The sequence below is a fragment of the Mucilaginibacter sp. genome (genome assembly GCF_036568825.1).
Lineage (GTDB): Bacteria > Bacteroidota > Bacteroidia > Sphingobacteriales > Sphingobacteriaceae > Mucilaginibacter.
Genome location: NZ_DATCRU010000069.1, coordinates 1 through 57,671, shown reverse-complemented (window position 1 = coordinate 57,671; position 57,671 = coordinate 1). Strand labels below are relative to the sequence as shown.

43 protein-coding genes and 1 tRNA gene (1 of these 44 running past the window's edge) are annotated in these 57,671 nt (G+C 42.2%); 21 read left to right on the top strand and 23 right to left on the bottom strand.

Annotation, left to right across the window (positions count from 1 at the left end):
* From VIM89_RS15665 to VIM89_RS15625, 9 genes are all read right to left on the bottom strand, one after another.
* Positions 1-971, bottom strand: the start of a protein-coding gene (locus tag VIM89_RS15665) for an ABC transporter permease (RefSeq protein WP_488157114.1). 2,650 nt of this gene lie to the left of the window's left edge; the window shows 971 of its 3,621 coding nt (coding positions 1-971); the start codon lies at positions 969-971; its stop codon lies off the left edge, out of view.
* A gap of 145 nt (positions 972-1,116) precedes the next feature.
* Positions 1,117-4,692: an ABC transporter permease gene (locus VIM89_RS15660; RefSeq protein WP_488157113.1), complete on the bottom strand. Its 3,576-nt coding sequence runs from the start codon at positions 4,690-4,692 to the stop codon at positions 1,117-1,119.
* 124 nt (positions 4,693-4,816) lie between these two features.
* Positions 4,817-5,062, bottom strand: coding sequence for a hypothetical protein (locus VIM89_RS15655; RefSeq protein ID WP_488157112.1), 246 nt, complete (start codon positions 5,060-5,062; stop codon positions 4,817-4,819).
* A 29-nt stretch (positions 5,063-5,091) separates the two neighbouring features.
* Positions 5,092-8,730 carry an ABC transporter permease gene (locus VIM89_RS15650; RefSeq protein WP_488157111.1) on the bottom strand — a complete coding sequence of 1,213 codons (3,639 nt, stop codon included), beginning with the start codon at positions 8,728-8,730 and terminating at the stop codon, positions 5,092-5,094.
* Positions 8,731-8,746: 16 nt separating this feature from the next.
* On the bottom strand, positions 8,747-11,902 hold the full coding sequence (locus VIM89_RS15645) for an ABC transporter permease (protein ID WP_488157110.1): 3,156 nt from the start codon (positions 11,900-11,902) through the stop codon (positions 8,747-8,749).
* A 203-nt stretch (positions 11,903-12,105) separates the two neighbouring features.
* Positions 12,106-15,321 (bottom strand): ABC transporter permease, encoded by a 3,216-nt coding sequence (locus tag VIM89_RS15640; RefSeq protein WP_488157109.1) that lies wholly within the window; start codon positions 15,319-15,321, stop codon positions 12,106-12,108.
* Between the two features lie 132 nt (positions 15,322-15,453).
* Complete coding sequence (locus VIM89_RS15635; RefSeq protein WP_488157108.1) at positions 15,454-17,211, bottom strand: CocE/NonD family hydrolase; 1,758 nt, start codon at positions 17,209-17,211, stop codon at positions 15,454-15,456.
* Positions 17,212-17,227: 16 nt separating this feature from the next.
* Positions 17,228-17,935, bottom strand: a complete 708-nt coding sequence (locus VIM89_RS15630) for a LytR/AlgR family response regulator transcription factor (protein WP_488157107.1) — start codon at positions 17,933-17,935, stop codon at positions 17,228-17,230.
* On the bottom strand, positions 17,932-18,993 hold the full coding sequence (locus tag VIM89_RS15625; RefSeq protein ID WP_488157106.1) for a sensor histidine kinase: 1,062 nt from the start codon (positions 18,991-18,993) through the stop codon (positions 17,932-17,934). The genes VIM89_RS15630 and VIM89_RS15625 overlap by 4 nt, the downstream gene beginning before the upstream one ends.
* 240 nt (positions 18,994-19,233) lie before the next feature.
* Between VIM89_RS15625 and VIM89_RS15620 the strand changes: the two genes are divergently transcribed.
* Both VIM89_RS15620 and VIM89_RS15615 read left to right on the top strand, forming a co-directional pair.
* Positions 19,234-19,632 carry a hypothetical protein gene (locus VIM89_RS15620; RefSeq protein WP_488157105.1) on the top strand — a complete coding sequence of 133 codons (399 nt, stop codon included), beginning with the start codon at positions 19,234-19,236 and terminating at the stop codon, positions 19,630-19,632.
* A gap of 122 nt (positions 19,633-19,754) precedes the next feature.
* Complete coding sequence (locus tag VIM89_RS15615; RefSeq protein WP_488157104.1) at positions 19,755-20,867, top strand: glycosyltransferase family 4 protein; 1,113 nt, start codon at positions 19,755-19,757, stop codon at positions 20,865-20,867.
* A 64-nt stretch (positions 20,868-20,931) separates the two neighbouring features.
* On the opposite strand, the gene VIM89_RS15610 is transcribed toward VIM89_RS15615, so the two are convergent.
* Entirely contained in the window at positions 20,932-21,753 is an 822-nt protein-coding gene (locus VIM89_RS15610) for an SDR family NAD(P)-dependent oxidoreductase (protein WP_488157103.1), read from the bottom strand.
* Positions 21,754-22,082: 329 nt separating this feature from the next.
* Here VIM89_RS15610 and VIM89_RS15605 point away from each other — a divergent pair, with 329 nt between their 5' ends.
* Positions 22,083-22,544, top strand: a complete 462-nt coding sequence (locus VIM89_RS15605) for a carboxymuconolactone decarboxylase family protein (protein WP_488157102.1) — start codon at positions 22,083-22,085, stop codon at positions 22,542-22,544.
* A gap of 197 nt (positions 22,545-22,741) precedes the next feature.
* A complete protein-coding gene (locus VIM89_RS15600) occupies positions 22,742-23,809 on the top strand; it encodes a YEATS-associated helix-containing protein (RefSeq protein ID WP_488157101.1) in 1,068 nt (355 codons plus the stop codon).
* 3 nt (positions 23,810-23,812) lie between these two features.
* Here VIM89_RS15600 and VIM89_RS15595 read toward each other — a convergent pair whose 3' ends face one another.
* Positions 23,813-24,478 (bottom strand): FAD-binding oxidoreductase, encoded by a 666-nt coding sequence (locus VIM89_RS15595; RefSeq protein ID WP_488157100.1) that lies wholly within the window; start codon positions 24,476-24,478, stop codon positions 23,813-23,815.
* Between the two features lie 159 nt (positions 24,479-24,637).
* On the opposite strand from VIM89_RS15595, the gene VIM89_RS15590 reads away from it, so the two are divergent.
* From VIM89_RS15590 to VIM89_RS15555, 8 genes are all read left to right on the top strand, one after another.
* A complete protein-coding gene (locus VIM89_RS15590) occupies positions 24,638-25,312 on the top strand; it encodes a response regulator transcription factor (protein WP_488157099.1) in 675 nt (224 codons plus the stop codon).
* Entirely contained in the window at positions 25,313-26,563 is a 1,251-nt protein-coding gene (gene porY, locus VIM89_RS15585) for a PorY family sensor histidine kinase (protein WP_488157098.1), read from the top strand.
* 137 nt (positions 26,564-26,700) lie between these two features.
* On the top strand, positions 26,701-27,252 hold the full coding sequence (locus VIM89_RS15580) for an RNA polymerase sigma factor (RefSeq protein WP_488157097.1): 552 nt from the start codon (positions 26,701-26,703) through the stop codon (positions 27,250-27,252).
* Positions 27,253-27,263: 11 nt separating this feature from the next.
* A complete protein-coding gene (locus VIM89_RS15575) occupies positions 27,264-28,082 on the top strand; it encodes a HEAT repeat domain-containing protein (protein ID WP_488157096.1) in 819 nt (272 codons plus the stop codon).
* A 12-nt stretch (positions 28,083-28,094) separates the two neighbouring features.
* The gene (locus tag VIM89_RS15570) at positions 28,095-28,946 is read left to right on the top strand and encodes a DUF4097 family beta strand repeat-containing protein (RefSeq protein ID WP_488157095.1); all 852 of its coding nucleotides are present in this window, start codon (positions 28,095-28,097) and stop codon (positions 28,944-28,946) included.
* A gap of 10 nt (positions 28,947-28,956) precedes the next feature.
* On the top strand, positions 28,957-29,775 hold the full coding sequence (locus VIM89_RS15565) for a DUF4097 family beta strand repeat-containing protein (protein WP_488157094.1): 819 nt from the start codon (positions 28,957-28,959) through the stop codon (positions 29,773-29,775).
* A gap of 18 nt (positions 29,776-29,793) precedes the next feature.
* Entirely contained in the window at positions 29,794-31,221 is a 1,428-nt protein-coding gene (locus VIM89_RS15560) for a serine hydrolase (protein ID WP_488157093.1), read from the top strand.
* Between the two features lie 136 nt (positions 31,222-31,357).
* Positions 31,358-31,792: an LIC_13387 family protein gene (locus tag VIM89_RS15555; RefSeq protein WP_488157092.1), complete on the top strand. Its 435-nt coding sequence runs from the start codon at positions 31,358-31,360 to the stop codon at positions 31,790-31,792.
* A 57-nt stretch (positions 31,793-31,849) separates the two neighbouring features.
* Here VIM89_RS15555 and VIM89_RS15550 read toward each other — a convergent pair whose 3' ends face one another.
* Complete coding sequence (locus tag VIM89_RS15550; RefSeq protein ID WP_488157091.1) at positions 31,850-32,632, bottom strand: hypothetical protein; 783 nt, start codon at positions 32,630-32,632, stop codon at positions 31,850-31,852.
* Between the two features lie 260 nt (positions 32,633-32,892).
* Here VIM89_RS15550 and VIM89_RS15545 point away from each other — a divergent pair, with 260 nt between their 5' ends.
* Positions 32,893-34,020 (top strand): redoxin domain-containing protein, encoded by a 1,128-nt coding sequence (locus VIM89_RS15545; protein ID WP_488157090.1) that lies wholly within the window; start codon positions 32,893-32,895, stop codon positions 34,018-34,020.
* Positions 34,021-34,364: 344 nt separating this feature from the next.
* On the opposite strand, the gene VIM89_RS15540 is transcribed toward VIM89_RS15545, so the two are convergent.
* Positions 34,365-35,660 (bottom strand): DUF885 domain-containing protein, encoded by a 1,296-nt coding sequence (locus VIM89_RS15540; RefSeq protein ID WP_488157089.1) that lies wholly within the window; start codon positions 35,658-35,660, stop codon positions 34,365-34,367.
* 138 nt (positions 35,661-35,798) lie between these two features.
* On the opposite strand from VIM89_RS15540, the gene VIM89_RS15535 reads away from it, so the two are divergent.
* Positions 35,799-36,929 carry a mechanosensitive ion channel family protein gene (locus VIM89_RS15535; protein WP_488157088.1) on the top strand — a complete coding sequence of 377 codons (1,131 nt, stop codon included), beginning with the start codon at positions 35,799-35,801 and terminating at the stop codon, positions 36,927-36,929.
* A gap of 152 nt (positions 36,930-37,081) precedes the next feature.
* Complete coding sequence (locus VIM89_RS15530) at positions 37,082-37,360, top strand: hypothetical protein (RefSeq protein ID WP_488157087.1); 279 nt, start codon at positions 37,082-37,084, stop codon at positions 37,358-37,360.
* Positions 37,361-37,563: 203 nt separating this feature from the next.
* On the opposite strand, the gene uvrA is transcribed toward VIM89_RS15530, so the two are convergent.
* On the bottom strand, positions 37,564-40,476 hold the full coding sequence (uvrA, locus tag VIM89_RS15525; RefSeq protein ID WP_488157086.1) for an excinuclease ABC subunit UvrA: 2,913 nt from the start codon (positions 40,474-40,476) through the stop codon (positions 37,564-37,566).
* 406 nt (positions 40,477-40,882) lie between these two features.
* Between uvrA and VIM89_RS15520 the strand changes: the two genes are divergently transcribed.
* From VIM89_RS15520 to recA, 4 genes are all read left to right on the top strand, one after another.
* Positions 40,883-41,467, top strand: a complete 585-nt coding sequence (locus tag VIM89_RS15520) for an RNA polymerase sigma factor (protein WP_488157085.1) — start codon at positions 40,883-40,885, stop codon at positions 41,465-41,467.
* Between the two features lie 277 nt (positions 41,468-41,744).
* Complete coding sequence (locus VIM89_RS15515) at positions 41,745-41,948, top strand: hypothetical protein (RefSeq protein ID WP_488157084.1); 204 nt, start codon at positions 41,745-41,747, stop codon at positions 41,946-41,948.
* A gap of 162 nt (positions 41,949-42,110) precedes the next feature.
* Complete coding sequence (gene nth / locus VIM89_RS15510) at positions 42,111-42,872, top strand: endonuclease III (protein ID WP_488157083.1); 762 nt, start codon at positions 42,111-42,113, stop codon at positions 42,870-42,872.
* A 169-nt stretch (positions 42,873-43,041) separates the two neighbouring features.
* Positions 43,042-44,055, top strand: coding sequence for a recombinase RecA (gene recA, locus VIM89_RS15505; protein WP_488157082.1), 1,014 nt, complete (start codon positions 43,042-43,044; stop codon positions 44,053-44,055).
* 580 nt (positions 44,056-44,635) lie between these two features.
* Here recA and VIM89_RS15500 read toward each other — a convergent pair.
* Positions 44,636-44,806, bottom strand: a complete 171-nt coding sequence (locus VIM89_RS15500) for a hypothetical protein (RefSeq protein ID WP_488157081.1) — start codon at positions 44,804-44,806, stop codon at positions 44,636-44,638.
* Between the two features lie 204 nt (positions 44,807-45,010).
* The gene (gene tsaD, locus VIM89_RS15495) at positions 45,011-46,012 is read right to left on the bottom strand and encodes a tRNA (adenosine(37)-N6)-threonylcarbamoyltransferase complex transferase subunit TsaD (protein ID WP_488157080.1); all 1,002 of its coding nucleotides are present in this window, start codon (positions 46,010-46,012) and stop codon (positions 45,011-45,013) included.
* A gap of 180 nt (positions 46,013-46,192) precedes the next feature.
* Here tsaD and VIM89_RS15490 point away from each other — a divergent pair, with 180 nt between their 5' ends.
* The gene (locus VIM89_RS15490; RefSeq protein WP_488157079.1) at positions 46,193-50,686 is read left to right on the top strand and encodes a translocation/assembly module TamB domain-containing protein; all 4,494 of its coding nucleotides are present in this window, start codon (positions 46,193-46,195) and stop codon (positions 50,684-50,686) included.
* Here the strand turns inward: VIM89_RS15490 and VIM89_RS15485 are convergent.
* The 3 genes from VIM89_RS15485 to VIM89_RS15475 all read right to left on the bottom strand — a co-directional run bounded on the left by VIM89_RS15485 (position 50,680) and on the right by VIM89_RS15475 (position 53,936).
* Complete coding sequence (locus tag VIM89_RS15485; RefSeq protein WP_488157078.1) at positions 50,680-51,882, bottom strand: bifunctional 3,4-dihydroxy-2-butanone-4-phosphate synthase/GTP cyclohydrolase II; 1,203 nt, start codon at positions 51,880-51,882, stop codon at positions 50,680-50,682. The two genes, VIM89_RS15490 and VIM89_RS15485, sit on opposite strands and share 7 nt — an antisense overlap.
* 219 nt (positions 51,883-52,101) lie before the next feature.
* The gene (locus VIM89_RS15480) at positions 52,102-53,526 is read right to left on the bottom strand and encodes an LptF/LptG family permease (RefSeq protein ID WP_488157077.1); all 1,425 of its coding nucleotides are present in this window, start codon (positions 53,524-53,526) and stop codon (positions 52,102-52,104) included.
* 29 nt (positions 53,527-53,555) lie between these two features.
* Positions 53,556-53,936, bottom strand: coding sequence for an START-like domain-containing protein (locus VIM89_RS15475; RefSeq protein WP_488157076.1), 381 nt, complete (start codon positions 53,934-53,936; stop codon positions 53,556-53,558).
* Positions 53,937-54,154: 218 nt separating this feature from the next.
* On the opposite strand from VIM89_RS15475, the gene VIM89_RS15470 reads away from it, so the two are divergent.
* Positions 54,155-54,231: transfer RNA gene (locus VIM89_RS15470), tRNA-Met, on the top strand.
* Here the strand turns inward: VIM89_RS15470 and VIM89_RS15465 are convergent.
* The 4 genes from VIM89_RS15465 to VIM89_RS15450 all read right to left on the bottom strand — a co-directional run.
* Positions 54,188-55,801, bottom strand: a complete 1,614-nt coding sequence (locus VIM89_RS15465) for a recombinase family protein (protein ID WP_488157157.1) — start codon at positions 55,799-55,801, stop codon at positions 54,188-54,190. The two genes, VIM89_RS15470 and VIM89_RS15465, sit on opposite strands and share 44 nt — an antisense overlap.
* A gap of 43 nt (positions 55,802-55,844) precedes the next feature.
* Positions 55,845-56,039, bottom strand: a complete 195-nt coding sequence (locus VIM89_RS15460) for a hypothetical protein (RefSeq protein ID WP_488157075.1) — start codon at positions 56,037-56,039, stop codon at positions 55,845-55,847.
* Positions 56,040-56,069: 30 nt separating this feature from the next.
* On the bottom strand, positions 56,070-57,005 hold the full coding sequence (locus VIM89_RS15455; protein WP_488157074.1) for a DNA-methyltransferase: 936 nt from the start codon (positions 57,003-57,005) through the stop codon (positions 56,070-56,072).
* Between the two features lie 28 nt (positions 57,006-57,033).
* On the bottom strand, positions 57,034-57,671 hold a 638-nt coding region (locus VIM89_RS15450; protein ID WP_488157073.1), incomplete at its 5' end, for a DNA adenine methylase.

Here is a 57,671-nt window from a genome sequence, read left to right as displayed (position 1 = left end):
AAATCCTTTACGCGGTATTCATTGATGAAGTCGCTGAAGTTTTTTTTGAGTACGACGTTAACGATCCTGGATAATTCGTGGGGCGGCATATCCAGTTTAGCAGCCAATGATCCAACACTTAGCTCCGGGTCCTGGTAGTACAGGTGAGCCTCCATTGCCTTCTTTAACCAGGTACCTTTTTCTCTCATTCCCATCGGGGCAGATGGTTTAGGTGCAACAGGCAGTTGTACCATCATTCCGGCTTGAGGTCTTAAGAAAGCTGCAGTCGCTGTCCATATAAGTATTACTGCGAAAAAAATATAAAAGGGATAATAAACATGTATGTCTAACTGATTACGATAACCAAAATAATCGACAGCGGCATAAGCTATCCATAACGTCCATAGCAAGGCGGTAGCAGCCAGTAAACGACGCAGCCACCGGAACTCAAGCCGGGAACGATCCATCATTACAGGCTGTAATCGTCTATAAAAATTTTGGATGCGCTTATATGACTGATGCAGGTAGATTATGATCGAAATAAATATGAGTAGTTGTAATACCGGGTTCAATTGCTGAAAGATTAATGTTGAGTGGGTAGCTGCACCAGTCCTTGCACTTTCTTTAATCTCCAACACCAGTGCACCCTGCTCGAGTAGCAGCGGACTGAAATGCAAGATATCCTTCCACCCAAATTTATATTCCGGCTGCGTTATTTTCAATACATAAAAATAGATCAGCGGCCCCAATGCCAGCAAAAATTGCATCGGTAGCCGGTCCCAATGCGGCAGATAGGTTTCCAGTTGGATGTCAATAGCCAATATCCGCATCATCCATAAAATCATCACTATCAATGCTACGGCAAGAAAACGGTTGGCAATACGATTGCTGCTTTTGACAAATGATAGCAGTAAGGAAAAATTGATCCCGATAAAAATCATTCCAACGAATGCAATATCATAAAAGGTGAAATGGAATATATAGGGTATCATGTCAATCGATTAGCTCAATCGCTGTTCCAATTTACTAATATATTGACAGACAAAAAATTGTATTATAGTTGCCTACGTATTTGTAACAAAACCGGACGTTAATGCGTCCGGTTTTGAATTGCTCTTTTAGTTAACAAGTCATCGATCACTCTGAACGAAGACTCTTCACAGGATTGGTCAAAGCAGCCTTAACCGCCTGGAAGCTAATGGTAATAAAGGCAATGAGAATAGCCATTCCACCAGCCACCGCAAACACCGACCAACTGATGCTGATCTTATAGGCAAAATCCTGCAGCCATTTATACATAAAATACCAGGCAAGCGGTGCAGCAATAACAATGGCGATAAATACCAGCTTGATGAAGTCTTTCGCCAGCAACCGTACAATACCGCTCACACTTGCCCCCAATGCTTTGCGTATACCGATCTCGCGGGTACGCACTTGTGCTGTGTAGGCGGCCAAACCCAGCAGGCCAAGACATGAAATAAAAATAGCTATAGCTGCAAAGTCAGTAAACAGAGTTCCTTCGCGCTGTTCGCTTTGGTACAGGCTATCAAATATATCATCCAAAAAGGCATAACCAAAGGGATATTGGCCATTATATTGTTTAAACTGTTTTTCGGCAGCCGCAATAACTTTGGGGGCATCTGTAGCTGTGATCTTTATATAGATCTTATTTAGCTCCTTCGGCGCATACCAGAAGATTGATGGCGCTATCTTCTCTTTCATGGAAGTGTAATGGAAATCCTTAACCACGCCAATTATAGTACCGGTTGTACCACCCATCCGGAACCGTTTTCCTACCGGGTCTTTAATACCCATCTCTTTAATCGCGGCCTCGTTCAAAATGTAGTGTGCTGTATCCGCCCGTTCACCTGTAAATGATGCGCCTGCTACCAGTTTCATTTTGAAGAACGATATCAGGTCTTTGTCTATCACAATAGGGTGCATGATAATATTTTGCTTCGGGTTCCTGCCGTCCCAATCCACATCCCCTACAAATCCCTGGAAATGAATGATATTCTGGTTGGAGCGCGTTACACCTAAAACTCCGGGTTGTTTCATTAATTCGGCTTTGGCGGCGTCGTAGTGTTGACCCATATCGCGCATCCAGAACATCATAACATGCGTTTTGTCGTACCCGACACCTGTGGTACGGATAAAATTCAGTTGCCCGGTAATAACAATAGTGCCGATAATGAGTATGATAGAAAATGTAAATTGAGCGACCACCAGTATTTTACGGAACAGTACATCGCCCATAGTTGCTGATATTTTTCCCTTTAAAGCTTTTAAAGGTTCGAAGGATGACAGCAGCAGGGCAGGATAAATGCTTGATGCCGCCAATGTGCCGGTAATGGCAGCTAAAAGCAGCAGCCAAACGTGATAATCGCTGAGGTTAAAGACCATATCCTTGCCGGATACCTTATTAAATACCGGCATCAGCAGGTAGATCACCGCTATGGCAAGAAGAGCAGCGATCATAAACAATAAAGCTGTCTCAATAATAAACTGCATGAACAATTGCATCTTCGCCGCGCCGATGATCTTGCGCATGCTGATCTCCTTCGCCCTTAACATGGACCGGGCGGTAGACAAATTCACGTAATTGATACAGGCGATCGCCAATATCAACAAGGCGATCACGATAAATATGCGCACGGTGGTGATACCGTTATCGCTCATATCCGCATTGTATAAATGCATTTTGGTGAGCGGCAACAGCAGGTAATCTGCATCTGTATCGCCGGAACTATGTTTTAGGTGCACACCGGTTATCTGTTTAGCAAGCTTTTTCAGATCGCTTCCGGGTTTGATCTGCAGAAAGGTGAGATAATTCAGGTGACTGTAATTAGTGCTCAAGTCATTCTTCAACGCCAATTGTTCCTTAAAATGAAAACTGATCGGCATGATCATGTCATATTTTATATCGGAGTTCTTCGGTAAATCATGAATAACGCCGCTTACAGTAAGGCTGGCTTTATTATCGCCTGTGATCACCTTACCTATCGGATCATCCTGGCCAAAAAATTTCTCAGCGGTCCTTTGGGTGATCACTACTGAATTGTCATCTGTAAAAGGCTTTGCATTATTGCCTTTTATCAAATCAAGATCAAACAACGAAAATAGTGATGGGTCGGCATAGATCGCCATTTCATCCCCAAATACCTTATCCTTGTACTTATACAATGAGTAATCATAATTACCGGTAATACGCACATAGTCCTGTATGTCCGGCAATTGCTGTTTAGAGTCTGGCCCTATTGGCGCCACGCCTACGGTAAATATCTGCCTGTTGTTGCCTGTGCCACCCCAAAGTTCCAGCCGGTAAATGTCCTTTGCTTTTTTGTAAGAAGCATCGAAACTTAACTCATCCTGCACCCATAGCAATACGAGAATACCTACAGCCAGGCCAAGGGTAAGACCAGCAATATTAATGGCTGAATAGAATTTATTCTTCAGCAAATTTCTCCAGGCGGTTTTATAATAATTCTTAAACATAATGTTGCGCGTTAATTTGTCATCACTCCACTTTGGAATAGTTTCATGAGTCAAAATTGCCGGTGCAAAACGCCCCACGCGCCCCGAATTATAAAATGGTGCTTCTTTTTTCAGTACATTTTTATAATCTATCGGATTTTGCCCGGTTACCTGTTTAAAGGCCCGGTTAAAAGTTGTTTTGGAATTGAAGCCGCATTCAAATGCGATACCCAGAAGGGTAATATGGTTATAAGCCGGGTCCTGCATTTTCGCCAGAATGTCCCGCACCCGGTATTCATTTATGAAATCACTAAAGCTTTTTTTGAGTATCGTATTGATGATCCGGGATAATTCATGCGGGCTCAGATCGAGCTTTTCAGCCAGTGAGCTTAGGGTTAATTCGGGATCCTGGTAATAGCGGTTTTCTTTTACGACTTTCTTCAGCCAAATACCTTTTTGTTTCAGACCAGGCGGTAGTAATGGTTTTAAAACAGGTGTGGTATCTGCTGTTGTGTTGAAATCGAATCTCGAATGAGCCGTGGCTGCCATCCAGATGAGCGTCGACATTAAAAGGAAATACAATGGGTAGTAAACCTGTATGCCTAAATGGTAATAATAACCCGTGGCGGTAAAAGGGATCCACAATAACCATAAAAAACCGAAACACATCAGTAACCGATGCAGCCACCGAAGCTCGTGCCGGTAGCGATCACCTCCGGTAAATTTTTGTTGTTTATAAAAGCCTTTGATCAGCGTATGGCATTTGTATAGGTAGATACTGACCGAACCGAATACTAATACTAGTAATACAGGATTCAATCGCTGGAATATTAACGTATTGTAAGTAGCTTCACCTGTCTTTGTACTTTCTGCAGTTTCCAAAATGTAAGTCCCAAGTTCCAATAATAAAGGACTGAAATGCAGCATATCCTTACGTCGGAATTTATATTCCGGCCGGGTTATTTTGAGTACATAAAAATAAATGAGCGGACCAAGTGCCAGTGAATATTGCAGCGACAGGCGATTCCAAAAGGGGACATAAGCTCCAAGGCCAATATCAATAGCCAATAACCGAGCTACCCACAAGGTAGCAACAGCCAGTGCAATTGCTAAAAAGCGGTTTGCTGATCGGTCTGCTTTTTTCGTGAACCATAATAGCTGCACAAAAGTCAGTCCTACAAATATCGACGCCAGGAAAGCCAGGTCGTATAGGTTGATATGGAGAGTGTACGGATTCAAGTAAATTGAAGAGTGCAATTGCTATTCCAATTTAATAACTTCTTGATAGATAAAAAAATAGAAAATATCTGACATATGTATTTGTAATAAAAGCGGACGGTGGAGCGTCCGCTTTTAGCTTACTTTATCTCTGAAATTTCGAGGCTTCCGTTGCTTTGATCTTTTCTTTTATCTTTTCGAACAATATGGTGTTGTGACAGGTGGTTTCTTCCTCGGTATCCTCTTGCCACCAGTCGACTATGATTTTAATCTGCCGGCTAATACTTGGGCGCTTTTTTAATAGCTTATCCAATTTCTCCAGATCTTCAGCGTTGGCTTCACCGCCCACGCGCTTAGCTACCAGCGCCCATATACAGTCTTCGGTATTCATAATTTGCTGGGTTTGCCGGTTTGGTTTGACTACTCCGAGCGAAGGCTTTTTACCGGATTAGCTAACGCAGCTTTAATAGCTTTATATCCTACAGTAAACCAACCGAGCGACAACGACGCGATCATCGCGATCAGGAATATATCCACACCAATGGTTATCCGGTAAGCGAAGCTTTGCAGCCAACCTTTCATCATATACCATCCTACAGGCGCAGCTATAAGGAAGGCAATTATGATGAGTGATAAAAATTCTTTCGAGAACAAGAACATAATATTGGTCATTGATGCACCCAATACTTTGCGTATACCCATCTCCTTAGTGCGCTGCACGACCATAAAAGATACAAGACCATACAGTCCCAGGCAGGATATGAAAATTGCGATGAGCGCGAATGATTTGTAAACCAACTCCAGCTGATTTTCCTGTTTATAAAATTTCGCAATGCTATCGTCCAGGAAAAAGCCGGCGTATGCATATTCCGGATAGTGATTTTCCCAAAGCTTTTGTATCCTGGCCGCTGTTGGCGCCAGCTTCGCGGTTTCGATTTTTACACCAATTTCTGATTCGGATTGCTTTTGGGGGTAAATGACAACAGGTTTAACCTCTTCGCGCATCGAATTTGTTTTAAAATCTTCAACCACACCAACAATAGGCGCCCACTTGCTATTATCAAAACTAAAACTCTTACCCAGAGCGTCTTCGGGGCGTTTGATGCCCAGTTTATGCATCAGTGTTTCATTGATAACTACCTCGCGGACGGTATCGCTCTGCTGATATCCTCTGCCGGCAACAAACCGTAAACCAAATGTTTTAAAATAATCAGCATCGCCCTCTTTTGTGAATACACTAAATCCAGGCACTTTGCCCAAATGATTAAAGTAGAAATCGGTTGAATTGTTATTATCCGATGAAGGCGCATCGGATATAAAGCTGGCTGTTTGTACTCCAGGCAGAGTTACCACCTCTTGCTTGAAGCTATTAAGGCGTGAAAGACCTATGCTGTCAGTTGTACATGGAATTATCAGAACAGCATTCTTATCAAAGCCGAGGTCGGCATTGTTGACAAAATCCATTTGCTTTATGGCAATCACTGTGCCGATAATAAGCAACTGAGATATAGAAAACTGGGTAATTACCAGTATTCTGCGGAGGGATATCCCGCCAACAGATGCTGCATTTATTTTATTTTTTAATGCTAAAACGGGTTTGAAGCCAGAAACGATCAATGCAGGATAAATCCCTGAGAGGATAATAACAATAAACACTACGACTGCGAGATTAAACAATGTGCTGCCATTGAAAAGACCTATCGAATCAGGTACATTATCGATATTTTTCAAAAATGGGAGAGCAAACTCCGCCAGCAACGCACCCAGAGCGGCTGAAATAAGTACGATGATTGTGGTTTCGCCCATTACCTGGACAACTAATTGCCCGCGGCTGCTACCAAGTACCTTACGTATTCCTACTTCTTTGGACCGGCCGACAGACTGAGCCGTTGACAGGTTAATAAAATTAATCGAAGCCATTACAACAATAAGTATGGCAATAAATGAAAGTGTACGCAGGGTAGCCATGCTGGTTACATGATCGCCTAGTCCATCGCGAAAACGGGTATCGAAATGCAAATCAGAAAGCGGTTGTGCGAAGGCATATTTTTGCCGGTCGGTACGTTTTTTATTGTTCCATTGCTGGTCAGAAAAATCGCGTAATTGACGGTCGATATTACTTTTCAAAACATTTTCAGGGAAACGAATAAAAACCTGCCAACCGCTGCTGGTGTTGTCCCAATTGTTAAAATAGCCGTAATCCTTAGCATGCTGTTTCCAGGTAATATAAGAGATCAGCACGTTTAAACGGAAGTCGGAATTTACAGGAGGGTCCCGCAGTACCCCCGCAACTTTCAGGGTGAGCAGATTGTCGACATGAAGTGTTTTTCCAATCGCCGAATGCCAGTCGCCAAAATATTTGGCAGCATGGCTTTCATCAATCACCACCATATTTGGCTCTTTTAAAGCTGATGGATTACCGGCCAGCCATCGCGACGATAAAATGTCAAAAAGTTGCGGTTCGGCAAACATGATCCCACTGGTCTCAATGAATTTTTTAGAAGCGGCTGAGTTGTTGCCTTCTGTCGGAACGGTTACCTCGCTGCCATAAATTAAATTAATGCCTGCAACTTTAGCCTGCGGAAAACGCAGCCGGAACGCGTCGACCGCAGGCGCCGAGATGCCGGCGGTATACCTGGTGTTACCCTGACTATTGATCTGGGTGACAACACGATAAATATTTTTTGCCTGAAAGTCATCGAAACTAAGTTCAAATCTTACCACCAAAAAAATGAGCAGGCAAGCTGCGATACCTACAGTTAATCCGGCAATGTTTATAGCCGAATAAGCTTTGTGACGAACAATATTGCGCCACGCGATCTTCAAATAATTGCGAAACATATAATTGCGATTTAATTTCTTATCAGACCACTTTGGAGTGGTTTCATGGTACGAAATTAGTCTCGCAAAACCTTGTTGATTATCCAAGTTATAATATGGATAATCTTTTTTCAGGTCATTTTTAAATTCCAGCGGACTTTTCCCGGTCATCCGCTTTAATATGCGTGTGAAAGTAGTTTGAGAGTTGAATCCAGATTCATAAGCAATGCCCAGCAACGTGATGTGATCATAAGCCGGGTCCTGCATTTTAGCTGCTACTTCCTTGACGCGGTATTCATTAATAAAATCATTGAAGCTTTTTTTGAATACAGTATTTATTATCCGAGATAATTCATGGTTACTCAGATCGAGCTTTTCAGCAAGTGAACCGAGACTTAATTCCGGGTCCTGGTAATAGCGTTGCTCTTTAACCACATTCTTCAGCCAAATACCTTTTTGTTTTAGTTCAGCCGGTAGTAATGGTTTTAGAATCGGTGCAGCTTCTGCATTCATGACGAAATCAGGCCTTAAATGAGCTGTGGCCGCCATCCAGATGATCATCGACATTAAAAGGAAATACAACGGATAATAAACCTGTGCACCTAAATGGTAATAATAGCCCGCGGCGGTAAAGGGTATCCACAACAACCATAACAACCCGAAACCTATTAATAAGCGATGCAGCCACCGAAGTTCGTGCCTGTAGCGATCTCCTCCAGTAAATTTTTGTTGTCGATAAAATTTTTTGATTAATGCATGGCATTTGTATAGATAGATACTAACTGAAATAAATGCTAATACTAGTAATACAGGATTCAATCGCTGAAACATTAGCGTATTGTAAGTAGCTGTACCTGTCTTTGCGCTTTCTACGGTTTCCGGGATGTAAGCCCCCAGCTTCAATAATAAAGGACTAAAATGCAACAAATCCTTGCGCAGGAATTTATATTCCGGTCGGGTTATTTTGAGTACATAAAAGTAAATGAGCGGACCAAGTGCAAGTGAATATTGTAGCGGCAGGCGGCTCCAAAAGGGGGCGTAGGCTCCCAGTCCAATGTCAATCGCCAATAGCCGGGCTATCCACAATGCAGCAACAGCCAATGCCATGGCTAAAAAGCGGTTTGCTGAACGGTTTGCTTTCTTCGTGAACCATAACAGCAGCGCAAAGTTCAACCCGATAAACAGCATCCCGAAGAACGCGGCGTCATAAAGGGTGATATGGAATATGTAGGGTTTCAATTAAATTACTAAGATATTACTCACTTCGTAAACTCTTGACCGGATTTGTTAATGCGGCTTTTATTGTTTGGTAACTTATTGTGATCAGCGCAATGATCAGCGCCGCTGCACCTGATACCGCGAAAATCCACCACGATAAATTGATCTTATAAGCAAAATCCTGCAGCCATTTGTTCATGGCCCACCAGGCTATCGGGAAGGCAATAACGCTGGCAATTATCACCATCTTCACGAAATCGACAGAAAGCAGGCTAACAATATGCAGCACACTTGCACCCAGAACTTTGCGAATGCCAATCTCTTTCACTTTCTGTTCAGCGGCAAATGCAGCAAGCCCCATAAGCCCAAGCGCTGATACCAATATGGCTATGCCGGCGAACAGGCCGATCAACACTGATGATTGCTGTTCCGACTGGTAGAGCTTGTTGTAATCATCGTCTACAAAGTGGTATTCGAACGGCTCATCAGGCGCAAATTTTTGCATTGCTCTACGTGCAGCCGCGACGGCGGCACGGCTATGACCCGAAGTTGTTTTGATATATGCATAAAAATAGTTTTCGTCATTAGTGATAACCACCGGTCCGATCTGATCATGGAGGCTGGCATAATGAAAATCTTTGACCACGCCAATAACGATACCAGTGTCTCTAAAATGAACAAAGCGCTGCCCGATGTAAGGTTTGTGAAGACCGGTTACACGCAAAGCTGTTTCATTGAGCACAACGTTATGCTTGTCACTCGCTGCACCAGTAAACCACCGTCCGTCTACCATTTTCAATTTCATTACCCGCTGAAAATCTTCGTCAGCAGAAAATGGTGTAAAAGTCGGGTTAAAGTCTTTCGGGCGCCCGTCCCAATCGATGGTATGCGTGGCCTTATTGCCATCGTCCACAAGGTATTTGCCTAACGAAATATCGGCAACGGCGCTGTATTCCTTCAACTCCTGCTTCAACACAGCAGCTATCAACGGCGCGTTATGAGGAATATCGACAGTGAATACCTGCGAACGGTCATAGCCGACATCGGTATTTTCGATATACCTTAATTGCCTGTAAATAACCAATGCACCGACAATCAGCACTACCGAGATAGTAAATTGTACTACTACCAAAGCTTTCCTTAAACCACTATCCTTAAAGTTGAGCATCGTTTTACCCCTGAAAACCCGTAGCGGCTGGAAGGATGACAAGAGCAATGCCGGGTATAATCCATTTAAAACAAAGGATACAATAAGCGTGATACCTACAATTTGCCATGCCAGTGGCGAGAATACCGGCTCACTAAAATTTTTACCGGTAAATTCTTTGAACCAGGGCATGCAAAGCTGAACCAATGCGAATGACAGGGCGACAGCAATCAGGCTCATCATAAAAGATTCGGACATAAATTGCCAGAATAATTGTAAACGACCTGCGCCAACTATCTTTCGTATGCTCACCTCTTTAGAGCGTACACTGGCACGGGCGGTGGTAAGGTTCACATAGTTGATACATGCCGTGAGCAAAAGCAACACGGATAATGCGATGAATACATTCGTTATCGTTCTGCTGCCATGCTTAAATGAATAGCTAAGCAGGCCCTCTTCAAAATGCATATTCCTGATGTTAATCAGGTCGTATGAGGATCTATCTTTTGTTGTCTTATCCTTGCGGTTGCGATGTTCAATTGCGGTAAGTTGTGCAGCTACTTTTTTAATATCTGCGCCTGGTTTGAGTTTTAAGAATGTAAGGAAATTGGAATTGCCCCAGTTCATTGCGTCCTTTAGCTCAGCAGTGTCGGCCAGGTGCGCCGCAACAGGAATAAATACTTCGTAATCAAAACTTGTATTAGCCGGGTTATCCTTAACAACACCTTCCACCTGGTAAGTAGTTTTATCTATTCTCACCATCTTACCAACGGCTTCCTCATTCCCGAAAAACTTCTTCACAGCTGATTGAGTTAATATCAGGCTATACAGATTTTTATTAAAAGCCGCCGCCGAGCCATCCACAAAATCATAATGGAACATCTTGAACCAATGATCATCAACGCGTGTAACTTTCTTTTCCTGGACTATTTTCTGACCAATGTGAAAGTTTGTATTCGCATAATCTTTGGGTCGGGATTGTGACACATCCAATATCTCCGGAATTTCTTTAGCTGCGGCATCAGCCAGAACATATTGCGACGAGTTCAACCGCCAGGTTTCCGTAGGCGACATGGGCCATATCGATGTGACCCGGTAAATATTTTCAGCATCGGGCTGATCACTGTCATAACTCAGCTCGTTCTGCACCCAGATCGCGATCAGGATAGCAGCGGCCATACCAATACCCAGACCTGCAATATTAATAAAGGTCATCCGTTTGTGCAGCCACAGATTGCGCCAGGCTATTTTAAAATAATTGCGAAACATATAATTACGGTTTAATTGTTCATGAGACCATTTAGGAACTTCAGGAACTAAAATTATCTGTCTCGCCCGGGAATGGGGTTGCAAATGATAAGTTGCAACCTCTTTTTCCAGCTTGCGCTTATACTCTGTGGGATTTTTCCCGGTGAATTGTTTGAAAGCACGGATTAATGTAGCCTTGGAGTTGAACCCGGCATCGTACGCCATGCCCAGCAGGGTTATCCGGGCATAGGCAGGGTCCTGCATTTTTGATACTACATCCCGCACACGGTATTCATTGACAAAATCATTAAAGCTTTTTCCGAGCGCCTTGTTAATGATCCGGGATAACTCATGCGGATGCATGTCCAGTTTTTCCGCCAGTGAGGATAAACTTAACTCTGGGTCCTGGTAAAGCAAGTCGGCTTGCATGGCTTTTTTCAACCATTTGCCTTTCTTTATCAATTCTATTGGGAGCGGGTCTGAAAAGGAGACTAATTCATCCTGCTTTGTATCCGGCTTGAATACGTTTATAGCTATCCATGTAATTATCACTGCTAAAAAGAAATATAATAGGCAGTACGCCTGGATACTTAATTGCGGATGATAAAAATAGTCTATGATTATAACGGGTATCCATATTAACCACAACAGCCCAAAACCTGCCAGTATGCGATGTAGCTTTGCAGATTGATCTATCCTTTTGGTGAACCAGAATAACAGGGCAAAAGTCAGCCCGATAAATACGGCTCCCAGGAAAGCCAGGTCGTACAGGTTGATATGGAAGGTGTATGGATTCAAGTAAATTAAACAGCTCAATCGCCGTTCCAAATTACTAACATATTGACAGATAAAAAATTACATTGAATTTAGGATGTTCATTTGTAACAAAACCGGACGCCTAAATGTCCGGTTTTGATTTGCTCCTTTAGTTAACCGGTTAATCAGTTATCAGAGATTAGTAATTAAAAATGTACCTGATTAACCGATCACTGGTTAACTGATCACTCCGACCGAAGGCTCTTCACCGGGTTCGCCAATGCGGCTTTGATGCTTTGGTAGCTTACGGTGAATAAAGTGACAACCAAAGCGCCCATGCCGGTGGCTGCAAATATCCACCAGGATATTGGTGTACGGTATTGATAGCCCTGAAGCCATTTCGCCATAAAATACCAGGCTATTGGTGCTGCAATTACGAGCGAGATAATTACCAGTGTCACAAAATCTTTTGATAATAATCGCCATAGGCCAAAGACGGAAGCGCCTAATACTTTGCGCACGCCAATTTCTTTTGTGCGTTGCTCAGCCATAAACATCGCCATTCCGAACAGTCCGAGGCAACTGATAAAAATTGCGAGGCAGGAGAAGAATTTTGTCAGTTTGCCGATGTGCTCTTCGGCTGCAAATTTTTTAGCATAATCCTCATCTGCAAAGGTGTATGTAAATGGAACAGCAGGGACGATCTTTTTGAAAACGGAAGCTATTTTGGGCAAAGCGCTGCTAACACTTACCTGCGGGTTGATCCTGATAAATATCCAATTGGGATTTTCCCCCAGCCGGAAAACAACCGGCCTTATTTCATTATATGGCGATTCCATCACCATATCTTTTATTACGCCGATGATCCTGTAGTCTTTATCGACATTATTCCATTTACTTTTCCAGTGGATGGTTTCGCCTACCGGGTTTTGGAGTCCCATGTATTTTGCGGCAGCCTCGTTGATGACGAACCCGGATGAGTCAGCAGCAGACCCTTTAAAAAAATCACGGCCGTCCTTAAATTGCCAGCCAATAGTTTTCCCATATTCTGCCGTCACGGTTAGCGTCCCGAATTTTTCTTCTACACCCAGTTGCTTGCCCTTCCAGGTAAAACCAGCGTTATTGGAGGATATACCCGTAAGCGGGCTTTCTGATTCAGCCACTTCGGTTACCGCGCCTGTATTTTTTAATTCGTTGCGGAGGACATCCTGCTTTCCCATGTAGTCTATTGATTGCATCGGTACGATGATCAACCCATCTCGTGAGTATCCAACGGGGCGGTCTTTGGCAAACATCAACTGGTTATATACAATAATGGTGCAAATGATCAATACAATAGAGACCGTGAACTGTACCACTACCAATACTTTACGTGGAAGGGAAGCCATGCGGCCTGCACGAAATACTCCTTTTAAAACTTTAACAGGCTGAAAAGAAGACAAATACAGCGCCGGGTAAAGTCCGGCAAGAATACCTGTGAATAAGATAAAACTAAGGCAGGCAAGCCAAAACCATATATTGATAAAAGGTATGGTGATCTGCTTTGCTGACAGATCGTTCAGCATCGGCAAAGCAAGTATGACAAGCAGCAATGCTATTATAAATGCCACAAACGACACGAGTAATGACTCACTAAAAAACTGGCTGATGAGTTGAAACCTGGCGGAGCCAATAGCTTTACGTATGCCTACCTCAGCTGCTCTTTTTTCGGAGCGCGCGGTACTCAGGTTCATGAAATTGATGCAGGCCAACAGCAATACAAAGCACCCAATAATGCCAACTATCCACACAAACTGGACAGGGCCTTTATCAATAATACCATCCTTAAAGGTTGAATACAGATGCCAATTCTTCATTGGATTCAGCAATATTTCCGGATTTGTAGCTGCCTCCTGCTTCATATTATCCATATGCCTGATCACTTTAAGCTCAGCATCTTTAATATTAGCCGACAATTTATCCAAATTGGCGCCGGGCCGGATTTCAGCATACATCAAAAAACGATGATCGTCCCAACCCATAGTGGGTAGGCGCGTATCAGCTGCGGCATACAGGCTCCAGGGCATAAAAAACTGCATATCATGAAATTGAGTATTTTCTGGCAGGTCTTCATATATTCCCGTCACCTTTATATCGGTGGTGGTATTTGCTACATCGTAGGTGCCACTCACTTTCATCGTTTTATCTAAAGGATCGGCGTCACCGAAAAGCCTTTTTGCTGCGGATGCCGAAAGCAGAATGGAATGCGGATCATTAAGTCCGGCCCACGAACCGCGGAGCATTTTCAATGTCAGCATTTCAGGTGCGGAAGCTTCGATATATTGCCCCGTTTGCGTTATTTTATTTTCACCCTGCGACAAATAGAAATTACCGGGCTCGGTAGCTATTACTATATGCTTAAAATCACTCTGGTAATTTGTTTTTAGTTCGTCAAGCAGGCGGTAAGGCATATGGTCCGTGACGTTGATATTGCCATATACCTTTTCCTTTTGCATCAGCTGCACAATGTGATCATAGTTCTGATGGTATTTATTGAACGATAATTCGTCCCAGATCCATAATCCGATCAGGATAGCTACGGCCATACCCACGGCAAGACCGCCAATATTGATGAAGGAAGAAGCCTTGTTCCTGATCAGGTTCCTCCAGGCAATTGTTAAATAATTTTTAAGCATAACGTTGCGATTTGATTTCCCAGAAGACCACCTGGGAGTGGTTTCCTGATTCGAAATTATTGCCGCAAAAGGGAGATTACGCCTCAAGTTATAGGATGAGACCTCTTTTTTCAGATAGGCTTTATATTCAATCGGGCTTTTGCCGGTCATTTGTTTGAATATGCGGTTAAACGTGGCTTTGGAATTGAATCCTGATTCATAAGCAATACCCAGCAGCGTGATGTGATCATAGGCCGCGTCCTGCATTTTAGCCGCCACATCTCTGACGCGGTATTCATTAATAAAATCGTTGAAGCTTTTTTTGAAGACGGTGTTGATAATACGTGATAGCTCATGGGTAGTCAGATCAAGCTTTTCAGCAAACGATCCCAAACTTAATTCCGGGTCCTGGTAGTAACGATTTTCTTTTATGGTTTTCTTTAGCCAAATACCTTTTTGCCTTAGTTCGGCTGGGGGCGATGGTTTTGAAATAGAAGACAATTCATCCTTTTTCGCCCCCGGTTTTAACACTTCGATAGCAATCCATGTAATAACTACTGCAAAAAAGAAATATAAAGGATAGTAAGCATGGAAATCTAACTGATAACGATAGTAAAAATATTCTGCGGCTTTAAGTGGTATCCATAGTAACCACAATAGGCTAAAGGCCGCCATTATCTTATGCAGTTTTGCGGTGTCGGTAATTTTTTTGATAAACCATAATAGAAGGGTAAAAGTTAGCCCGACAAATACCGCTCCCAGGAAAGCAAGGTCATACAGGTTAATATGGAAGATATATGGACTCAAGTAAAATAAGTGGATCAATCACCGTTCCAAATTACTAACATATTGATATATATAAAATTATATCATATTCAACAGGCTGATTTGTAACAAAACCGGACGCGTTAACGTCCGGTTTTGAAATGAAGGTCAAACCTATTCCCCCGAAAACAAGGCCTTCTTCCCTGCCCCAGCCCACACCGGCACACTCACAAAACTATCATTATACCACTTTATCTTCAGCGGCTTTCCTGCATCAGCAACACTATCTTTGCTGACATCCTTCCCTGTACCATAGTTAACCTGGGCAAATGGGTTTTTATCGATATTTAAAACCACCAGCAGGCGGCTGCCTTTGCTCAGCTGCCGGCTAACCATCCGCGTTCGGTTAAACGGAATGCTTTCTATTTTGCCGGGGTGCAATAAAACCCTTTTAGACATATCCCTGGCATAGCTGGCCCGGCCTAAAAAGTAGGATAGCTCAAAATATTTCCCCTCCGGAGTTACTTCATATAATACCACGGTAACATCCATATCCTTTTTATTGATCATGGCTTTTAGTTCCCCAGTAAATATTCCATTAACCTGAACTGGCCGGTCAAAAGGCTTACTGATAAAGAAAAAGCCATTACTGCGGTTAAGCGAATCTTTGATGATAGGAAACGGATAATAATCGCCATAGCTGGTATTGCGGTCGGCCAGGTCAACCGTTTCATTTAATGACCCTTTTTTAAGCGGTTTTGTTGGTGAAAGCCTATAATTATTCCCAATTTTTGCATCCGTCAGATACAGCTTTAATCTCCTGTCAGCCATTTTCGATACCGACGGCGCGTGCATCCATTTATTGGCTCCCATCACTTCGTAGTTCACTTTATCCTTTAGTATTTCGGGCTTTTTGGCTCCTTTCATGATATAGTCGAACCACTGAAAAGTGATCTCCTTGGTTTTAATTAAGGCTACTGAATCAACCTTATAATCACGCAAAACAGGTACTCCCCCGCTTTGCGTACCAAAATGATCATACGGACCTATGATGAGGTAATGATTGGCTTTGGGATTATATTTCAGGTGTTCGAGATAGTAATGCATTCCTGATATCTGACCGTCATCATAATAACCTTCAAAAGTGAGCACGGGAATATTAATATGCGCAAAGTCTTTCTGATAAGGCACCATGTGCTGCCAATAGCTGTCGTAATCCGGGTGTTTTAGCCAGCGCTGGAGCCAGGGGTTAGGCGTGCCATCCACACTATCGATCTTATTATAGGCAGTGCCGCTGTTAAACCAGTTAAAATTAAGCGAGCGCCACCGTTTCGGATCATCGTAAACTTTATTGTCCAGGTATTTATTATCCGTGACGTAAAAAGCCCAACCGTAATTAGCATTGATAAATACATTGTTTTCCATAGGCAAGCCCAAACCGGGGATAGCTGCCACGTAAGGCACAATGGTTTTCAGTGCCGGGTGCACACGATGTTTAAGGCCAGCCCACTGGCTAAATCCTAAATAGCTGCCATTGTACATGCCTACCTTTCCGTTGCTCCATGGTTGCCTGCTTATCCAGTCGATGACTTCATAAACATCTTCCTGTTCATTTTCATAAGGCTCTACTTTCTCAGGGCTCAGTCGTTTGCCGCGCGTATCGGCTACCATGCCCACATAACCATGATCTGCGGCTAATTTTGCCTCCCGGATACTGGTTGCTGTATTGGCATAGATGGAAAACTGAAGCGCCGTAGGCTGCGGACCGGCCAGGTCCTTCCGGCGGACAACCGTTGCAGATAAAATATGCCCTTGTTTGGTTTTGATCATCACACTGTCGCTGACGATATATTTATTGTCTTCCAGCCTGTTTTGGGCAAAAAGAGTAGTGTACCAGCCTAAAAAGGCCAGCAGGAATGTTATTTTTTTCATCTTATTTTAGATTAATTTAACTTGATTTCAGTCGGTTATTTGCTTTAAATTTTACGGATTGCCTGTCGGATACCTCCAGTAATTTACCATCATGCAGGGTAATATTCAGGCGGCCGTTTTCTGCTTGTTCTATGTGTTTAATAAAATTCGTGTTGATGATCTGCGAGCGGTTAATTCTAAAGAACATCGCCGGGTCAAGCTCCGATTCCAATTGATTCAATGATCGTTTTAGATAAGTGACTATATCCCTGAAGTACAAACGGGCATAATTTTCCATTGACTCGATGAGGCAAATCTCATCCAACCGGATGAAATAGCATTTGTTGCCATCTTTCACAAAGATTTGCTGTTGGGACGGTGCTCTGTTCAGTTTATTCCTCACTTTTTCGATGAGTTTTGAAAAACGCTCGGCTCGTACCGGTTTTACAACGTAATCGAGCACATTTGTTTCAAAAGCTTTAACCGCATACTGATCATAAGCTGTAACAAAGATCACCTCAGGTACCTGCTGCAGCATCTCCAGCAAATCAAAACCTGACTTACCCGGCATCTGGATATCGAGTAAAATAAGGTCGGGCCGATGCTTGTCAATTAGTTGGATGGCCTCGTCTGCGTTTGCTGCTTCGGCAATGATTTCAAAATCAGGATAGACATCCAGCATCCTGCGTAATTCCCCGCGTGCAAGTCGTTCATCATCGATCAATATCACACGTATCTTTTTCATGAGATGACCGGTATTAATAAAACAGCAGATACTATTTCATTGGGCAGCTGTATCAGGGTCAGCGAAGCCTTATCTCCGTATTGCAGCGCTAGCCTGTTTTGCAGATTTTGAAGTCCAACACCTGCTACCCCTTCATTTTTCAGTACGCCCGGATTTTGCACAGTTATTTTCAGGCTGGAATCAACTTCTTTTACCTCTACTTTAACTATTCCGCCATTGATGGATTTTGCTATCCCATGTTTGATAGCATTCTCTGCCAAAGTTTGAATACTTAAAGGCAATACTGGCCAGGTCTCCATATCTTTATCAATGTCTATTTGGAAACATAGCCTGTCCTCAAAGCGTATCTTTTCCAGTTCGAGGTAATCATTTACCAAGGATATTTCTTCGTTTAATGGAATCAGCGTATTGTCTCGTTGGTATAACGAATTTCGAAGCAATTCCGATAACAGATCAATCGCACTGCGTGCATTTTGCGGATCGCTTACAATCAGTGCTTTAATAGTATTTAATGAATTGAAGAAGAAATGAGGGTTTAGCTGTGCAGACAGATTGTTTAATTGTGCTTCCTTAGCTGCCACCTGCAAACGGGCATTTTCCTTAGCGATGCGGATTTGCATCATGGCATAATGGTATAGATGAAAGGCTAGTATCCAGATAGCCATCAGCCGTATACCTGTCGCCAGAACTGTCAGAAAGTTTCGCTGAAATGCAACAACCAGTGCCGGCTCAAGGTGAACATTAAAAAGTAAACGGGCGCAATAATTCTTAATAACAATAAGCACTGCATATATTATCCCGGTTATGATAATAGACGGTAATATCACTCTAAATAATTGTGAAAGGTTCAATTGCGTCCACGACTTTCTATGTGCTAATTGCCGGTAAGCATGGGTAACTCCTATACCAATAATCAGGTCAAACACAAAATAGGTGAATGCCAACCCAATATCGAATCTACCCGAGATGTAAGCATTGAACGCCCAATATGCCGCAGCAAATGACCAACCCAGCAGCTGGCACTTCCAGTATAGCGATCTATTTATCTTTTTGCTCAAAGTTTCTCGATTATCAGGACAAACGAACTAAAAGTAAGCGACAGTTGAAAGAAAAAATACACGAACGCGGAAATTTGGTGATAAGCACTCCTATGTTATAACATAATACATATTATTTCGTAAAAAAGGAATATTAATTTCAGCTATAAAAGTTATTCTATATTGGCATTTTTATAACTAAAACTTTAATCTACTTGGATAGAATTAATAATTTTTCTATTTTGTAGCCGAATTTTATAAATGAAGCATTATAAAAATAATATAGATGTAAATATTTTAGTGCTCTTTATAGCAGCAATATATTTTTTAGTTGCAACCTCTCATATTTTCCTGTTAAAGAACCGCACACGGGCTGATAAAAGGGCCCATGTCCATACGAACATCACGGTTAGTAAAAAAATAGGGCTTTCTTATTCAAAGGTTGATGATGTAAGTCTCATTAAACTGATAGATAAAACAACCGTTGAAAGCAAAAAGACTTTTAATGATCTTATAAAAATTACAGCCGAGTTTTTTCTGATCACTTTATTCGTTTCAGCTACCTGGCTTTTAAAACCGCGATCATTTAATACCCGGCAGTCCGGGCAATTAATAAATTACCAGGATTATTACCTGTCTATCTGCGCTTTAAGAATTTGATCTATAAGCAAGGCAACTCTGCCGTATATAACGGTGTATTTCAGTCGTTATGAATTATGTCATTAAAGCATTAATGACTTTAAGTGTTTCAATTTAACTTAAATCAAATTCTCAAATTTTAAATGAACTCGTCTAAAAACGTTCTTCAGTTTCTGTGTTTCAGATCACCCTATGGAGGAAGTTTCTTTAAATCATTATTAAGGCTGGAACAAACCCTTAAGAATGATGCTGTTGACATGGTGTATTTATTTCACGAAAACGTCTCTGATATACCCTGGGTACAGGGACTGATTGATGAAGGCAAAAATATCTACTTTCTGAGCGGCAATTTTTCCCAGGACATATTCACGATCAAAAAGATTGTCTCCAAACATGATATCAAATACATTCATGCTCACTTTGCGGGCACAAGGCAATTTGCAATGTTCAAAATTGTCAAAAAGCTTTATAAAAGAGATCTCATCATTATCCGCCACTTAAGAAATCACGATAAGCCACGTGGATTTGTGGGTGAAAGCTTACGAAAAGCATTGAATCATGTCGATCTGTATATTGGCTGCAGCGAATCCGTTGCTATTGAATACCGTAAAAACTTCAAGCTCAATAATGGCAAGGTAACCTACGTTACCAATGCTATCGACTTTAACCGCCTGAACAAATACGAAGTACTTTACAGGGGCGATTTTTATATCAGCTCGGATACTACTGTGTTCCTGATGTTCGGGTTCGACTACTATAGAAAAGGGGTTGACGTTGTATTGGAGGCGATGGATGGTTTGGTAAAGCAGGGTCAGGATGTTTGCCTGTTGCTTAGTTTGTCGGTAAACAGGGAGGCTATTGAGTCAAAGATCAAAAACCGTTTCGGTGAAATTCCGGAGTGGCTCAGAATTTTAAACCCGAGGGATGATATCGCTTCCTATTATAACCTGAGCAATTACTTTATCTCCGCAGCCCGCGAGGAAGGTTTTTGCAATGCGCTAGTGGAGGCTGCTTATTGTGAACGGCCAATCATCAGCAGCAATATTCCCGGACCGCAAACGCTGAACATACCGCATACTTACCTGTTCGAGTCGGAAGATATTGCCGGATTACAGAATGCCATGTTATCACTTACCACATTAAGTGAGGATAAGAAGAAGCAAATCATCCTCGAGCAAAAAGCTTATGTGCAAAAGGCCTTCGACCTGGATGTGTGGGCACATCAGATTAAAGGCATTTATCAGACTTTGAATTAAACTGAATCTATGAAAACCATCAGAGGCTTTTAGGCGAATCTAAAAGCCTCTTTTTATTTAACTGTTATTCTGAAATATTAGGACTCGGATTAACAGCATCAACCCTGTGATTTAATGCAGTGGTAGTTCCGCAAGTGATATCAACGGTTACACCTGTTATTTTAGCAGCCAGGTCAGATACCAGGAAGACGGCAAGGTTTGCAATATCGGCCATTGAAGGCAACGTTTTTAACATGGTATCTGCTTTCATTTTATATAGGATGCCTTCCATTACATCGGGCATGGAATCAATGGCACGTTTAAATACAGCAGAATCAGGTGAGCCTCCTGAACGCATATTCACTGCCCGGATGTTATATATCCCCGCTTCCGATGCCAGGTTCTGGTAAAAGGTCTCAATAGCGGCGCAGGCAGGAGCGAAACCTGCGGTATAGGGATAACCTATTCCGCCGGGGGTAGCTGTTAATGACAAGATCACTCCTTTGTTCTGTTTCTTCATTGCTTTTGCCGCAGCAGTAGCTGTCAGGAAATGGCCGCGCATAGCAATTTGCGAAGGCCTTACAAAATCCTCAACCGACATTTCTATCAAAGGCAGATTTTGCACTACTTCTAAACCGATACAATTGAAAGAGATATCAATCGATCCGGCTTTTTTTAAAATGCTATCAAGATGATTATTTACAGATGCTTCATCGAGGGCATCCACTTGTGTGGCTTCAGCTTTTCCGCCAGCAGCAATGATCTCATCTGCGACGTTTTGGACAGATGAGAGATTTCGTCCGGTTAGAAAAACTTTGGCTCCTGCCTGTGCAAATGCTTTGGCAATGGTACTGCCGATAGAGCCTCCTGCTCCGTAGATAACTGCGATTTTGTTATGAAGTGTCATTTTCAAGAATAAAATTGATATACAAACTTAAGAGTTAATAGCTTATAGCAAAGGGCGCACTAATGCTACATTAACCATAAAGATTTGAGATACTCAAAAGGGAAACGACATAAAAGCGCTGTCATCCTGAGCCTGTCGAAGGATATGTGGGCAGGCCTTTACGCACCGCACTTCGACATGCTCAGTGTGACACCCTTACATCAAACATTTATGGGAAAGATAAAATAGTAACATTCTATTTTTAAATTTTTTCTGATTCTATGTCCAATTCCCGGAAAGCCATCAGTTGATAGGATATAAATCAAAATATCAACTTATAATAAAACAAAATGGAACAGAGAATTAATGCCTTTCATAAAGGCCAGAAGGCGCTGAGCGCATTGTATAGCTTAGGTACTTATTTAAAAAACTCGATGATAGAACAGGAATTGTTGAACCTGATCTATTACCGGGTATCCCAAATAAATGGCTGTGCTTTTTGCCTGGACATGCACTCCAAAGATCTATTAGCCAAAGGCGAAGATCAGCAACGGTTATTAGTACTGAACGCCTGGAGAGAGGCCCCATTTTATACCGACCGTGAGCGTGCCGCATTAGGCTGGGCCGAAGCCGTTACCAACATTACCGACGGACATGTGCGCGATTCAGATTACGAAATAGCAAGGGCTCAATTTTCAGAAGAGGAATTGATCGACTTAACAATTGCTACCATAACTATCAATAGCTACAATCGCATCAATATCGCTTTCCGTACTACGGCAGGCACTTATAAGGCAGGGCAGTTTGCGTGACTATCAGAAAAGCAAAAAACACCTTAAGTTTTTAAGGTGTTTTTTGTTAGCGTCTGCAGCTGTTAATATATCATTAAGCTCACCCAATAACACCGTGTAAATAACCCTAAAATACCGTGTTTTAACGGTTGACCCGGCACACCTTATGGTCTAACTTGGTTACAGGAATTAATTACATTCTTTCAACCTTTTTAGCCATGTCATTCCCAGTTTTAGTTGCCATAATGTTACTATGTGGTATTATTGGCGGAATAATTAATTGTATTCTTCCCCAGAATAAGGATACAAATGCTGATCCCCAGGCAAAGGGCCGGACACTTTTTCATTGTATCCTGATTGGGATAGGAGCTACCATATTGGTGCCTTTATTCCTGGAGATAGCACAAAGTAAATTATTGGATAATCTTCGTATGACATGGCAGATCAGATGTTCTGAATGCGTTGATTGCCCGGTTGACTCAGCAAAGAAAGCTGATACCAAAGCGTGTACACAAGCCAGTACCGATACTACAAACAAAAAAGTTAATGACCCGATATTGGCTAAGTTGGACAATATCCAGAAAAACACTAAATCCAATAGTCAAAATTGTATTCCTCTCAAATCCTATCTTCTTTTTGCTGCTTATTGTTTTTTAGCTGCGGCTGCGGGTCCACGGTTTATAAACAATCTGATGGATAGTGTATTAAAAGAAAAGACAATAGAAGAGCTTCAAACAAAAACTAAAGAAGCCACACAGGAAAAGGATAAAGCTGTAGAAGAAAAAGACAAGGCAGAACAATCAAAAGAAAAACTAATAGCCTTAAATCAGTTAAATGCCAAACAAGCTGAGGCAAATGTAATACCCCAGGTAGTACCGAAAAATATGTTGGTTGCCGGGCAGTTGCCACAAATAGGAGCAATTACCAATCCTGATGATCCACAAAAAGGCAGGTTTGGAGGTAAAAGTGTGAACAATGGCAGGGCTTTGAAAGCAACTGTTACTAATTCACTGATTCCGGATTTTTATAACGTGACCATATGGGTTGAAAGCACAGATAATGACAGACCACTAGATAGCGACGTTGTTTTTTATCTTCATGATTCGTTCAGGCCATCTGTTTATAGCATAAAGGTAAATGAATTTGAAGACGGCAAAGCTATCGACAAAGATATACTGTCTTATGGCGCGTTTACCGTAGGGGCAGTAACGGACAATGGTCAGACATTACTTGAGTTTGATTTGGCCGAGCAGCCAGAGTTTCCGAAAAATTTCAGAGACAGGTAACACTTATTTTTCGAACACTACAGCCTCGGCATTGGCTCCAAGTTCAACCAGTGTGTCATTGATCTCCTGTACCATTTCGTCGGGACCGCAAACATAAAAATGCTTGCTGAAATCTTTGACTTCGGCTTTTAAGAAATCACTATCGATTTTACGCTGGTCGTATTGACTATCTTTTTGACGTGTGATGGTGAAATGCGCATTCTTCCCGAGCATCGATTCGAGTTCCTCTTTCAGAATAATATCCTTATCCGTTTTATTGGAGAAGAATAATACATTATCAGCAACTTTTCCATCCTTATACAAGTCGCGCAATATGGCAATGAACGGTGTGATACCCGCTCCACCGGCAATAAAATAACCCGGGCCTTTATATTCAATTGCACCCCAGGCATCGCTGATGATCACTTCATCACCCGGGCCTAATTCACTCAAATGATGGGTAACACCTTGCGGATTCGTATATATCTTGATCGTAAATTCCAGGTGTGGAGCTTCTGTCAGGCCTGTAAAGGTGAACGGATGTTTATTGTCCTTCCAGCCTTCCTGGTTGATTGACAGATCGGTTGCGTGTCCCGGCACAAATTCAAAATTCGACGGCCTTTCAACAACAAAATGTTTTACATCGTGGGTAACATATTCAGTCGAGATAATTTTTACGATATGATCCATAAGTGTGATGATTGATAGAAGAACGAAGTTAGGTCATCCAAAGCGGATAACAACCTGAAAAACAATTATTGAATACAAAAGTTGCAACTTCATTTTAAAAACAGAATTTGTTTGTAGACTTGTTGGTTACAGAGTGGTAAATCCCCTGATCTGAAACCATTGAAATTTTTGATCATTGAGGACGAAGCGGGGCTTCGTCAGAACATAGCCGACTATCTGAATGACGATGGTAACATTTGCGAATGCTGCGATTCGTTAAAATGTGCTATTACCAAATTATCTGATTATGTATATGACTGTGTATTGCTTGATATCGGGTTACCCGATGGCGAGGGTTTTGCCGTGCTCGATTTCCTGCGAAATAATCTAAGAAACGAGTCAGTGCTGATCATTTCGGCAAAAGGGTCGCTTGATGATAAAATAAAGGCCCTTAACATCGGCGCTGATGATTATTTAACCAAGCCATTCCACCTGGCCGAGTTGAAGGCAAGAGTAGAAGCTGTTTACCGCCGCAAAACCTTTAGCAGTAACAACACTATAATTTTCAATGAAATATCAGTCGACCTGAATGGCAGAAGTGTGGAAGTAAACGGGAACAATGTGACCCTTACCCGGAAGGAATTCGACATGTTGCTTTATTTTATTGCCAATAAAGGGAAAGTGATTTCAAAGAATGCCATTGCCGAACATTTGTGGGGCGATGAGATGGACGTACATGATCATTATGATTTTATCTACACCCACATTAAAAATCTGCGCAAAAAACTAATGGATGCTAATTGTAACGACTATATTAAATCGTTGTATGGTATTGGGTACAAATTCAAGGCATAAATGAAGCTTTCAGATCACTACAATAAGGCTAGTATTATTACAACCATCTCGGTATTGCTTGCCGGCGGGGTGATCTATTTTTTTGCCATCACTTTTATATCAAAGGTGCAGCTCGACCGCGATCTGACTGAAGAAATTGACGAAGTAAAAGAGTACATTAATGGTAACAACCGCTTACCCACACAGGTTGAGTTTGATGAAGATGTGACCACCTTTATAAAAACTGACCAAACCGCTTTTAAAAGAAGGTATTTTGATACGGTCTATGTCAATCCAAAAGAAAAAAAGCAGGAAGAGGGCCGGGCGGTTGAAGACCTGATCTTTTTTGGCGGCCAGCATTACAAGGTGATGGTCACTGAGTCGAGAGAAGCCACGGAATATCTTGTGCAAATAATTGCCCTGATCACGCTTGTGCTGATGATCGGGTTGCTTGTCACCTTATTTCTTACTAACCGGTATTTACTTCGCGGACTTTGGAAGCCTTTTTATAACATATTGAGTGAGCTGAAGGCATTTAATATCTCGGAGCCATCAGATTTCAATTTGCAGGATAACAAAGTAGATGAGTTTGCTGAACTGAACCAGGCAGTGCAGATCATGTCTGAACGGATAAAAAATGACTTTCAGCATCTAAAGCACCTAACTGAAAATGCATCGCACGAAATGATGACGCCGCTTGCTGTGATTACCGCAAAGCTGGATACACTAATCCAGGACGAATCATTAAATCCGGCACATTACGACCTGATAAATGATATTTATCTGGCTGCAGGTAAACTATTGCGATTAAACCAGACTATGTTACTGCTGGTAAAGATCGAGAATAAACTGATAGAAGGCAATGAGGTTTTAAGACTGGATAACCTGATCCGCGAAAAACTGATACACTTTCAGGAGTTACTTAATACAAAGCATATCACCGTTACCGAAAAACTCATTGAAAAAGAATTTTTTGCCAGCAAATACCTGGTAGATATATTGCTGAATAATCTGTTCAGCAACGCAATACGACATAATACCCCTAACGGCCAGCAATATATTACCCTTACGCCGGGTAAACTCATCATCCGGAATACCGGCGCACTAAAAGCATTGGATGCCGGGACTATTTTCGACCGGTTTCAAAAGGGCAGCCAATCAGAAGGCACAGGTTTGGGACTCACCATTGTAAAGAACATTTGCAACCTTTACAATTGGCAAGTCTCCTATTATTTCGATCAATCGCTCCATACGTTCGAGATAGTTTTTTAATTATTCCTGCCTCTCTGATGGTTGCCTTTTTGATGATGAGAGAGCTAATGTTTATGCTTCTTTAAAAAATTCTTATTTTTCTGTAACCAATTTTTTTTTCAGAAGTCTCCACTATAAAATTATAACAAACAGACTGTTTGAATTCACTTAGCGATAATGCGATCATGCTCCGGGTGAAAGCCGGGGACCTGGATAGAATGGGCCTGCTGTTCGAGCGGCATCACCGTTCACTTTATGGTTTCCTGTTTCACATGACGTATCAGCGCGAGGCGAGTGAGGACATGGTGCAGAACGTATTTTATAAGATGCTGAAATACCGACACACCTTTACCGGGCAGGGTGAGTTTGTGGCATGGATGTTCCAGATAGCGCGCAATACGCTGAAGGATCAGGCTAAAAAGAAAAAAAATAAAATACAGCAACTGTCTGCTGAGGAAATGGAAGACCGGCTGCCCGGTGGCATAAGTGCTGACGAGCAACTGGAAAAGAAACAGGATAAAGCAGGCCTGTACAAGGCGATGGCCAGCCTGAGCGAAGATCACCGGGAAATATTGACGCTAAACCGGTTGCAGGAATTGAAATATGGTGAGATAGGACAGATACTGGGAATATCCGAAGTGGCTGCAAAAACAAGGGCATTCCGGGCAATGCAGGAGCTGAAGAGTATTTACAGCAAAATGGAACGTTAAAATTGAAAGAGATGATGTGCGAAAAATATGAAGACAAACTGATCGGGCTATTGAACAATGAGCTTACCCCTGCCGAACAGGCGGAGCTGGAAAAGCATCTGGCTGAATGTCCCGGCTGCAGCGAAGAGCTGGCCGGACTGAGAGATGTTTGGGATATGATGGCCGAAATAGAAACACCTGAGCCATCATCACATATGCGTGTAAAGTTCCAGGCGATGCTGGATACCTATAAAGAGTCGGTTGAGGATGTAAAACCAGGTATTTGGAGCAGCATCCGCGAGCAGTTTAGCAAGGTATGGCAGCTGCAAACCCGCTGGCCGATGGCTTATAGCCTGATGATCATATTAGTAGGCTTTGGATTAGGTTACTGGCTGTTTTCCTCAGGAAAAGGCGGTAAGCAGGAAGAACAATTGCAGGCGCTTAGCTCGCAGGTGCACGAGTTAAAACAAACCATGATGCTGGCCTTACTGGAAAATCCGTCGGCATCTGAAAGAATAAGAGGCGTAAGCTATACCAGCGAGATCAAGCATGCAGATAAGGAAGTGATCGACGCGCTATTAGCTACGCTGAATAATGACCCGAATGTAAACGTTCGTTTGAGCACTTTGGATGCCCTGTCGCACCTTGCCAATCACCCGGAAGTGAGGGAAGGCTTGATCAGGTCCATCGAGAAGCAGGATTCGCCCATCATGCAGCTGGCCATTGCGGATGTGATGCTGAAACTGCAGGAAAAGCGATCGGTTAAACCATTTGAAGATCTGTTAAAACAAAAAGACCTTAACCCTGGGGTGAGGGACAAGATCAAGCAAACCATAACACAACTTATTTAAAATAAAGAATTTATGAAGCGATTACTAATACCCGTTTTAGCCGGGATGGGCCTTTGTTTTGCCCAAATTTCCGCCTCAGCGCAGGAATATAAAACCCACATCAGCAAGGAGTTTACTTACCAGAAAGGTATGGTAGGTATTTACAATCTCTTTGGTCCGGTAAGAGTAGAAGGTTATTCAGGCAATAAAGTTCTGATGGAAATTGATGAAACCATATCGGCCGATGATCAGCAAACTGTGGAACAAGGCAAAAAAGAATTTAAACTGGAGTTTGAACAAAAGCCGGACAGCATTATAACTTACATATCCGAACCGTGGAACACCAAACCACATCAATATTACAGGTATAACGATCATCGCCATATCGAATATCGTGTAAAGCTGGAATTTGTAGTGAAGGTTCCTTACAATGTCGACCTGGATGCATCGACAGTAAATGACGGTGACCTTTATGTAAAGAATGTATATGGCACATTGAACATCAACAATGTAAATGGTAAGATCGATATTGTGAATGCCAAAGGAGCCACCAGGGCCCACACTGTGAATGGCGGTGTAACAGTAAATTACCTGGCTGTACCGCCGGATGCCTCATCCTATTATACCATCAACGGCGAGCTAAAGGTCACTTATCCTTCAAGCCTGGCTGCTGATGTATCCTTTAAAAGCATGAACGGCCAGTTTTATACTGATTTCCAGGATGTGGAGGTGATGCCGAGCAGGGTCACTAAATCCGAAAATAAAAGCGGCAGTACCACTACCTATAAACTGAGCAAACTCTCCGATATACGCTTCGGCGCCGGTGGCAAGTTATTCAAATTTGAAACCCTTAACGGGAATGTATATATTAAAAAGCAAGACTAAATAACAGAAAATGAAGACGACAAGAATTATAAGTACGCTGGCAATTGCCCTATTTTTAAGTGCAAATGCCCGGGCGCAGGAAACAGCAAAGGAACAAATGGTGGTGCCATTGAGCTCGCCGGGTAAACCTTTCAAACTGGAAGCCCACCTGGTAGATGGATCTGTCACGGTGAATGGATATGAAGGCAAAGACGTTGTAATAGAAGTAATACAAGCCGAAAAACGCCATAATGAAGACCACAGCGGGGGCGGTATGCACCGCATCAATGGCGGCAACAGCGCCGATATACAGGCCGAGGAACATAATAATGAAGTAGACATTAACGCAGCAGCCGGCAGGGCAGTTAACCTGGTGATAAAAGTTCCGATGACGGAGGGCAGCTTCAAATTCGGCACGGTAAACGGTGGTAATGTAAGCGGCAGTAATCTTAACGGAGATTTGGAAGTTAGCAATGTAAACGGTGGCATCAAACTGACCAATATAGCTGGTTCGGTAGTGGCCAATACGATTAATGGTAGTGTGGTTGTGACTTTTAAATCGATCGACCCTAAAGCTGCGATGGCCTATTCTACCCTGAATGGCAATGTGGATGTTACTTTCCCGGCATCACTGAAAGCGAATGTGAAACTGAAATCAGACCGTGGAGACGTATTTACTGATTTTGATGTGGCTACCGACATGCACAAGCCCGAGGTTTCAAAAAGTGATGGCAAAGGCATGTACAGCCTGAAGATTGAGGATTGGGTGTATGGCAAAATCAATGGTGGCGGTCCGCAGTTGCTGATGAAGACCACTTACGGGAACTTATATATCCGCAAAGCAAAGTAAACATCCATTAGCCCTATCATGAAGAAGCTTGTTTTTCTATTCCTAAGTTTAATTGCCTGTTGCCTGTGTAATGCGCAAGAGAAAAGCGGGACACCGGAGCTTTCTACTAAAGAAGCAATTGAACATCTGCAAAAAGATATTCCCCGCTTAATGAAAGAAGCCAATGTGCCGGGAATGTCAGTAGCCTTGATCCGTAATGGCAAAATGGTTTGGAGCGGGGTGTACGGTGTGATTAGCAATAACACTCACCAACCGGTTACTAAACGGAGCATATTTGAAGCGAATTCATTAAGTAAACCTGTTTTCGGATATGCGGTGCTTACATTGGTCGATCAGGGTAAGATTGACCTGGACAAGCCGATCTATCAGTATATGGATAGCGGCTACTTTGATAAGGCATGCACCGATCCACGGTTTAAACTGGTGACTGCAAGGATGATCCTGAGCAATTCAAGCGGGATCGGTTTTTCACCGGATTATTCAAATGATAAATTCGTTATGAATTTTAATCCCGGGGAGAAATTTCAATACTCTCCGCAGGGATTTGGCGAGCTGGCACTGGTTATTGAGCATATCACCCAAATGCGGCTGGAAAATTTTATGAAACAAGCCATATTGGGCCCGCTGCATATGGATCAAAGCAGTTATGTATGGGAATCAAGATATGACTCGCTAAGAGTTTACCGGCACGACTGGCGGGGCAGCACCGATACAACCCGGGGCAAATGGCAACACGGTGCTGCCTGCTGTAGTCTGCAAACCAATGCCGAGGATTACTCTAAAGTAGTGATCGCCATAATAAATGGTGAGCTTTTGAAAAAAGCCACCTGGCAGGAAATGCTGAAACCACAGATCAATGCCGATAAACGTTTCCCGAACCTATTTTGGGGCTTAGGCTGGGGACTGGAGAAAACCCAGGCAGGCGAATGCTTCTGGCACTGGGGTGATGGGGGCAGAAGCAAGGATTACATCACAGGAAACCTGTCCACAAAAGACGGTGTCGTATTCTTTGCCAACAGCGAAAACGGATTATCTTACGCCAAGGAAATGCTGGATGACGCCATAGGTGGCGAGCATCCGGGTATTAGTTTCTTAGGGTATGCCCGCTATAATTCACCATCAACGGTTTTATTAAAATCGATTTTGGCCAATGGTGCAACACCGGCTTTGAAAGATTACCTGGATAAACGAAAAGAAAAGATAGAAGAGAACAGTATGAATGCCGTGGGCTACCAGTTATTGTCTGTAAAAAGGCTGGATGATGCCATCGCTGTATTTGAGCAAAACACAATAGATTATCCTGCATCGTTCAATACCTGGGATAGTTTGGCAGAAGCTTACATGGATAAGGGCAACAAGGAATTGGCTATAAAATATTACAAGAAATCGCTTGAACTGAATCAAAATAACACCAATGCGGTAATGCAATTAAAAAAGCTGGAATAGTCAGTAGTGAATAGTCAATGGTGAATTACGGAATCATTTGTCGCCTGTAGTTCAATTTCCCAACTACAACAACCAATACAACACTCACTATTGACTATTCACTACTCACTAAGTAAATTGCAGTAAAAAACCAATTATGAAACCTAAGATCTTATTGCGAATTGCCGCGATATTAATATTCATTCATGCAGTGCTGCATACCTATGGTTTTAACACCTGGAAAGAAGCGCCGGATGCTACTTACAAAACCATTGTTGACGGAATGACCGGGCATAAATTCCCTTTTATGGGTGCAGTACGTTCACTGGGTGACTTTTACGAGGGCTTTGGCTATGCCAGTTCGATAGCGCTATTCCTGATAGCTATTGTTTTGTGGTTTGTTTCGGGCGAAACAGAGCGCAGTACAAACTTGTCCAAGAAAATCATCTATGCTGTTGGGGTTGCTTTGGTAGCATGGGGCATAGATGAGCTTATTTATTTCTTTCCGTTTGCAGCAGCCATCACATTAACGGCGGCGGTATTAACGCTTTTATCCGGTTTTGTGATGAAAAAGAACAGTCAGTTCAATTAACAAACTGTCATTGCAGGGCGACGTAGTATTACTCCTGCAATGACATATTAAATTTTATTACTGTATCCGCTTATATATTTCGGTAGTTTGTACGCCTGCCTTTTGATCATCGATCACCTGCGAGTACTCATCCCTGCCTTTCATCGTGATCTTGATAGAAAACTTATGTCCAACAAGCGCGGTATGGCTCGACCATTCTTCTTCTTCAGTCAACGTATCGCTTTTAAAGCTAAATGTTCCGTAACCAAAGCCATTTTTGAAAGTCTGATTTGCCCCGTTTGATAAAGGGTAACGGTGAACGAACATAAAATGCCCACCCCAGAATATCTTAAACTGGGATTCATTGCCCTTAGTGGTGTCTTTACCTTTTACCCAGAAGTTTTTATCCAGTTTCCACAACCCATCCAGCACCGAAGTATCCGAACCGGCTACTCTTGAATAGTTTTCTGTAAGGCTCCATTTTACACCCTTTATTACAATTAAATCGGGGATTACCTGTGTATAGCCTGAGTCTTTACGCATAACTGTCAAGCTGAAGGTTTTTGATGAATCAAGGTAACCGCTGCTGTAAATATTGCTTTCCGTTATCTTGTTGCCAGTGTCCAGTTTGTAGGAGCCCGCACCGAAGCCAACCGATGAGTCAGCCGCCATACCTGCCCACATAAAGTACTTATCGGTATAAATTTTCATTTGAGTGCGCTTGTACACGGTATCCTTCCCCCCACCACTGGCCATTTGCTTATCCAGTTTATAAACACCCGCCTGAGATACTTTCTCTTTTTTCTTACATCCATAAATTATGCAACTTAGTAAAGCCGCAAGTATTAAAATCTTTTTCATGTTGATTTAGTTAAATGGTGAACGAAAAATTATTGCGATCTTGATAGTGTTAGGTACGATGGAGCGTTTTTGGGTCGGCTACCAGTCGGCGAAAAACGCTCCCAGCAAGGGTATATAAATACCATTTATCGGGGGTTTCATACGGTTAAAATTTAGTTGAATTGGTATATTAAATTTACGAATAATATATCTGACAATAAAATATATAATTTTGATAAAAACCTATCAGTTTAATTTCGTTCTGACCATATAACCTACTTATGAAAAGGCAATTATTATTTATATGTATCCTATTACTACTGATCAGTTCAATCAGCTTTGCCCAGGTTGAACATAAAACTTTAGAGATCGGGGCCAGTGCGCCGGACTTTAAGTTGCAAGGCATCGATGGCAAAACTTATACCCTGGAATCTTTTAAAAATGCAAAAGTCTTAGCTGTAGTTTTTATATGTAACCACTGCCCTACTTCACAGGCCTATGAGAAAAGATTGATCAAAATGACCAGCGATTATGCACCAAAAGGAGTTAGTGTGGTAGCCATCAATCCAAATAACCCGTCCTCACTACGTTATGATGAGTTGGGCTATAGCGACGTAGGTGATTCTTTTGATGAAATGAAGATAAGAGCGCGCGATGCACATTTTAATTTTCCTTATTTATATGATGGCGAAACGGAAATTGCCTCAAAACAATACGGACCGGTATCAACGCCGCATATTTTTATTTTTGACCAGGACAGAAAGCTGCGTTACCAGGGACGAATTGATGATATGGAGAACCCGGACAAAGCACCTATAAATAACGACGCCCGCAATGCCATTGATGCTGTACTGTCCGGAAAAGAAGTACTCGTTAAAACCACTAAAGTGTTTGGCTGCTCCGTTAAATGGATTGAAAAGAAAGACTGGATAAAAAAGGCCGAAGTGCAATGGGCCAAAGAACCCGTAAGCTTGCAACAGGTTGACGAAAAAGGTCTTGCTGATCTGCTAAAGAACAAAACCGATAAGTTAAGGCTCATCAATGTTTGGGCGACATGGTGCGTGCCTTGTGTTCAGGAATTTTCGGATTTGGTTTATCTTAACCACCTTTACCGTGATCGCGGGCTGCAGTTGGTTACTATTAGCTCCGATGATACGAAAAGCAAAGATAAAGCCCTGGCGTTTCTGGAAAAGAAACAGGCTTCGGGTTTAAATTATATTTATTCTGGTGATAGCAAATACAAAATGATCGAAGCCATTGATCCAAAATGGCAGGGTGCCTTACCTTACACCATCATTATAGAACCAGGTGGTAAAGTTATCTATGCTAAAGAAGGTGCTTTTGATGTGGAAACGCTGAAGAAGGTGATATTTGATGATCCGATGATTGGGAGGATATATAAGAATTAGTTGTATTGGTTGAAGTGGTTGTAATGGTTGTATTGGTTATATTATTGACGACGTAATATCAAATGAACCCCGTCAACAGACCAACTTCGGCCGAAATCAATCAAAACAATGGTGGCCCGTGCGGTGGAAAGGGCATTAGCAAACTTTGCTGAAGCGAGGGGAATGAGCGAACGATAGTAGGGCAAAGTATTGCAGCCGTGGTTTTGATTGATTGCAGGGCAAACGCCTGTGCGTCAAAGAAGCAAGTGTCTGTTGACTTGATTTTTTGTTACTTTTTGATCAAGCAAAAAGTAAAAGAGCCTCAGTGGCAATTGAGCTGAACGGCTTATTAATTGAACCCCAACTTAGCTCCGAGCCCAAAACACATTCTCCTTCACCATAAACAACGGCAACGAGCCATGATCTAAAACGCGGTTATGAAACTCATGGATATCAAAACTTTTGCCTTGCTGTTTTTGTAGCTGTTCCTTCCAATGAAGTATTTGTAACGCACCATATTTATAAGTAACCACCTGCGCCGGCCAGCGGCGAATGCGGGCGATCTCACGCATGGCAATATCGTCCTGTCCGCGGATATTCTTTTTCCAGAACTCGAGGGCTTGCTGATCTGTCCAGCCATAATAATTTAATCCAACATCCAGCGGCACACGCACTGAGCGGACAATATCCCACTCCCATTTGCCTAACTCATCATATGGGGTTTTGTATACGCCCAGATCTTTGCCTAACTCCTCCGCGTAAGCACCCCAGCCTTCAGCAAAACCCATGTAAAAAAACAGGTTCTGCACATCAGAAACTTTGGTTTCAGCAACAATGGACGATTGATAATGGTGCCCCGGAACCGCCTCGTGAATAAACAGCCAATCGATTTGCCGTTTATTATAAGGTTTGTCAAAAAGATTATAGTAAAAAGTATTGTTATCGTAATAGCCGGGTGTTTGGGCTAATTGCTTGCTGTCACCTCTTTCAATTTTCAGGTTAGCAATTTTAGTTTGACTGAACAGTTTGTGAAGATTAGCATAAATGATCGTCTTGTCATTCTCAAAAGCAGCCTGCACCGCTTTTGGATCACTGATGAAGAAAGACGGATCATTTAAGTGCTTATAAAACTCATCCTCGCTCAAGCCGGTCTGTTTCCTGATCGCTTCTATGTGGTTTTGCACCCGTTTTACCTCACCCAATCCAAATTGATAAATCTGATCAGGCGTCACCTCATCATTTACCCAACGCTTTAATAAATAAGCATACCATGCTTTACCGTTTGGAATAGTGATGATGCCTTTCTTTGAGATTGTATCTGGTTTATTCTTCAACCATTGTTTCTCCAGCGCTATTCGTTCCAGGTTCAAGCCGGTTTCATAGCTAATGAGTTGGTAATCCGTCTTTTCTTCCGGCGTTAAATCATTTGGCTTAAATGAAATTAATTTTGATTTGACCGATTTGAAAAAATCCTCCTGCTTCTGAACGCTTTCTATCGAACCTATATGCTGCAATCCGCTTACATAACTCAACTCCAGATCGGGCATATGGAGAGCTTGGTACCCTTTTATAAAGTCTTTAGAAAAATCATTAAATTTCTGCTGTGCTTTTACAATTGATATTGACAGCATTAACACCAGGCATGTAAAGAGTTTTTTCATGTGAGGGGGATTTAGGAAATAGACCAATCGAGCTAATAGTTGTTACAGGAATAGCAAAAATCCCCCGTTTAGGGTTATCAGTTAAACAAAATCATTTTGTCCACGTTGGTTTAACTGAACACTCTGCCAGAAATATCTATGGATGAATTGCTGAAATCGTGGTCGCAACAATTACAACCATGGGCATGGAACCTGTGCGTGGTTGGGTCAGCGCTGGTTATTGGCTTTATTATTAAGCTCATCATTACCGCTGTCCTGCATTTTTACAAAAACAGGAAAGACTATTCTCTTTTCAAATCCATCATTACCCACCTTGGTCGCCCGCTGAATTTTTTTGTGCCGCTGCTAATGCTTAATTTCATGACCCCTTTGCTCGAAGTAAGCAAGCTTTGGTATACTACACTCGACAGACTTATTGATATACTTGTCATTATCGCCTTTGCCAATTTGCTCATTTGTACCTTTAAGATATTTGAGGATTATGTTTACCATCAATACGACATCACCTCAGAAGACAACCTAAAGGGCCGCAAAGTGCGTACGCAGATGATCTTTGTGCGTAAGGTGATTATTATTCTCATTGTGGTAATTACCATTTCCGTTATCCTGCTAAGTTTCAATAGCGTTAGAAAGATCGGCGCGGGATTGCTAACCGGTGTCGGAGTTGGAGGTATCATTATTGGTTTTGCAGCACAAAAATCGCTGGGTAATTTCCTGGCGGGAATGCAGATCGCTTTTACACAGCCCATACGGATTGATGACGTGCTGGTGGTTGAAGGAGAATGGGGACGTGTGGAAGATATCACACTTACTTACGTTGTTTTAGCCATCTGGGACCAGCGGAGGTTGATCTTGCCCATCACTTATTTTATCGAAAAACCATTCCAGAACTGGACGCGGACTACCTCGCAAATATTGGGAACCGTGTTTTTATATGTTGATTATACCTTCCCGGTAGATGAACTACGGGAAGAATTGAACCGGCTACTTAAAACAAACAAACTCTGGGATAAACGAGTGGGAGTATTACAGGTGACCGACTCAAAAGAGCATACTATTGAGCTTCGTGCGCTGATGAGCGCCCGTAACTCGTCTGATGCATTTGATCTGCGGTGTTATGTTCGTGAAAATTTATTGAAATATATTATCGCTCATATGCCGCAAAATTTACCTCAAAGCAGGTATCAGCGGAATGAAATGGAATGGGGTAATGTTGGTGACAACACCAACATTGGCGGAGGAATTTCGGGGGATAATAAAGTCGTGTAACATATAATTTACGAGCGCAAGAAAAAAATCTGATCGTCGCTTATGAACAATTTGTGTCTTAATTCTGTTAACAATTAAATAATCAGCTTGCTGAACTAATTTAAACTTATTTTATTAATTTAACAATCCCACACAACTAAACAACAGACCCTATGGAAACAGCAAACTACTCTACTTTTCTGGGCCAGATTTTAGATAAACTACGCCCTGGTGATTTGAACCTCAAAGAAAACAGATTGGCTATTAAGGCACGCGTCGAACATTTGTTAACCGAAACCGGTTTAAGCAAAGCAGAACTGGGATTCCGCATCCGCCGGGAGATGGTCACTTTGCGCTCATGGCTGGAAGGCACCCGCGACCTGACCGTTGAAACGCTACAGGAGCTTTGTCAATCGCTGCATATTTCTTTGGGCGATTTGGTTCTGGAATAGCACATATCGTACCTACGGCACGGATACATTATTCAATTATTTTCTACCGACATTTGGCTCCTATGGAGCCGTTCGGGTTTGGCATGTTGCCTGATGCAATTCGTCAAAGCAGGAAACCTGCGCCATAGGTGCTAAATGTTGGTAACATAACACCTCTAATTTCTTAGCATGCCGTAGGTATGCAATTAATCCGCTATTTAGCGCTATTTTACTATCCAATCAAAGTGCTTTTCTTTCTGTCCGGGAGCTGAAAATCGCTCCAGTAAAAACTGGCCGGTATAAGAATTTTTCTCTTTGATCAAATCTTCAGGTACGCCTTCAAAAACCACGCGTCCGCCGTTGTCGCCGCCTTCGGGACCGATATCGATCACCCAGTCGGCGCATTTGATCACGTCCATATTGTGTTCTATCACAATGATGGTGTTACCCTGATCGAGCAGGGCGTCAAATGACTTGAGCAGTTTTTTAATATCGGCAAAGTGCAGACCCGTTGTCGGTTCATCAAAAATGAAGAGTGTTTTATTAGAATTGTTCCCTTTTACAAGGAACGACGCCAGTTTGATACGCTGCGCCTCACCACCTGACAGTGTGTTTGACGATTGCCCTAACTGCACATAACCCAAGCCAACATCAACCAAAGGTTTTATCTTGTTTAATATTTTGGGCTCTTTCCTGAAGAATTCCAGCGCTTCATCAATGGTCATGTTCAGCACATCGGAAACGTTCTTGTCCTGGTAAGTTACATCAAGAATGTGCTGTTTAAAACGCTTACCGCCGCAGGTTTCGCAGGTCAGGAAGATATCGGCCATAAACTGCATTTCTATCTTCACCTCGCCCTCACCCTGGCAAACATCACAACGACCGCCCTCTACGTTAAATGAAAACGCTGATGGCTTTAGTCCTGCTGCCTTCGCCGCAGGTTGTGCCGCATACAGGTTACGTATCTCGTCCCAGGCCTTTACATAAGTTACAGGGTTTGAGCGTGATGAACGTCCTATCGGGTTTTGATCTACCAGTTCTACCTGTTCTATTTTCTGATAATCACCTTCAATGCTATCGTATGCACCGGTTTGTTCGCCGGTATAATTACCTAGAGCTTTTTGCAGTGCCGGAGCGAGAATGCGTTTAACCAAGCTCGTTTTACCTGAGCCGGAAACACCTGTTACCACAGACAATACGCCTAATGGGAATTTCACATTCACATGCTTCAGATTATTTTCGCGACCACCGCGTATCTCAACATAGTCATGCCATTTACGGCGATGTGCGGGGATAGCAATTTCTTCTTTGCGCGCCAGGTAACGTCCGGTCAGACTGTTATCGTCTTCAATTATTTCATCATAAGTACCGGAGAAGATCAGTTCACCACCATGGGTACCGGCTTCAGGACCGATATCAATAATATGATCGGCAGCTTCCATGATCTCTTCTTCGTGCTCTACTACCAAAACAGTGTTGCCTACATCGCGAAGTGATTTCAAAACGCCTATTAACCTCTGGGTATCGCGTGGATGTAAACCAATGCTCGGCTCATCCAAAACATACACTGATCCCACCAAACTGCTACCCAATGAAGTAGCCAGATTGATACGCTGTGACTCACCACCTGATAAGGTATTTGACAAGCGGTTCAGCGTTAGGTAACTTAATCCTACATTATTCAAAAAGCCTAACCGATTAGTGATTTCCATCAGCAACCTTTTGGCGATCTTCTGATCACGCTCATCCAATTCCAGATCAGCAAAAAAACTGTATGCTTTATCCAGCGGCATCAATACAATATCAGTGATGGATTTGCCATTGATCTTCACATAAGAAGCGTCCTGCCTTAAACGACTGCCTTTACATTCCGAGCAAGTAGTTTTGCCGCGATAGCGAGACAGCATTACCCTATATTGAATTTTGTAGGTCTGCTCTTCCAATTCCTTAAAGAAGGAATCCAAACCACGGAAATATTGATTTCCGCTCCATATTAGTCGCTGCTGTGTTTCTGTCAATTGATTGTATTGACGATGGATCGGGAAATCAAACTTCAGCGCGTTACGCACCAGAGCCTCATTCCACTCCCGCATTTTTTCACCGCGCCATGGGGCAATAGCTCCGTCGTAAACTGATTTGCTTTTATCTGGAATAACTAAATCTTCATCAATGCCAATTACCTTGCCATAGCCCTCGCAACGCTTACAAGCACCGTAAGGATTGTTAAAACTGAAAAAGTTCGGTGTTGGCTCTTCGAAAGCCATTCCATCCAGCTCAAAACGGTCGCAGAAAAAGCGTTCAGTTTCTTCTTCTTCATCAGGCTTCCGATAACGCACATAGCAATCGCCCTTGCCTTCAAAAAAGGCTGTTTGCACTGAATCGCCTAAACGGCTTATAGTTTCATCAGTTTCATTTTTAGTAATACGATCGATGACAATACGAACGGCGGTTAAAGTATGAGGTTTAGCTTGTTCTTCACCTTTAGCCTTTTTACTTTTGCCTTTCTCCTCTAACGGATCATTAGCGATTGATTTATCTTCCAAAATAGATTCAATACGCTCAATCTTTCCCTGATATTCCACCCTCACAAAACCTTTTTGCAACAATACCGCCAGTTCTTCTTTCAGGCTGCGGTTATTGTGAGGATGCAATGGACATAATATAGTTACCTGCGTTTCGTCGGGCAATGAAGTGATAAAATTCACCACATCGGTTACCGTATCTTTCTTTACAATCTGACCGGATATGGGTGAGTAAGTTTTACCGATACGCGAAAACAGCAGTTTTAAATAGTCATATATTTCTGTAGATGTACCAACTGTTGAGCGCGGATTAGATGTAATTACTTTCTGCTCGATGGCGATAGCCGGGGCAATGCCTTTGATATAATCTACCTCAGGCTTGTTCATCCTACCCAAAAACTGGCGCGCATAGCTCGAAAGACTCTCCACATAACGGCGCTGACCTTCGGCATACAAGGTATCAAAAGCCAGGGACGATTTGCCCGACCCCGACATACCGGTGATCACCACCAGTTTGTTTTTGGGTATGGCCACATCCATGTTCTTTAGGTTATGCACCCTGGCGCCTTTAATGATAATGTTATGTTGTGGGTCTTTCTCTGTTTCGCTGATCATAATTTGCTTATAGTTCAAAGTTTGAACACGATTTATATGATTTAACAGATTTTCATGATTCTTGTTAATCATTTAATCCTGCTAATCGTGTTCAGACAGAAGGAACGCAAAAATCCTAAAATATTTAGCACTTTCCAAATCCATTCAGTTAATTGATTGTAACTTTTAAAGGCGCTAAATCACTTAAAACCAAATGTTAAAGCAATCTTTATAAATGTTAAAATATGTTAAAATTGAGCTCTAAACGCAATATTAGGTACTACAGTTGGAAATATAATTTGGTTTTTAGGTTGAAAATCCCTTTATTTGAAGTAACAAAAATACTAACTGAGCAAGGAGAAACCCTATAGAGAGAAAATCTACTTTATAATTTTTTCACGATTTAAGACTATAAAAGTAGTGTTCTATGGATTTTCAATTGCAGAGTGATCAGGATCTAATCCATCTATATGTGGCGGGTGATGAAGCGGGGTTGGTGGAGCTCTTACGCCGTTATCAGGCTAAAATTTATACCTCAATATATTTATTAGTTAAAGACGAATATCTTGCTGAAGATATCTTCCAGGATGCCTTTATAAAAGTTATCAATACTTTACGTGCCGGTAAATATAACGAAGAAGGCAAGTTTCTTCCATGGGTAACACGTATTGCGCATAACCTTGTGATCGACCATTTCAGGCGCGAGAAACGTGCACCGATGATCAACAATGGTGACGACTTTGACATCTTTGAAGTATTGGGCAATTACGACGAAAGTACTGAGGACAGGCTGGTTCGCGAACAAACCCACAAAGATCTTAAAGCCCTAATTCATCTTTTGCCCGACGAGCAAAAAGAAGTATTGATCATGCGTCACTTCGGCGACATGAGTTTTAAAGAAATTGCCGACGTAACCGATGTAAGCATCAATACTGCGCTGGGCCGTATGCGTTATGCGCTCAACAATTTGCGCAAGATGATGACAAGCAAAGAGTTAAGTCTGAAAAACTAATAGTAATCATACTACCCGGAAGGCTGTAAAGAGCAGCAGAATTGAGTTCTGTTCCCTTTACGGCCTTTCTGTGTTTTAAGATTTTTCGCCGCAGCACAACATTTTCAGAGGTGGTATCGTTATAAATTTTGAGTACTGAGAAAATATTCTGATTTCATTTTATCCAGGTAAAAAATTTCATCAAAATTTCATCTTCGGTAAAATATTATCTTTATGTCTTCGTTATTTATCCTGTAAACCAGTCATAAACAGTACTATTAAATTTGAGAAAAAGCGTATGGGAGAAACTTCTACAACAACTACTTTTAATGAAACTTCTAACACGGCGGCCATGAAAGAGACAGATGCCAAATCCGAAAACTTAGAAGCTGATGATCTTATTTTTTATCATTCTCTAAGGGCTGAGCTGAATTTATTAAAGAAAAATCCAAGCTCGAAAACGATCCATCAAATTCTTAACTATTCTAAGAGCCTGCGTTAGATTTTAGTTCATTGATCATAGTTCATAGATCATAGTTAGGGTGCAAGGCATCAAGATTATAGTCTATGAACTTTTTTATGCTCTTAACTAAGTCCTATTATTTATTAGCTTTACTGCTCATTTCATAGCTATGAGCTATGATCCATCAACCATGAACTAACAATGCTCAAGCCTGAACGTTACCGCCATTTTGTTGACTATTTTTCAAAGCACCAACCTAATGCGGTTACCGAATTACATTACGACAGTCCGTTTCACCTGCTGATAGCGGTTATTCTTTCGGCACAATGTACCGATAAGCGCATCAACCAGGTTACCCCCGCTCTTTTTGAGAAATTCAAAACCCCTGAAGAGCTTGCTGCAGCTACCCCGGAGGAAATTTTTGAGTATATCCGCAGTGTAAGCTATCCCAACAATAAATCGAAACATTTGGTAGGAATGGCCAAAATGCTGGTTGAGCAATTCAACAGCGAAGTCCCTTCCGATATTAATGAGCTACAGAAGCTGCCTGGGGTAGGCCGTAAAACTGCCAACGTGATCGCATCGGTAGTATTTGAGCTTCCCGCTATAGCAGTGGATACCCATGTATTTCGCGTGGCCAACCGGATCGGGCTTACTACTAACGCAAGAACCCCACTTGCTGTGGAAAAACAGCTGGTTGAATTCCTGCCGAGGGAAACTCTAGCTATCGCCCATCACTGGCTTATTTTACATGGCCGGTATATCTGCATAGCCCGAAACCCTAAATGTGAAATCTGCCCTATAAACTGGTTTTGCAAGTATTACGAGCGTACCCACACCGAATCAGCGCTCAAAAAAGCAGAAGCCTTGAAAGCTAAAAAAGTTAAAAATCAGCAAAAGAAAAAGCAATTGAACACCATTCATAAAGAGCTGAAAAAGCGCAGTGTGGATAAAGATATTTGATGGTTTGATGGCTAAATTCCTAAATTGCTGATATTGTTAAAAATGCCAATAAGACCAACAATACAGCAATACAACAACTTAGCAATAAAATCAGTTAAAAATAAATTACTAAAAATATTAGTATTTGTAAAAACTAATATTTACATTTGTTACTCGAAAAATTTTAAGAATGAGCAGCGCAGAAAAATTAAAAGCTTTACAGCTTACTTTAGACAAGCTTGAAAAATCATACGGTAAAGGTACTATCATGAAATTGGGTGAGACCGCTATCGAACCTATTGATGTGATCTCGACCGGATCAATCGGTCTGGACATTGCTTTGGGTGTGGGTGGTTTACCAAAAGGCCGTGTGATAGAGATATATGGCCCTGAGTCGTCAGGTAAAACCACTTTGGCTATCCATGCCATTGCCGAATCGCAGAAAAATGGCGGTATTGCTGCTTTCATCGATGCGGAGCACGCGTTCGACCGTTTCTACGCTAAAAAATTAGGCGTTGACGTGGAGAGCCTGCTAATCTCTCAGCCTGATAATGGTGAGCAGGCACTGGAAATTGCCGATAACCTGATCCGTTCGGGCGCTATCGATATCATCGTTATCGACTCTGTGGCTGCGTTGGTACCAAAAGGTGAAATTGAAGGTGAAATGGGCGACAGCAAGATGGGTCTGCAGGCACGTTTAATGTCTCAAGCTTTGCGTAAGCTGACAGGTACTATTGCAAAAACCGGATGCTGCTGCATATTCATCAACCAGTTGCGCGACAAGATCGGTGTAATGTTTGGTAACCCGGAAACTACTACCGGTGGTAACGCACTTAAATTCTATGCGTCTGTACGTTTGGATATCCGTCGTATTTCGCAGATAAAAGATACTGACGAGGTATCGGGTAACCGCGTGAAAGTGAAGATCGTGAAGAACAAAGTTGCGCCCCCGTTCCGTATAGCCGAGTTTGATATCATGTTTGGCGAAGGCATTTCCAAAGCCGGCGAGATCATCGATCTGGGTGTTGATTATAACATCATCAAGAAATCGGGCTCATGGTTCAGCTATGGCGACTCCCGCTTAGGCCAGGGACGCGATGCCGTTAAGCAATTAATAATGGATAACCCTGAGTTAGCTGAAGAACTGGAAGCTAAGATAAAGGAAACTGTTACCGGTGATAAGTTAGCTGTTGAAACAGAGTAAGGCAAGACACGATTAAATAGATTATAAAGATTAATCGCGATTATAGATTAAGGGCCTTTCCGCATTGGGAAGGCTTCTTTTTTGAGTACTATTTTAAGATTTTCTAAAAAACTAAATTCATACATTTAAACCCGTCAATAATAGCCCTTGGATGGAAAATATTTACTACAAAGTTTGGGTCGATGCAATTGTTTGGGAGAAAGCGACAAATGGCGAAAGAAGAAACTGGAAATTTTATACGCTTATACCAATTTCTTTATGCCAGAGTATTAATATATTAACAATAGGTTTTTGGTGTCACATACCAATATTTATTCCTATTCGTTTTTTTCCGATTAAACCGCTGAATGGGTTTTCGTCATTTGCTATAAGCCTTCTTATACCTTTTATAATCCTCAATTATCTCTTTATTATCTATAACGACAGGTATGAAAGTTTAATAGAAAAGTATAAATATTCCAATGGAAAACTTTATTTATGGTATTTTATACTTTCAATGACAGCCTTCATCCTCCCTATTTTTGTCGGTATAATTTTTACGAAACGGTAATTGGGAAGAATAAGACCTACCCCTTGAGTATTAGTTTCCGCCGGTTTTCAGGTACATGTATACAATGCCGCCGATAACGATGATGGCCAGTACGATCAGGCCGGTTGCGCCTTTGCGTTTATCCTGTCTCATCAGCCAGATAAAAAACGCCACAAGCGGTAGTAAAAAAACAGTGAAGAAAATTATTGAAGGAGCACTCATTTTTAATTAGCGAATTAGTGAATGAGTGAGTTAGTGATTGCACCCATTCAGTTAGTGAATTAGCGAATGAGTGAATTAGTGATTGCACTCATCAAGCCAATTTTATAATGACCGCGCAAAGATAATTTTTTTGAATACAAAATTACGTGATGTTAGTCATGGTATATTCAAATCATTCACTCACTCACTAATTCACTCATTAAACTAAAAGGGCATTCTAGCCAGCGGTGCAGTATCTTGTCCTGCAAAATCAGCTTTCAGGTATTTGTAATAACCTGCAATGGCTATCATGGCAGCATTATCGGTACAGTATTGAAATTGAGGGATGAAAGTATTCCAGCACATTTCTTCACCTAATTGCTTCAAGCCGTTGCGCAGACCGGTGTTGGCTGATACACCTCCGGCCAATGCTACATCTTTTACACCGTATTGCTGTGCTGCTTTTTTCAGTTTGTTTAACAAGATGGTAACGATACGTTTTTCTACCGAAGCGCAAATATCCGCAATGTTTTCTTGTACAAAATTGGGATTCAATTTCGTATTGTCCCTAATGAAATAAAGAATAGCTGTTTTTAATCCGCTAAAGCTGAAATTTAATCCAGGTATTTGCGGCTCTGGAAATTGATAGGCATCCGGGTTGCCGAGACGGGCATATTTGTCGATCATCGGTCCGCCGGGGTATGGCAGGCCTAGTATCTTGCTGGTTTTATCCAATGCTTCGCCTGCAGCGTCATCATTGGTTTGACCAACTATTTCCATATCGAAATAATCTTTCACTAAAACGATTTGAGTATGACCACCAGACACGGTTAGACATAAAAAAGGGAATGAAGGTTTCGGTTCATCAATAAAATGAGCGAGCACGTGGGCCTGCATATGGTTTACTTCTATCAGTGGCAGATTTCTCGCCAATGCAAAAGCTTTTGCAAATGAAACGCCTACCAATAACGAACCTAACAGCCCCGGACCGCGGGTAAAAGCAACGGCATCAATATCATTTTTGCTGATTTTTGCGTTTACAATAGATTGTTGTACTGCGGGAACGATATTCTGTTGATGTACACGCGAAGCCAGTTCGGGCACTACGCCGCCATAGGCTTCGTGTATAGTTTGATTGGCAATTACATTGCTTAAAATTTTGCCATCAGCACAGATAGAGGCTGATGTTTCGTCACAGGAAGATTCGATTCCGAGTATTACAGGCACCTTAAAAATTCAAAACTTCAAAACCAGTTAAGTAAACTTTGGTTAATGAAGAAAGTCAAAGAAATAAACGTTAATATGTGCAAAAACTAAACTGATTATCAATAGATGAATTCATATTTTTGCGCATCCAATTAAAAATGCAAAGTTATTAAAAAACTACTCAATATAGCGTTAGGGATCGTGCTGTTTATTTTACTGGTGATAAGCATCATCCTGCTATTATTTGAGTACAAACCTGTACAAACCTGGGCAGCCAAACAGGCGACCGACTACCTTTCCGAAAAACTCCATACCAAGGTCAGCATCAAAAGTCTTTATATCAAACCATTTTCGACAGTAGTACTCGAAGATTTCTATGTGCTGGATAAACAAAAAGATACTTTAATCAACACACCCAAACTAACGGTCGATATCAGCGGTTTTTCGCTACTGACCAGCATAAAAAGACGCCACCTTGACCTGAGTTTGGTGCAACTGGACAATGGGTCAGTTTACTTGAAGAAACTGAAGGATAGCACAAGCAACCTGAAATTTCTTGAAGATTTTTTCAGTTCACCAGATACGGTAAAAGTTAGAACACAAAGCAAACCCTGTACGATAGATTTTGAGAAGATCGCTATCAATAACCTGCACTTCCGCTATAAAAATTTTCTGGTAGATACGCTGATGAAGCAGGTGAATTTTGATGACGTAGATGTGCATAATTTTACAGCTGAAGTAACTGACCTGGATCTTGTCCACCACCTCTTCAAAGGCAATATCCACAAGCTCACCCTTTTAGAAAAAAACAGCGGTTTTTACCTCAGAAACCTGAGCGGCAATGCCACCGTAGATACCAACCAGATACTGGTGCACAATATGCATGTGCAAACTGCACATTCTGACCTGAAAAACTATTTCAGGATGAAGTTCAAGAGTTTTGATGATGTGAACGATCACATTGAAGACCGGGTTTTTATGGAGGGCGACTTCAAAAACTCGCGCATAGCATCGAGCGATATTGCATATTTTACTGATGGACTGGAAAAGGTAAAATTCGACCTCGGTCTCGATGGACAAATAAAAGGCTATGTCAATAACCTGAAAGCGAAAAACCTGCTGGTTACCGGTGGTCAGGGGACTTATGTAAAGGGTGATTTCAATCTGAAAGGATTACCTGACTGGGATAACACATTCCTCGAATTAAATTTTGAGCAGATTGCCACAAATAAAAAAGATATTGATTATTTATATAGCAACTTTACCGGTACGCCAACCGCAAAGGTGCCAGATGTAATAGCCAAATTCGGGCAGATCAATTTTTCGGGTAGATTTACCGGTTTGCAAAATGATTTCATTGCTTACGGTACCTTTAAAACCAAGCTGGGCCGGTTTGATTCGGACCTTAACCTGAAGATCAATAAAGCTGGTATCCCAAGCTATAGCGGTAAACTATCCACTTATAACTTTGACCTGGGAACACTGATCGATGAAAGCGATCTCGGCCGGACTACACTCACAGCCAATGTAGTCGGCAGCGGCGATAAAGTAAAGGACCTGACTGAAAAACTGAACGCCAGTATTAAAAACATCACGTTCAAAGGATACGATTACAACAATGTGAGCGTCAATGGCACTTTTATAAAGAAGGTAGCCAATGCTAAACTTTCAATTGATGACAGCAACATTCAACTGGATGCGAACGGCAGCGTAGACTTTAATCCGAAATTAACTGAGTATAATTTCGAGGCAACTATCGACGATGCCAAGTTACATACGCTAAAATTGCTGAAGGATACCATTACACTTTCTACGCATATTGCCGCCAACTTCCACGGTCATGATTTTAATAATACGGAAGGCAAGGTGCTTTTATCGCAAATAAAGATTACTGATCCCCGGAATAACTATGTGGTTGATTCTGTATATCTGGCGGCAAACGGGTTAGGTAAGGTTAGGGAGATCAATTTAAAATCAGATTTTGCTGATGCCGGCATTAAAGGAAGCTATGACCTGGCCACTTTACCATCCTATTTTAAGACGATCCTTAAGAAATATATCCCTTCGCTTAAGACTGAGATTGTTACACCGAAGCCCCAACAGTTTTCGTTTAATCTGACTATAAAGAATCTTGAGCCATTGCTGGCTATGTACGCACCCAATGTGAAAGTTCCGGATCAGGGAACATTTGTGGGACAGTTTGATTCGGCAAACAAGACTGCTACTCTTAACGGCTATATCAAAACTGTTCAGTTAGGGAAGACTGTTTTTCATGATTTCATTTTAGACGAGAACACTACGGACAAGGACATGGAGGCCAACATTTCCTTAAGCCGTGTGAATTTTACGGACAGCCTCTTTGTAAAGAACATAAGTATCTCAAACTTCATAAAAAAAGACAGTCTTACCTTTAACATTAAGCTGGCAGACAAAGATGCTACCAACCAGCTCGACCTATATGGGCTAGTACAATTTGCCCGGGACACGACCGCCCGACTTTCGCTTTTACCATCAGACGTCATATTGGAGCATCAATACTGGCGGCTGACTGATAAAGTGAGAATACGGTTACTCGACGGCAAAACCCAGGTATCCGGCTTTGAGCTTTCAAACGGCGGACAAAAAGCCCGTATAAGTGGCTTCATCTCCGACGATCCTGCAGACCAGCTGAAGATAGAATTTGAGAAATTTAAGATGTCAACATTCGATCAGTTGGTTCGTACTGCTAATGTGAGACTGAATGGTACGTTGAATGGTGACGTGATATTAAGCAGCGTTACCAAATCGCCAGTGTTTGACTCTCACCTCGCCATCGATACTTTTATGATGAATAAGACATTGATCGGCAATGTAAAGATCGCATCCTCGCTGGATACTTCCCGTACACAGGCTAATGCCAAAATGACTATCATCAATCGCGGCCTTGAAACAATGGATGTTGAAGGTGCTTACCTGATCGGCAAAAAAAGCGAGGATAAACTGGATTTCAATATAAAAATGAACCAGGCGGAGGCTATTATCTTAGAGCCATTTGTAAGCGACCTGGTATCGAATCTTAAAGGCACCATTTCTACTGATCTAAAGCTAAGCGGCACTTTGTCGAACCCGCAGTTTAATGGTGATATTACGCTGGGTAATACTGGCGTAACTGTTAATTATTTAAAAACAGCTTATATCATCAACAGTAAGCTTCCGGTAAGCAATAGCGTGATCAATGTTGATGGACTTGTACTAAAAGATATTAAGGGACATGAGGCTACAGCAAACGGGAAAGTGGATCTGAATGATATCTCGAACCCGGATATTGAAGTGGTGCTGAATGCTAAAGACTTTATGGCATTGAATACCACGTTCAAAGACAACAGGCTTTATTATGGTGTAGCCTATGCCACAGGCCGATTCAGCTTTAGCGGCCCAACGGATAATATGAATATCGACATTAAGGCAAAAACAGATGCCGGTACGGTATTTAATATTCCGCTAAATACATCGACAGTTGCGGAAGATTACGATTTTATAAAATTTGTAAGTCATAAGGATACTGCCAAAAATGTAGTCAAAGCACGCCCGTTCAATGGTGTGAGTTTAAATTTTGACCTTACTGTGGATGAAAAAACGCTCGTAAAGATATCCACTGATTATGGCAAACTGGAGGGTACCGGTACTGCCAATAATTTGAAACTAAATATCAGCAGTCTTGGTGATTTTACCATGTTTGGCGACTTCCTGATCACATCCGGCAAATTTGAATTTATAGCCAAGGATGTGATCAGCAAAAACTTCCAGGTAACACAGGGAGGAACTATTCGCTGGACAGGCAACCCTAACAACGCCGAAATAAACATGCGTGCGGTTTATGAAGTTCGTACTGATATTAAAGAGCTTTATTCTGCGGCTGGTATACCATTGCCACAAGAGCTGGTTTTAGTTCAGGCGAACCTGATATTAACCAAATCCCTGTTGCAGCCTACCATCGACTTTGATTTTAATTTCCCGACCGATCCTTCTATCAAAGAGAATTTGAGCACTTACCTGAGCGATTATAATAACCGTACGCAACAGGCATTAAGTATTATAGCAACCAGGAGGTTCACACCGGGTGGCAATAACGGTGCGTTAGGTCAGCAAACATTGAACACGGCAACCGAAGCGGTGAGCGAATTTGCATTCAATAAACTGAACACACTGATCTCCCAATCCAACACCATCAAAAGCCTCGATTTGAACATTCGTTCATTTAACGATGCCAGTGCTTCGTTACACCTGTTCAATGAAAGGGTGGTACTGAGTGGAAGCTTATACTCCACAGCTATCACAGGCAACGATTTATATTATAACAACAATAGCTTGTTCAATTCAAGTTTCAACAACTTGTCAAAAGACTTTAGCGCCCAATATTATATTACCCGGAATGGTAATTTGACCGCAAGGTACTCTTATCGCCTCCTTAACGGTACTGTATTGAATACCATAGACCAACAGTTGACAGCGCAGTATGTAAATGGTCTCGGTTTGGTTTATCAAAGAGACTTTGACACATTCGGTGAGTTCCTGAGAAATATATTCGGAGGCAGTAAGAAGAGGCAACCTATAAACCCGCTTCCTGAGCCGATAAAAACACCAAACTCAGGAACAACTCCGGGCAGCAACAGTCATGCTGTTAATGAGAAAACGGATGATAATAATAATCAATGATCGCGCAGAATAGCGTGATCCATTTTATCGCGTTTAGTTTTCAGGTAAGCTTCATTATGAGGGTTTGGTTTTATCTCGATCGGCACATTTTCAACAATCTCAAGCCCATAGCCCATCAATCCTGAACGTTTTTTAGGGTTATTGGTCATCAGCCGCATTTTGGTGATACCCAGGCTGCGCAATATTTGGGCGCCGATGCCATAATCACGCTGATCCATCTTAAAGCCGAGCTTAAGATTTGCTTCTACCGTATCCAAACCATTTTCCTGCAGATGATAAGCTCTCAGTTTATTGATAAGGCCGATACCTCTCCCCTCCTGGTTCATGTAAACGATAGCACCTTTACCCTCTTTACTGATCATCTCCATTGCTTTATGCAGCTGAGGCCCGCAGTCACAACGGCATGAACCGAATATATCACCGGTAACACATGAACTATGCACACGTACCAACACAGGTTCGCCCGGCTCCCAGCTTCCTTTAACCAGTGCCAGATGATGTTCGCCTGTATCTAACTGGGTGTAGGCTATCATGTCAAAATCTCCCCATTGAGTAGGCATTTTAACAGCAATCTCTTTATGTACCAATGTTTCGGCAGTAAGGCGATACTCTATCAGATCTTTAATCGAAATGATCTTCAAATCAAACTCTTTGGCCATCGCCAGCAAGTCGGGAAGGCGTGCCATTTCGCCATCTTCTTTGATGATCTCGCAGATCACACCTGCCGGTTCAAACCCAGCCAGAACTGCCATATCAATAGCTGCTTCGGTATGGCCTGTACGACGCAATACCCCGCCGTCCTTTGCTATTAAAGGGAATATATGGCCCGGTCGACCCAAGTCAGACGGGACAGTAGAAGGATTTATTAATGATAAAACCGTTTTTGAGCGATCAGATGCAGAAATACCGGTAGTACAACCTGCCAGCAGATCGACAGAAACGGTAAAATTGGTCTCATGCGAGGTAGTGTTGTTGGTCACCATGGGTTCCAGTTCCAGCTCTTTTGCCCGCTGACTGGTGATTGGCGCACAAACCAATCCCCTGCCATGACGTATCATAAAATTGATCGTCTCGGGTGTGGCATTGTGTGCAGCAGTTAAGAAGTCGCCTTCATTTTCGCGGTCTTCGTCGTCAACAACTATAATGGTTTTTCCAGCTTTGATAGCTTCTATAGCTTCCGGTATTGTATTCAGCATTTTGGTGTCAGTAGTGTAAAAAGGCTTTGATAAAGCCAACGCACATTTATACGTTATACAAAGTTAATCGATACCTAACTCATTTACGGTCGGATATTTGTAAAAGTTGCTTGTGGGTTGGTTGTAGAGGTTGAAGAAGATGTAGTTGTTGTAAAGGTTGACACTGTACTACAACCATTTCAACTTTTACAACCTTTATAACATTTACAACCACTACAACTATTCTTTACGCCTCAATAACTTATTAAAGAATCGCTTATAAGCTTCCATATCGAATAAAACAGAATCATTTGCTGCTTTATAGGATAGGAACAAACCGATTGGTGTTAAAACGATTATGGATATCCACTCGCCTATGACTGGCGACAGGTCTCCGCCTTTTGCAGATTTTTCGCCTATCGTCCATGTTATATAATATACCAGGAAGAATATTACCGATACCACAACCGGCATGCCCAGGCCACCTTTACGAATGATAGCCCCCATTGGCGCCCCGATTAAAAACAGGGCAAGACAAGCCGCTGAAAGCTCAAATTTCTTTTGATATTCCAACGCAAAGTTTCGCCCGCTTTTAGCCATGTCCTTATACATATCCGAGCGGTTTTTTACCACATCATTAACTGAGCGAACCTCGTTTTGCGCATTCATTAATGCAGCCACCTGCTGCTGCAGGCTCAATTCGCCCAATATCTTATCTTTTTTGAATGGGACATATTTAATCGCAGCATTTGCGGGTTTCTTAGGTATGCCGAAATATCTAATATATGGGCTGATCAGTTTATAATTAAGTTTTGTAACACTATCCAGTTGCCTGCGGGTAGAATCGCCAAAGTACTTTAATTGTTTCAGGTCCATCATCTGCACTGCCGACCGGAATAAGTTTTCGTCAGTCCGCTTTAGTTTCATGAACGACAAGTCGAACTTTTGTTCTGTTTCCTTAAAGCGGAAACGGGTAAAGCGCTGGCGAATCTCAAAGTTTTTGTCGCCGTGTGTCTCTTCATACCTCACACCGTCCTTAAGCCTTATGATTAAAAACTGGTTATCCAACGTACGGTACATTCTCCCCTCTTTGGCTATCATTACGTTGGTATTGTTGTCAGCTTCATTTTTAGAGTAGATCATCACACCATGTAAGGTTTGCCCATCAGGGTCTTTTTTACTTACGCGTATGGAATAACCGGGAAAGCTGTTGCTAAACACCCCTTCGGGCAACAGATTGGCCGATTTTTGCTGACGAACGTCATACAAAAGCGAGTAATATTTCCTATTGGCAACAGGCAGCATATTATCGGAGAAAATGAATGCGGCAACAGCTAGTATACCCACAACGATGATCATCGGGTACATAGCCCTGCGTAAGGATACACCGGCAGATTTTATAGCTACCAACTCATAGTTTTCGCCCAGACTGCCGTATGTCATGATGGACGATAACAGCACAGACAGCGGCAATGCCATGGCTACATTGGTTGCCGAGGCATAAAGCATTAGCTGTAAAATGGTGGTGATCTCAAAGCCTTTTCCGATCAGGTCATCAATGTATTTAAACAGGAACAGCATCAACAACACGAACATGACGATCATGAAGGTGACTATAAACGGCCTGATAAATGCTTTGAGTAATAAAAGATGAATCTTCTTCACGATACAAAATTAGGGAAAATTATTTCCCTCTATGCACCTAGAACGCTGATAAGGTATTCAATCTGATTATCCCAGATTAATTTTCTTTCACCCAGGGTGTCTTCTGCCGCAAAATCGGTGATGCTTAGGGCTACGTCATTGGTTAGTTCGTCCTGTAATATTTCCATTTCAAAGAAATAGTCAGCATCATCATCCAGCCACTTAAATCTGACGAGTTTATTTTCCTTGGTGCAAAGCAATTTTGCTTTTTGTTCTTCTCCGTCCCAGTTAAAAGTAAAAACCTGGTCCCTGACAGAAACATCGTCTGCAAACCACTGTGTCAACCCGTTGGGTTCACTCAGGAAGCTGTATAGTATCCTGGGCGACGACTTAATTTCGTATTCAATATTAAATTTCTTCTTTTCAGACATAGGGTTTACAACAGCCGGCAATACGATTTGCCGTAAATCTTAACATTTTTTCTAAAGAAAACGAATTTCTACTATATTTGCAAACTCTTTTTACGGCGTAAGCGCTTTATTTAATGCCATTTTCGGGCAGCGTAATAAAGAATAACGTTTAAAGCAAACAAAGGCAGTTTTTAAGACAAATTGTTGAAAAATAGCCTGTAAAAAGATAAAAAATATCCGGCGGGGTAGCTCAGATGGTTAGAGCGTAGGATTCATAACCCTAAGGTCGGCAGTTCGATCCTGCTCCCCGCTACCAAACCGGCAAGAGCGGCAAAATCCAGGTTTAATTCTGGAATGCCGCTCTTTTTATTGGTGATAATTTGCTGAAAATAAGCAATATACAAAAAGACGGAATTTATCCGATTGGTTCGACACCCGTCATTTTTCTTACAATAGCCAATACCTTCAGGAAATACTAAAAATTGCAGATGCTGTTTAACCAAATAGTTGGCAGAAAGCCATTTAAACGGCATTTTTGAGGCAAATTCAATAGCCGTATTGATGCAGTCTTCGAGGTTCGACACCTGTTTTGAAGTCTTTAGTATATTCTGTTCAATTTCTTCTTTTTCGGCGACATATTTGCCCAAAAACTTGTTATATAAATCACCATTTATCTCTTCTTCAATATATCGTTCTTCCAGGCGGCTTATCTTTTGCATCAACTCTTTGTGCTGTTTATGAAGTAATTGGAAGTTATCCTCATTACCTTTGGTTAACTGGTTGAATGTAGCCAATGCCTGCTCTTTCAGAAGTTGTAATAGGTCTGTCGCAACATCAAGCTTGAACGCATTTAATATTGTTGCAAACATTTTATTTAATGATTCGGCGTTTTTATTATTTCCGCAGCCTACGGTATTGCATTTGTAATAATAAATTTTCTTTTTACGCACCAGATAACCGCGCAACGGCTTGCCGCAATGGTCACAACGAACAAAACGTTTAAGAGGGATGGCCTCATTTTCTTCATTAATCTGATAACCGTGCGTGTTTTTGTCTAGCAAGCCATTGACCTTTAAAAAAACATCTTTGGACACCAGCTTTTCCTGATTCCCTTCAATAATGCGGCCTTCCAGCATGTTATGGGCCATGAAACCGCAATAGAAGGGATTGCGGAATATTTCACTTATCCGCTGGTGATTAAGTCTTAATCCCTTTTCTGCAAGCCTTGCACGGATGGCTTCATTGGATAAGCCTTCGTAGGCTTTCCATTCAAAGGCCTGTTTTAAAAGTTTTCCTTTGGCATTTATGACGATACGGCGCTGGCTGTTCAGCCTGACCGCGTCAAACCCGAGCGGGGGCATGGTGGGCCAGTCTCCACGAAACAGCATTTCCTTGACACCTGCCATGCATTTTTGCTTGCGCAGTTGATTATCGAATTCGCCAAACAGGAAAAGCATTTTCTGCTGCATCTGACCCGATGCACTGGAAGTATCAATGGGCTGGGTTACCGAAACGATCTCAATCCCTAATTTACGCAATTCATTACTCAGCCAGATCGAGTTATCATTTCGTGAAAACCGCTCCAGGCTATATACCAGGATGTAAGATACTTTTTCTTTGGATTTTTTAACATAGGAGATCATTGCACTGAACTCCTTGCGTTCATCGGTTTCGGCACTTTCATAGGTGCCGCCGAAATTCGCCAATATTTGATAACCCAAACGCTCGGCATATTGGTTGCAGCCTTTTAACTGGGTAGCCAGACTCAAATTATCTGCTTGCTCCTTGCTGCTTACACGCGTGTAGATAACGCAGTTCGTCCCACGGACGGTTCGAAATGACTTTTTCCCTTTGGCAAAGGCATCAAAAATCGATATTTCTGTCATAATTATTAAATGATCAGTGATTAATGACTACCCAATTTCGGGATCATTCCTGCGGATTCAAAGCTCTTTTTTTCTTATTTTGATGATATTTGAAGATAATGACAGATAGTTGTTTCAGGGTATCTATGACCTCTCTGGCCTGCTCATCTGTGAAATGTGCGAACATGGCATAGGATTTTACTTCCCCGATTGTAATATCGTGTTCCCTGGTAATATCCATGCCTGCTAAAACTTTCAAAATCCCTCAGAGGCCAAAGTGTAATATAACTCAGGTAGTTATTTTTAATCTACTTTCTGCCAGCGCGATATATTCCGAATTGATCTCAAAGCCGATATACTGCCGGTTAAGTTTTTGAGCAGTTAAAGCTGTTGTGCCAGCACCCATGAAGGGGTCGAGGATAATATCGCCTTCGCGACTGCCCGCCTTGATACACAGCTCCGGTATTTGCGGTGGAAAAACAGCAGAATGACTTCCCTTAAAGGGTACATTAACAATACTCCAGACCGAGCGCCGGTTGGCGGTGTCATAAGGACCACGCTGTTTCCGGAAGCAATTGACCAGCTTATCGCAGACGCCTTTCCTGGATACCCTTGCAGTTCTGTCGTATTCCGTCTTTCCCTTAGCGGCTGTTTTGATGGCATTTACATCGTAGAAGTATTTCTGGCTTTTGGAAAGCAGGAAGATGTATTCGTGCGATTTCGTGCAGCGATCAGTAACGCTCTCCGGCATGGAATTCGGTTTATGCCAGATAATGTCCTGCCTGAGAAACCACCCCTGCTTTCGTAAGGCGAACGCAACCATCCAGGGCAAGCCGATCAGGTCTTTCTTTTTAATTTCCGGATGTTTACCGGTTGTCGGTAAGCCAAACCGAGCCGTATTTTTGGACGGCTTGCCAAATTCGGTATGCCTTAATCGGTAAGCCGCACTTGTACCTACCTTACCCGATCCCCAATAGGCATCGCCAAGGTTCAGCCACAATACGCCGTCCGGTTTTAATACCCGTTTTACTTCAAGAAAAATAGCCGCCAGTTTCCCGACGTATTCTTCGGGCGTACGCTCGTCGCCTAATTGTCCGGCAACACCGTAATCACGCAGCCGCCAGTAAGGCGGACTGGTCACACAACACTGTACAAGGTCATCCGGTAACTTTTTCAGGTTTTCCAGGCAGTCGCCCGGATAAATCGTATTAATTCCTAACTCCATTTCCCCTCACATTTCGTTCTCACACAGGTTATTTCACTGCCAGCGGATAATTGGCGGTCAGCACCTCCGTCTTTCGTTTGGGGTTGCCGCCTTTGGCATTGACCGTTACAAAGAGTTCTCTTTTGATGAAATTCCAGCCATATTCGCTGATATACCGGTCGAGTATATCTGATGGATAGGATGACAATAGGAATTTGCCTTTTATGCCCGCTAACAGGCGCAGCAACGCTTCATAATCGGCATCTGTGTAGCCTTTGTAATGCCCACAATTGGAGCCGATATACGGCGGATCGCAGTAAAAAAATGCGCCTTCATGATCCCGGCTTTGAATGATATAAAGTGCGTCCGCATGTTCAATTTGCACTTTCTCCAGGCGTTTGCTGTAGTCCTCGGTAAAGTTTTCCCGCTTATTGGCGATACGTTTTGAAGTGGTATTATCAGTTTTGTCGAAGCCGAATGGGCCGTCCATCTTGGCAGAGAATGCCTGGGCGCAAATGACCCAAACGGCCCAGGCGCGTCTGACTTCGTCGAACAAATCCGGATTGTGGTAAATCACCTCTGCCTGCCGGAAAGAATTCCGGCAATGCAGGGTACGTTTGATCATTTTCTGCAGCGGTTCAAACTGATCCCTGGTCACCCGGTAAAAGTTCATCAGCTCGCCATTGG

What these genes read in the sequence shown, in the direction of transcription:
- VIM89_RS15485 (WP_488157078.1), bottom strand. Translation starts at nt 51,882, where the DNA reads ATGCTGAATACAATACCGGAAGCTATAGAAGCTATCAAAGCTGGAAAA.
- VIM89_RS15570 (WP_488157095.1), top strand. Translation starts at nt 28,095, where the DNA reads ATGAAGCGATTACTAATACCCGTTTTAGCCGGGATGGGCCTTTGTTTT.
- VIM89_RS15455 (WP_488157074.1), bottom strand. Translation starts at nt 57,005, where the DNA reads ATGGAGTTAGGAATTAATACGATTTATCCGGGCGACTGCCTGGAAAAC.
- VIM89_RS15655 (WP_488157112.1), bottom strand. Translation starts at nt 5,062, where the DNA reads ATGAATACCGAAGACTGTATATGGGCGCTGGTAGCTAAGCGCGTGGGC.
- VIM89_RS15530 (WP_488157087.1), top strand. Translation starts at nt 37,082, where the DNA reads ATGGAAACAGCAAACTACTCTACTTTTCTGGGCCAGATTTTAGATAAA.
- VIM89_RS15620 (WP_488157105.1), top strand. Translation starts at nt 19,234, where the DNA reads ATGAAGCATTATAAAAATAATATAGATGTAAATATTTTAGTGCTCTTT.
- VIM89_RS15600 (WP_488157101.1), top strand. Translation starts at nt 22,742, where the DNA reads ATGTCATTCCCAGTTTTAGTTGCCATAATGTTACTATGTGGTATTATT.
- recA (WP_488157082.1), top strand. Translation starts at nt 43,042, where the DNA reads ATGAGCAGCGCAGAAAAATTAAAAGCTTTACAGCTTACTTTAGACAAG.
- VIM89_RS15465 (WP_488157157.1), bottom strand. Translation starts at nt 55,801, where the DNA reads ATGACAGAAATATCGATTTTTGATGCCTTTGCCAAAGGGAAAAAGTCA.
- VIM89_RS15635 (WP_488157108.1), bottom strand. Translation starts at nt 17,211, where the DNA reads ATGAAAAAAATAACATTCCTGCTGGCCTTTTTAGGCTGGTACACTACT.
- VIM89_RS15575 (WP_488157096.1), top strand. Translation starts at nt 27,264, where the DNA reads ATGATGTGCGAAAAATATGAAGACAAACTGATCGGGCTATTGAACAAT.
- VIM89_RS15545 (WP_488157090.1), top strand. Translation starts at nt 32,893, where the DNA reads ATGAAAAGGCAATTATTATTTATATGTATCCTATTACTACTGATCAGT.
- VIM89_RS15595 (WP_488157100.1), bottom strand. Translation starts at nt 24,478, where the DNA reads ATGGATCATATCGTAAAAATTATCTCGACTGAATATGTTACCCACGAT.
- uvrA (WP_488157086.1), bottom strand. Translation starts at nt 40,476, where the DNA reads ATGATCAGCGAAACAGAGAAAGACCCACAACATAACATTATCATTAAA.
- VIM89_RS15565 (WP_488157094.1), top strand. Translation starts at nt 28,957, where the DNA reads ATGAAGACGACAAGAATTATAAGTACGCTGGCAATTGCCCTATTTTTA.
- VIM89_RS15500 (WP_488157081.1), bottom strand. Translation starts at nt 44,806, where the DNA reads ATGAGTGCTCCTTCAATAATTTTCTTCACTGTTTTTTTACTACCGCTT.
- VIM89_RS15475 (WP_488157076.1), bottom strand. Translation starts at nt 53,936, where the DNA reads ATGTCTGAAAAGAAGAAATTTAATATTGAATACGAAATTAAGTCGTCG.
- VIM89_RS15550 (WP_488157091.1), bottom strand. Translation starts at nt 32,632, where the DNA reads ATGAAAAAGATTTTAATACTTGCGGCTTTACTAAGTTGCATAATTTAT.
- VIM89_RS15535 (WP_488157088.1), top strand. Translation starts at nt 35,799, where the DNA reads ATGGATGAATTGCTGAAATCGTGGTCGCAACAATTACAACCATGGGCA.
- VIM89_RS15520 (WP_488157085.1), top strand. Translation starts at nt 40,883, where the DNA reads ATGGATTTTCAATTGCAGAGTGATCAGGATCTAATCCATCTATATGTG.
- VIM89_RS15610 (WP_488157103.1), bottom strand. Translation starts at nt 21,753, where the DNA reads ATGACACTTCATAACAAAATCGCAGTTATCTACGGAGCAGGAGGCTCT.
- VIM89_RS15560 (WP_488157093.1), top strand. Translation starts at nt 29,794, where the DNA reads ATGAAGAAGCTTGTTTTTCTATTCCTAAGTTTAATTGCCTGTTGCCTG.
- VIM89_RS15540 (WP_488157089.1), bottom strand. Translation starts at nt 35,660, where the DNA reads ATGAAAAAACTCTTTACATGCCTGGTGTTAATGCTGTCAATATCAATT.
- VIM89_RS15615 (WP_488157104.1), top strand. Translation starts at nt 19,755, where the DNA reads ATGAACTCGTCTAAAAACGTTCTTCAGTTTCTGTGTTTCAGATCACCC.
- nth (WP_488157083.1), top strand. Translation starts at nt 42,111, where the DNA reads ATGCTCAAGCCTGAACGTTACCGCCATTTTGTTGACTATTTTTCAAAG.
- VIM89_RS15515 (WP_488157084.1), top strand. Translation starts at nt 41,745, where the DNA reads ATGGGAGAAACTTCTACAACAACTACTTTTAATGAAACTTCTAACACG.
- VIM89_RS15605 (WP_488157102.1), top strand. Translation starts at nt 22,083, where the DNA reads ATGGAACAGAGAATTAATGCCTTTCATAAAGGCCAGAAGGCGCTGAGC.
- VIM89_RS15630 (WP_488157107.1), bottom strand. Translation starts at nt 17,935, where the DNA reads ATGAAAAAGATACGTGTGATATTGATCGATGATGAACGACTTGCACGC.
- porY (WP_488157098.1), top strand. Translation starts at nt 25,313, where the DNA reads ATGAAGCTTTCAGATCACTACAATAAGGCTAGTATTATTACAACCATC.
- VIM89_RS15555 (WP_488157092.1), top strand. Translation starts at nt 31,358, where the DNA reads ATGAAACCTAAGATCTTATTGCGAATTGCCGCGATATTAATATTCATT.